51 protein-coding genes (1 of these 51 running past the window's edge) are annotated in these 57,671 nt (G+C 42.9%); 42 read left to right on the top strand and 9 right to left on the bottom strand.

Going from position 1 to position 57,671, the window contains the following annotated elements:
* The first annotated feature begins 297 nt into the window (after positions 1-297).
* From KQI91_RS02845 to KQI91_RS02855, 3 genes are all read left to right on the top strand, one after another.
* On the top strand, positions 298-732 hold the full coding sequence (locus tag KQI91_RS02845) for a cupin domain-containing protein (RefSeq protein WP_216391371.1): 435 nt from the start codon (positions 298-300) through the stop codon (positions 730-732).
* Positions 733-744: 12 nt separating this feature from the next.
* Complete coding sequence (locus tag KQI91_RS02850; RefSeq protein ID WP_216391372.1) at positions 745-1,866, top strand: aldo/keto reductase; 1,122 nt, start codon at positions 745-747, stop codon at positions 1,864-1,866.
* 149 nt (positions 1,867-2,015) lie between these two features.
* Positions 2,016-2,795, top strand: a complete 780-nt coding sequence (locus tag KQI91_RS02855) for a protein-ADP-ribose hydrolase (RefSeq protein ID WP_216391373.1) — start codon at positions 2,016-2,018, stop codon at positions 2,793-2,795.
* Between the two features lie 43 nt (positions 2,796-2,838).
* On the opposite strand, the gene KQI91_RS02860 is transcribed toward KQI91_RS02855, so the two are convergent.
* A complete protein-coding gene (locus KQI91_RS02860; RefSeq protein WP_216391374.1) occupies positions 2,839-3,576 on the bottom strand; it encodes a copper homeostasis protein CutC in 738 nt (245 codons plus the stop codon).
* A gap of 266 nt (positions 3,577-3,842) precedes the next feature.
* On the opposite strand from KQI91_RS02860, the gene KQI91_RS02865 reads away from it, so the two are divergent.
* On the top strand, positions 3,843-4,331 hold the full coding sequence (locus KQI91_RS02865) for an ureidoglycolate lyase (RefSeq protein ID WP_216391375.1): 489 nt from the start codon (positions 3,843-3,845) through the stop codon (positions 4,329-4,331).
* 108 nt (positions 4,332-4,439) lie between these two features.
* On the opposite strand, the gene KQI91_RS02870 is transcribed toward KQI91_RS02865, so the two are convergent.
* Positions 4,440-5,840, bottom strand: coding sequence for a sodium-dependent transporter (locus KQI91_RS02870; RefSeq protein ID WP_216391376.1), 1,401 nt, complete (start codon positions 5,838-5,840; stop codon positions 4,440-4,442).
* A 223-nt stretch (positions 5,841-6,063) separates the two neighbouring features.
* On the opposite strand from KQI91_RS02870, the gene KQI91_RS02875 reads away from it, so the two are divergent.
* Entirely contained in the window at positions 6,064-6,792 is a 729-nt protein-coding gene (locus KQI91_RS02875; protein WP_216391377.1) for a helix-turn-helix domain-containing protein, read from the top strand.
* Here KQI91_RS02875 and KQI91_RS02880 read toward each other — a convergent pair whose 3' ends face one another.
* Together KQI91_RS02880 and KQI91_RS02885 are read right to left on the bottom strand one after the other, a co-directional pair.
* Complete coding sequence (locus KQI91_RS02880) at positions 6,793-7,953, bottom strand: YibE/F family protein (protein WP_216391378.1); 1,161 nt, start codon at positions 7,951-7,953, stop codon at positions 6,793-6,795.
* 15 nt (positions 7,954-7,968) lie between these two features.
* Positions 7,969-9,588: a purple acid phosphatase family protein gene (locus KQI91_RS02885; RefSeq protein WP_216391379.1), complete on the bottom strand. Its 1,620-nt coding sequence runs from the start codon at positions 9,586-9,588 to the stop codon at positions 7,969-7,971.
* Between the two features lie 494 nt (positions 9,589-10,082).
* Here KQI91_RS02885 and KQI91_RS02890 point away from each other — a divergent pair, with 494 nt between their 5' ends.
* The 4 genes from KQI91_RS02890 to KQI91_RS02905 all read left to right on the top strand — a co-directional run bounded on the left by KQI91_RS02890 (position 10,083) and on the right by KQI91_RS02905 (position 12,339).
* Positions 10,083-10,490 (top strand): DUF5300 family protein, encoded by a 408-nt coding sequence (locus tag KQI91_RS02890; RefSeq protein WP_216391380.1) that lies wholly within the window; start codon positions 10,083-10,085, stop codon positions 10,488-10,490.
* Positions 10,491-10,643: 153 nt separating this feature from the next.
* Entirely contained in the window at positions 10,644-11,348 is a 705-nt protein-coding gene (locus KQI91_RS02895) for a YjjG family noncanonical pyrimidine nucleotidase (protein WP_216391381.1), read from the top strand.
* 48 nt (positions 11,349-11,396) lie between these two features.
* The gene (locus KQI91_RS02900; RefSeq protein ID WP_216391382.1) at positions 11,397-11,819 is read left to right on the top strand and encodes an SseB family protein; all 423 of its coding nucleotides are present in this window, start codon (positions 11,397-11,399) and stop codon (positions 11,817-11,819) included.
* A gap of 61 nt (positions 11,820-11,880) precedes the next feature.
* A complete protein-coding gene (locus KQI91_RS02905) occupies positions 11,881-12,339 on the top strand; it encodes a ferritin-like domain-containing protein (protein ID WP_216391383.1) in 459 nt (152 codons plus the stop codon).
* 79 nt (positions 12,340-12,418) lie between these two features.
* Here KQI91_RS02905 and KQI91_RS02910 read toward each other — a convergent pair whose 3' ends face one another.
* Positions 12,419-13,378, bottom strand: coding sequence for an aldo/keto reductase (locus tag KQI91_RS02910; protein ID WP_216391384.1), 960 nt, complete (start codon positions 13,376-13,378; stop codon positions 12,419-12,421).
* A gap of 255 nt (positions 13,379-13,633) precedes the next feature.
* Between KQI91_RS02910 and KQI91_RS02915 the strand changes: the two genes are divergently transcribed.
* From KQI91_RS02915 to KQI91_RS02945, 7 genes are all read left to right on the top strand, one after another.
* On the top strand, positions 13,634-14,497 hold the full coding sequence (locus tag KQI91_RS02915; RefSeq protein ID WP_216391385.1) for a substrate-binding domain-containing protein: 864 nt from the start codon (positions 13,634-13,636) through the stop codon (positions 14,495-14,497).
* Positions 14,498-14,626: 129 nt separating this feature from the next.
* Positions 14,627-15,484 (top strand): phosphate ABC transporter permease subunit PstC, encoded by an 858-nt coding sequence (gene pstC, locus KQI91_RS02920; RefSeq protein WP_072523394.1) that lies wholly within the window; start codon positions 14,627-14,629, stop codon positions 15,482-15,484.
* A 31-nt stretch (positions 15,485-15,515) separates the two neighbouring features.
* Positions 15,516-16,379: a phosphate ABC transporter permease PstA gene (gene pstA / locus KQI91_RS02925; protein WP_216391425.1), complete on the top strand. Its 864-nt coding sequence runs from the start codon at positions 15,516-15,518 to the stop codon at positions 16,377-16,379.
* Positions 16,380-16,385: 6 nt separating this feature from the next.
* Positions 16,386-17,144 (top strand): phosphate ABC transporter ATP-binding protein PstB, encoded by a 759-nt coding sequence (gene pstB, locus KQI91_RS02930; RefSeq protein ID WP_005428502.1) that lies wholly within the window; start codon positions 16,386-16,388, stop codon positions 17,142-17,144.
* A 2-nt stretch (positions 17,145-17,146) separates the two neighbouring features.
* Positions 17,147-17,803: a phosphate signaling complex protein PhoU gene (gene phoU, locus KQI91_RS02935; RefSeq protein WP_216391386.1), complete on the top strand. Its 657-nt coding sequence runs from the start codon at positions 17,147-17,149 to the stop codon at positions 17,801-17,803.
* A 1-nt stretch (position 17,804) separates the two neighbouring features.
* Complete coding sequence (locus KQI91_RS02940; protein ID WP_330654438.1) at positions 17,805-19,475, top strand: sensor histidine kinase; 1,671 nt, start codon at positions 17,805-17,807, stop codon at positions 19,473-19,475.
* Between the two features lie 476 nt (positions 19,476-19,951).
* The gene (locus KQI91_RS02945) at positions 19,952-21,043 is read left to right on the top strand and encodes a PDDEXK nuclease domain-containing protein (protein WP_253288341.1); all 1,092 of its coding nucleotides are present in this window, start codon (positions 19,952-19,954) and stop codon (positions 21,041-21,043) included.
* 44 nt (positions 21,044-21,087) lie between these two features.
* On the opposite strand, the gene KQI91_RS02950 is transcribed toward KQI91_RS02945, so the two are convergent.
* Complete coding sequence (locus tag KQI91_RS02950; protein WP_216391387.1) at positions 21,088-21,276, bottom strand: hypothetical protein; 189 nt, start codon at positions 21,274-21,276, stop codon at positions 21,088-21,090.
* Between the two features lie 169 nt (positions 21,277-21,445).
* The gene (locus KQI91_RS02955; RefSeq protein ID WP_216391388.1) at positions 21,446-22,306 is read right to left on the bottom strand and encodes a class I SAM-dependent methyltransferase; all 861 of its coding nucleotides are present in this window, start codon (positions 22,304-22,306) and stop codon (positions 21,446-21,448) included.
* Positions 22,307-22,650: 344 nt separating this feature from the next.
* Between KQI91_RS02955 and KQI91_RS02960 the strand changes: the two genes are divergently transcribed.
* The 6 genes from KQI91_RS02960 (at position 22,651) to KQI91_RS02985 (ending at position 30,052) form a co-directional block, all read left to right on the top strand.
* Positions 22,651-23,940: a PLP-dependent aminotransferase family protein gene (locus KQI91_RS02960; protein WP_216391389.1), complete on the top strand. Its 1,290-nt coding sequence runs from the start codon at positions 22,651-22,653 to the stop codon at positions 23,938-23,940.
* 72 nt (positions 23,941-24,012) lie between these two features.
* Complete coding sequence (locus KQI91_RS02965) at positions 24,013-25,437, top strand: L,D-transpeptidase family protein (RefSeq protein ID WP_216391390.1); 1,425 nt, start codon at positions 24,013-24,015, stop codon at positions 25,435-25,437.
* Positions 25,438-25,523: 86 nt separating this feature from the next.
* Positions 25,524-26,558: a D-alanine--D-alanine ligase family protein gene (locus KQI91_RS02970; protein ID WP_216391391.1), complete on the top strand. Its 1,035-nt coding sequence runs from the start codon at positions 25,524-25,526 to the stop codon at positions 26,556-26,558.
* A gap of 50 nt (positions 26,559-26,608) precedes the next feature.
* Entirely contained in the window at positions 26,609-27,979 is a 1,371-nt protein-coding gene (locus KQI91_RS02975; RefSeq protein ID WP_216391392.1) for a UDP-N-acetylmuramoyl-tripeptide--D-alanyl-D-alanine ligase, read from the top strand.
* Between the two features lie 210 nt (positions 27,980-28,189).
* Positions 28,190-28,810, top strand: coding sequence for a hypothetical protein (locus KQI91_RS02980; RefSeq protein ID WP_216391393.1), 621 nt, complete (start codon positions 28,190-28,192; stop codon positions 28,808-28,810).
* Between the two features lie 171 nt (positions 28,811-28,981).
* Complete coding sequence (locus KQI91_RS02985) at positions 28,982-30,052, top strand: acyltransferase (RefSeq protein WP_216391394.1); 1,071 nt, start codon at positions 28,982-28,984, stop codon at positions 30,050-30,052.
* Positions 30,053-30,225: 173 nt separating this feature from the next.
* Here KQI91_RS02985 and KQI91_RS02990 read toward each other — a convergent pair whose 3' ends face one another.
* Positions 30,226-30,492 carry a hypothetical protein gene (locus KQI91_RS02990; RefSeq protein WP_216391395.1) on the bottom strand — a complete coding sequence of 89 codons (267 nt, stop codon included), beginning with the start codon at positions 30,490-30,492 and terminating at the stop codon, positions 30,226-30,228.
* A gap of 408 nt (positions 30,493-30,900) precedes the next feature.
* On the opposite strand from KQI91_RS02990, the gene KQI91_RS02995 reads away from it, so the two are divergent.
* The 8 genes from KQI91_RS02995 (at position 30,901) to KQI91_RS03030 (ending at position 42,668) form a co-directional block, all read left to right on the top strand.
* On the top strand, positions 30,901-32,421 hold the full coding sequence (locus KQI91_RS02995) for an ATP-binding protein (RefSeq protein ID WP_216391396.1): 1,521 nt from the start codon (positions 30,901-30,903) through the stop codon (positions 32,419-32,421).
* 104 nt (positions 32,422-32,525) lie between these two features.
* Positions 32,526-34,784, top strand: coding sequence for a hydratase (locus KQI91_RS03000; protein ID WP_216391397.1), 2,259 nt, complete (start codon positions 32,526-32,528; stop codon positions 34,782-34,784).
* Positions 34,785-36,073: 1,289 nt separating this feature from the next.
* Positions 36,074-36,772: an RluA family pseudouridine synthase gene (locus KQI91_RS03005; protein WP_216391398.1), complete on the top strand. Its 699-nt coding sequence runs from the start codon at positions 36,074-36,076 to the stop codon at positions 36,770-36,772.
* Between the two features lie 238 nt (positions 36,773-37,010).
* On the top strand, positions 37,011-38,138 hold the full coding sequence (locus KQI91_RS03010; protein WP_216391399.1) for a substrate-binding domain-containing protein: 1,128 nt from the start codon (positions 37,011-37,013) through the stop codon (positions 38,136-38,138).
* Positions 38,139-38,325: 187 nt separating this feature from the next.
* On the top strand, positions 38,326-39,018 hold the full coding sequence (locus tag KQI91_RS03015) for a hypothetical protein (RefSeq protein ID WP_216391400.1): 693 nt from the start codon (positions 38,326-38,328) through the stop codon (positions 39,016-39,018).
* The gene (locus KQI91_RS03020; protein WP_216391401.1) at positions 39,018-39,653 is read left to right on the top strand and encodes a YesL family protein; all 636 of its coding nucleotides are present in this window, start codon (positions 39,018-39,020) and stop codon (positions 39,651-39,653) included. The genes KQI91_RS03015 and KQI91_RS03020 overlap by 1 nt, the downstream gene beginning before the upstream one ends.
* A 109-nt stretch (positions 39,654-39,762) precedes the next feature.
* Positions 39,763-41,487 (top strand): phospho-sugar mutase, encoded by a 1,725-nt coding sequence (locus KQI91_RS03025; protein WP_216391402.1) that lies wholly within the window; start codon positions 39,763-39,765, stop codon positions 41,485-41,487.
* Positions 41,488-41,627: 140 nt separating this feature from the next.
* A complete protein-coding gene (locus KQI91_RS03030) occupies positions 41,628-42,668 on the top strand; it encodes a LacI family DNA-binding transcriptional regulator (protein WP_216391403.1) in 1,041 nt (346 codons plus the stop codon).
* On the opposite strand, the gene KQI91_RS03035 is transcribed toward KQI91_RS03030, so the two are convergent.
* Positions 42,598-43,572, bottom strand: a complete 975-nt coding sequence (locus KQI91_RS03035; protein WP_216391404.1) for a helix-turn-helix transcriptional regulator — start codon at positions 43,570-43,572, stop codon at positions 42,598-42,600. The genes KQI91_RS03030 and KQI91_RS03035 overlap by 71 nt on opposite strands.
* Before the next feature lie 278 nt (positions 43,573-43,850).
* Between KQI91_RS03035 and KQI91_RS03040 the strand changes: the two genes are divergently transcribed.
* From KQI91_RS03040 to KQI91_RS03095, 12 genes are all read left to right on the top strand, one after another.
* Positions 43,851-45,233: an ABC transporter substrate-binding protein gene (locus KQI91_RS03040; RefSeq protein WP_216391405.1), complete on the top strand. Its 1,383-nt coding sequence runs from the start codon at positions 43,851-43,853 to the stop codon at positions 45,231-45,233.
* Positions 45,234-45,312: 79 nt separating this feature from the next.
* Positions 45,313-46,296: a carbohydrate ABC transporter permease gene (locus tag KQI91_RS03045; RefSeq protein WP_216391406.1), complete on the top strand. Its 984-nt coding sequence runs from the start codon at positions 45,313-45,315 to the stop codon at positions 46,294-46,296.
* Positions 46,297-46,299: 3 nt separating this feature from the next.
* Positions 46,300-47,178 (top strand): carbohydrate ABC transporter permease, encoded by an 879-nt coding sequence (locus KQI91_RS03050; protein WP_216391407.1) that lies wholly within the window; start codon positions 46,300-46,302, stop codon positions 47,176-47,178.
* 22 nt (positions 47,179-47,200) lie between these two features.
* Positions 47,201-48,373 carry an AGE family epimerase/isomerase gene (locus KQI91_RS03055; RefSeq protein ID WP_216391408.1) on the top strand — a complete coding sequence of 391 codons (1,173 nt, stop codon included), beginning with the start codon at positions 47,201-47,203 and terminating at the stop codon, positions 48,371-48,373.
* Positions 48,363-49,541 (top strand): glycoside hydrolase family 130 protein, encoded by a 1,179-nt coding sequence (locus tag KQI91_RS03060; RefSeq protein ID WP_216391409.1) that lies wholly within the window; start codon positions 48,363-48,365, stop codon positions 49,539-49,541. Before KQI91_RS03055 ends, KQI91_RS03060 begins: the two co-directional genes overlap by 11 nt.
* A 49-nt stretch (positions 49,542-49,590) precedes the next feature.
* On the top strand, positions 49,591-50,613 hold the full coding sequence (locus KQI91_RS03065) for a glycoside hydrolase family 130 protein (RefSeq protein WP_216391410.1): 1,023 nt from the start codon (positions 49,591-49,593) through the stop codon (positions 50,611-50,613).
* Between the two features lie 45 nt (positions 50,614-50,658).
* The gene (locus tag KQI91_RS03070) at positions 50,659-51,600 is read left to right on the top strand and encodes a type I phosphomannose isomerase catalytic subunit (RefSeq protein WP_216391411.1); all 942 of its coding nucleotides are present in this window, start codon (positions 50,659-50,661) and stop codon (positions 51,598-51,600) included.
* 86 nt (positions 51,601-51,686) lie between these two features.
* A complete protein-coding gene (locus tag KQI91_RS03075) occupies positions 51,687-52,733 on the top strand; it encodes a GDSL-type esterase/lipase family protein (RefSeq protein ID WP_216391412.1) in 1,047 nt (348 codons plus the stop codon).
* Between the two features lie 31 nt (positions 52,734-52,764).
* Positions 52,765-54,123: a GH1 family beta-glucosidase gene (locus tag KQI91_RS03080; RefSeq protein WP_216391413.1), complete on the top strand. Its 1,359-nt coding sequence runs from the start codon at positions 52,765-52,767 to the stop codon at positions 54,121-54,123.
* A 102-nt stretch (positions 54,124-54,225) separates the two neighbouring features.
* A complete protein-coding gene (locus KQI91_RS03085; protein WP_216391414.1) occupies positions 54,226-55,692 on the top strand; it encodes a sodium-dependent transporter in 1,467 nt (488 codons plus the stop codon).
* 116 nt (positions 55,693-55,808) lie between these two features.
* Positions 55,809-56,996, top strand: coding sequence for a pyridoxal phosphate-dependent aminotransferase (locus tag KQI91_RS03090; RefSeq protein WP_216391415.1), 1,188 nt, complete (start codon positions 55,809-55,811; stop codon positions 56,994-56,996).
* A gap of 252 nt (positions 56,997-57,248) precedes the next feature.
* On the top strand, positions 57,249-57,671 hold the 5' end (the start) of the coding sequence (locus KQI91_RS03095) for an alpha-galactosidase (RefSeq protein WP_216391416.1). 1,764 nt of this gene lie beyond the right edge of the window; 423 of the gene's 2,187 nt are visible here — the first part of the coding sequence; it begins with the start codon at positions 57,249-57,251; its stop codon lies off the right edge, out of view.

Here is a 57,671-nt window from a genome sequence, read left to right on the forward strand (position 1 = left end):
ACCTTTGTTCAAACCATCTTCAATCTTAATTCTCTGAGTAGTAGTTAAATGTTTTTTATCATGTTTCGTTGTAGTCATAAGAAATATCCTCCTTGGTAAAATGGGAGGAATCCACTGCACCTATAGAATACCATGTAAGACTAACGTCAGCTACCCGGAATTAAGTCTTATAATCAGGAAGTTACTTTTACATTTAACGAACAAAACCAAATTTCCTCTTGACCTAAACTCAACTTCAGGTTGTAAACTATACTTAAACTTGAAGATAAAGATTTTAGGTCAGGAGGATTTTTTATTATGAAGATTTCAGACAAAGCAGAATTTGAGAAAGCAAATGTATTTGGAACAGGCGAAGCAAACACCGCTTATGCGCAATATTTTATCGGGGATTCTTTCCTGAATCCACTGACTGAGCCGGGAAAATGTCCGGTATTTCTTGCGAACGTAACTTTTGAACCGGGATGCCGTAACAACTGGCATATCCATCATGCAACCAAGGGTGGCGGACAGCTTCTTGTCTGTACAGCAGGCGAGGGATGGTATCAGGAAGAAGGCAAGGAAGCAGTCAGTCTGACACCGGGAACTGTTATCACGATTCCGGCAGAAGTAAAGCACTGGCACGGCGCAAAAAAAGACAGCTGGTTCTCTCATATTGCAGTAGAAGTTCCGGGAGAAAACTGCAGCAACGAATGGTGCGAGCCAGTCACAGATGAGCAGTATAACGCACTCTAGGAGGAAGCCAGTATGGACGGAGTAAAGAAAAATTTTGGATTTGGGTACATGCGACTTCCAATGATCGGCGAGGATGTTGATATCGAACAGACAAAAAAGATGGTGGATACTTACCTGGAACAGGGGTTTAACTATTTTGACACAGCACACGGATACATTCAGGGAAAGAGTGAAAAAGCGATCAAAACCTGTCTGACTGACCGCTACAGCCGTGACAAATACATCCTTACCAATAAGCTGACAAACTACTTTTTCAAGAAGGAAGAAGACATCAGACCATTGTTTGAGCAGCAGCTGGAAATCTGCGGTGTAGACTATTTTGACTACTATCTGATGCATGCACAGGGTGCAGAAAACTTCAAATATTTCAAACAGTGCAGAGCTTATGAGACCGCCTTTGAACTCAAAAAAGAAGGAAAAGTGAAACACGTTGGAATTTCATTCCATGACAAGGCAGAAGTTCTGGAACAGATCCTGACGGAATACCCACAGGTGGAAGTTGTACAGATTCAGTTTAACTATCTGGATTACGAAGATCCGGCAGTACAGAGCCGCAAATGCTATGAAGTCTGTCGTAAGCACAACAAACCGGTGATCGTTATGGAACCGGTCAAGGGTGGAAGTCTTGTAAACCTTCCGGAAGATGCAAAGAAAGTCCTGGAAGATCTTCACGGCGGCAGTCCGGCAAGTTATGCGATTCGTTTTGCAGCAGGTTTTGACGGAATCGAGATGGTACTTTCCGGCATGAGTACTCTGGAACAGATGCAGGATAACTTAAGTTACATGAAAGATTTTCAACCATTGTCTGATACAGAACTGGATGCTGTACATAAAGTGACTGAGATCATCCGCAGCGCACATCTGATTCCATGTACTGCATGCAGATACTGTGTAGACGGATGTCCGAAAAAAATCTCCATTCCGGATCTTTTTGCCTGCATGAACACCAAGCAGATCTATCATGACTGGAATGCGGATTATTACTACAATGTAGTGCATACCGCAGATGGCAAAGGAAAAGCTTCCGACTGTATCAAGTGCGGAAAATGCGAAAAAGCATGTCCGCAGCACCTTGAGATCCGGAAGCTTCTGGAAGAGGTTGCAGCAGAGTTTGAGAAAAAAGACGAAAAGTAATAACAGAAATAAGGACAAATACAAAAAAAGACAATAAAAAGTAACTAAGTTACAATATTGTGCCTGCTTTACAAATTTCAAATATCCTCTTATGATAAAGACAGAGAAAATTTTTATGGAATCGAGTTTATGGAAAAGAGGGTATGATTATGAACCAGAGTGAGAGAAGAAGATATCTGATACAGGAATTACTGAAAGAACAAAAAGAGTACAGCAATTTTTCAATCCCGGGAGATACACAGGGGCAGAAAGACCTGCTCCGTGGACTTCTGAATGTGCGTGCACCGAAGATGTTAAGCAGGGAATTTCTGAAGATTCAGGATGAATATCTGAAAGCAGAAACAGAGAAAAAAGGCATCACAGAGCTGGACAGTCTGACACCTGTGGAACCTGGAATCTATCTCTGGCAGGGGGACATCACAACCCTTCGCTGTGATGCGATCGTCAATGCGGCAAACAGCGGAATGACAGGATGCTATGCACCGAATCACAAATGTATTGACAACTGTATCCATACATTTGCAGGGGCACAGCTTCGATATGAATGTGCACAGATGATGAAGAAACAGGGTCACGAAGAGCCGACCGGACAGGCGAAGATCACACCGGCATACAATCTCCCAAGCCGTTATGTCCTTCATACAGTCGGTCCGATCATCTACGGAAGAGTAACTCAGAAAGACTGTGAGCTGCTTGCCGGAAGTTATCGTTCCTGTCTGGAACTTGCGGCACAGAATAACCTTGAAAGTGTGGCTTTCTGCTGTATTTCCACCGGGGAATTCCACTTTCCGAAAGAACGTGCGGCACAGATCGCAGTCCAGACGGTACGTGAATTTTTGCAGCAGGAAACCAGCGTAAAGAAAGTGATTTTCAACGTTTTCAAAGACCTTGACCGTGAGATTTATGAACACGCGCTGGCAGAAAAATAAGTATTTGGGAATCTGACAGATTCCGGTAAAATATAATGACTGTCTATTTCCAGAAATCCAGAACAGCTCTTGCCTTCTGGATTTCTTTTGTGTCTGTGCGAAGAATTTCATACTCGGAAAATCCGGGCATTCCCATATTTACCTGTGGATTGCGGTACTGCATCTGACTTTCCAGGACTTTCTTTCCGGACATATGGAATGCAGTCAGACAGGAGTGTTCCAGCATGTAAGAAAGGTTCTGAGAATTTATTCCTGCTCCGGCCATGATATCAACATTTCCGGCGTTTCGTTTCAGATGATTCAGCGTCTGAATAGCATCAGGAGCAGAAGCAACTCCGCCGGAAGTAAGAATGGAAACAATGCCAAGTTTTCGGGCAGTTTCCAGTGCTTCATCCAGATCACGGCACATATCAAAAGCACGATGCAGGTTGCATGGAGTGCTTTTTCCTGCATCTATAATTCGATTTAATACTTCTGTATCAAGCTGTCCATCTGCGGTCAGACATCCGATCACCAGAGCATCAGCATCGGCTGTGGAAAAGGTCGCTGCCTGCCGTAGCAGAATCTCAATTTCTTCTTCACTGTACAGAAAATCCCCGAAGCGTGGACGGAGAAGTACGTGGATTGGGATAGAGGTCTTTTTGCGTATTCTTTCGTATAAAGCAAGTGAGGGCGTGGTCCCGCCCACGATCAGGTCACCGCATAATTCGATACGGTCAGCTCCGCCAAGTTCTGCATTTACAGCGGATTCCACAGAGTCAACACAAACTTCCAGGATCATTTAAAATCTCCTTTGTATGAGTAGAGTATCATTTGTCAGCGATGGAAATGAGATTTCTTTGACTGTGACAAATAGTTATGAATTGATTATAACAATCGGATCGTAATGCCGCAACAGAACTTTTACAGCCTGGATTCAATTGCGATATGTTATAAAAGTCAAATCATTATGGCTGCTTCTGGCTTGAGGACATGCCAGTGCTGTGCTATACTGATTTTATTGAAATTATCAATGGGGTTTTTATCAAAAAGAGGAGGTTTTTTACAATGAGAGAAGTAAAAGCAGTTAAGATCAATGCGGCAGATTTTGCTCCGTATGGAACGTTCTGTAATATGACAGAGCCGGAGGGATATCCATTATCAGGTGAGATCCATAAGTTTTATCCGGATCGTATTTCCGGAACCTGTGTAGGAAGCATGGCGTTTTCTCCGATCGCAGTTCGTAAGGATGACAGGATTGTTAAAATGGCAGAATATCACACAACCACATGGGAGGGAATCGTAGCACTGGATGACGACATGATCATCCATGTAGCGCCGGCATCCGGCGGTACACCAGTTCCGGAACTTGCCAAAGCATTTATTGTACCAAAAGGATGCATGGTCAAGATCAATGCCGCAATCTGGCATCTCTGTCCACTTCCGCTGAATAATGACGAGCTTCATGCGATGATCATTCTTCCGGAATGTACTTACGCAAATGACTGTACCGTCGTTGATTTCGAAGAAAAAGACTGGTTCAAGATCACTGTATAAGCATAAAAAACTCCTCCAGGCAGGTATTTTTCCTAAAGAAATATCCGGCCAGGGGGAGTTTTTCTATTATAAAATAATGAGTTTCAGGGTATTTGAGACCGCTTGATCTCAGAAGATCAGATCAGCAAATCCGGTAGATACCAGGAATAAAACCAGCATAACAATCGGTACAACATAGCGGATCATAAAACGATAAAGTCCGGCACGTTTGAAGTGCTCTCCGTTTCGTTCTACTTCGCCTACGATCCAGTCCGGACCGATCACCCATCCGATCAGAATACTGGTCAGAAGTGAGATAAAAGGCATCAGGAAACTGTTGCTGATATAGTCCATAACATCAAGAAGCTGTCCGACAGAACCATTTGGAAGCTTCAGTTCGAAGTACAGTTTGTTGTATCCGAGACAGATCAGAACAGCCGTGATCAGGGAGTAAATACCGACTGCACCGCACATTTTTTTACGTGGTTTGTGGTAAAGTTCCATGCAGTTTGCGACCAGAGTTTCCATGACAGAAACGCAGGAAGTCAGGGCTGCAAATCCCATCATCAGGAAAAATGCAATTGCCACCGGACGGCCAAAGATTCCCATTGCATCGAATACTTTTGGCAGTGAGATAAAGATAAGGCTTGGTCCGGAAGCCATGCCGTCTGTGCCAAGGAATACAAATACAGCCGGGATGATCATCATTCCAGCAAGAAAAGCAACACCAGTGTCAAAAATCTCAATCTGGTTTGTTGCCTTGTTCAGATTGACTTCATTTTTGACATAAGATCCGTAGGTGATCATGATTCCCATGGAAACACTTAAGGAAAAGAAAAGCTGGCTCATCGCATCCAGAAGGATTTCCAGGAAACGTTTCACAGTCAGTCCACTGAAATCAGGTTTTACATAAAAAGCAAGTCCCTGCAGTCCTGTGCGGACAGTTCCATCTGCATCGGTATGTGTCAGTGTCAGTGAAAAGATTGCAATGATCAGGATCAAAAGAATCAGCCCAGGCATGATGATCTTGGAAAATTGTTCAATTCCCTTTTCTACACCTCGGAAAACGATCCATGCGGTCAGTGCGAGAAATACCAGCATAAATACGATCGGTGCAATGTCCGATGTGATAAAGGATGTAAAATATCCATCCGCAGCGGCATCTGCTCCGTCAGAGATAATATAGGTAACAAAATATTTCGTGATCCATCCGCCGATGACTGAGTAATAGGTCATGATCAGTGTTGGCACAAGAAATGTCAGCTTACCAAGAAATTTCCATTTCGGGTTGAGAGCTTCGAAGGCTCTGAGTGCATTTTTCTTTGTTTTTCGTCCGATCGCCACATCTGTTGTCAGCAGTACGAACCCGAAGGTCAGTACCAGAACCAGGTAGACCAGCAGAAACAGTCCGCCGCCGTCCTTGGCACAGAGATATGGAAATCTCCAGATGTTTCCCACACCAACGGCACTTCCGGCAGCCGCCAGAACGAAGCCGATCGATCCGGAAAAACTACTTCCTTTTTCTTTCATTTTCGATTTTCCCCTCTACATAAAGTCTAATTAAGGGCCAGAAAATATCTGACCCAATGGTTCTATTTTACTGCAAATAAATAGAAGTGCAAATACAGAAAGTTTCTTGTAAAGAAATTTAATTATAAAAAAATTTCCTGTAACTTTACAAAGGTGCCATATGTTCGATATAATCATATAGAAAAGAAAAAAGTGAAGAAAATAGATAGTATGAGGAAACAAAATGAGTGAATTTACCTGTTATGTAGGAGAACAGATACGAAAATACAGAAAAGCCGGGAAGCTGACACTGCAGGATCTTGCAGATGCAATCCACAAGAGTCGTGCCACAGTCTGCAAATACGAAAACGGCGAGATTGCGGTAGATATCGAAACGTTATATGAGATCAGTCAGGTTTTACAGGTATCGATGACACAGCTTACCACATATCTTCCAGAAGAAAAAACAGAAGTATCCGCGATACCGGACAGAAAGCAGAAAAGCCCTTTCTTTCAGGCACGGAGGCTGTATTTCTATTTTTATGATGGACGTTACCGGAGAACAAAAGACGGGATCATCGACATTTACGAAAAGACAGGAGAACCGGGACAGTACGAAGCGACCCTGTCAATCTGTTCTGTTTCAGCGAATGGAAGAAGCAGTGAGATCTTTTATACAGGAAAAGTCCTCTACAGTGATATGCTGATTCGCTTTTCGTTCGTGAACCAGTATAATCCACTGGAAGAGGACCTTCTGTATATTTTTAATCCACTGGATCTGAGAGATTTTACAACCGGGCTTCTCTGTGGGATTTCCAGTGCCGACCTGATGCCCTGTGCCTTCAAATGTGTAATTACATTGAAGCCACAGGAGCTGACCGAAGAATTCCGACACCAGCTGCTTTTCACCAAAAAAGATCTCAAGAGATGGGAGCAGATGAACATGTTGCTGGTCGACAATATGGAAAAATAATCATGCCTGCGAAATGGCTCCACTTTTATGAAACAGAACCGTACAGATCAGAACCGTCAGCGGAACGGAAAGTACGATACCGAAGCTTCCGGCAAGTCCCTGCATGATCGCGATACCAATGTTATTGGAATTGATGATCTGCTGATAGGGAAGATCATAGGCGTAATCCAGAAGAAGTGTACTGACGCTGCTTCCGGCGAATGCGAGGATCAGGGTATTGCTGTCTGTTCCCATCATGTCTCTTCCGACGCGCATACCAGCTTTGAACAGTTCCTTTCGAGAGAGGGAAGTGTTCTGTTTATAAATCTCATCAATGGCACTGCTGATCGACATGGCGACGTCCATAACTGCTCCGAGACACGAGATCAGGAGCCCGGAGAAAAGAAGTCCGCCTACCTGGATGCGGTTGGTGTTCCAGAGAGTCATAAGTGTCTCAATATCAGATACATTGTAACCGGAGATGCCGGATGCTTTGCTGAAGCACCATGCGGAAAGTCCGGCCAGAACAACGCCTGCCAGTGTGCCAAGTGTCGCTGCGCAGGTCTTTTTTGTAGGACCGCCAATGAGGTACATGGTGACCAGAGTAGTAAGAAAACAGATAAACACAGCCGCCCAGAATGGTGAAAAACGCAAATACACAAGCGGAAGATAGACAAAGATCACGCAGAAAAAGGTGAAGACCAGTCCAAGGCATCCTTTGATTCCCTGTTTTCCACCAATAATACACAGGGCAAGAAGATAGAGCAGGGCGAAAATATAAATGACCCATTCACGATCCTGAGAATAAACGCTGGCGATCGTGGTCTCGCCGGCAACACTCTGCATGATAACGACTTTCATTCCTACCGTGCAGGCAGCACCAAAAAGATAACCGGAGCTGCTGGTGACATCAAGTTCCTCACCCTTTCGTGCACCGGTGAGCATTTTTACACGTACTTTCTGTTCACCGATACGTGTTCCATTGGAATTGAGATTATCCTGAAGGATTTCTGTGACTTCTGCTTTTTCAAATGTCTGACCTGTCCGGACGACCAGTTCTGTTTTTTCAACCTGATTAAGCTTGAATACAAAAACAGCGAACACACAGACAAATAGTAAATAAATAAGATACCGGACCACTTTTTTGCTGGAAAGTAGTCCGGTAAAGTTGGTGTGAGTCATAGGATTTCAGAATCCTTAGTTTGCAGAAACATCGGATTCCGTTTCAGCAGCATCTGTGGTGTCGGCAGATGTATCTGTACCGGATTTCTGGATTGTAAAGGTGTCATCAATAGCTTCTGCTTTACCGTCATCAGTGATCTGATAGGTATCAATGGAGAAGGAATCAGCAGTCATTGTGATCACGGAATAACTTGGAAGCCAGTTCTGGCTGCGGGCTGCGACATAATCCTGCTGAGTAGAAAGCAGCTCATAGTATTTGGAACCGGAAGCAGAGTTGGCTGTCATATAGAGGATTCCCTGCGGATCTGTAACGGTGTTTCCTTCTACATCTTCGATGGTATAGCAGTTGTTGTCCTCATGGAAAGAATCCAGAGCGGTCTGTGCGTCGGTATCGCCTTCTTCCGGAGCAAGAGCGATCTGGTCACCGGTATCTACATTTGTAGCGTGATCCCAGTCGTAGTCTGTACCGTCTGCGTTCAGGCTAAACTCATATTTTCCGTGGGTCTGACCATCTCCGTAGAGCATTTTGGAACGGCTGTAAGTATGGTCGTGTCCCTGAAGAACAACATCAATATCGTTTGCATCGAATACAGGAGTAAGCTGAGTACGGAGGATCATACCATCTGTATCGGAATGGTCAAGTCCGGAACCATAAATATCCTGATGGATGGTTACGATACGCCATTTTGCATCCGGGTAAGCTTTTACTGCTTCTTCGATGGTATTCTGATGTTCTGCAACATTGTAGTTGTTGGTGTTCAGAACGATGAAAAGTCCTTCGCCATAGCTGTAGTAGTAGTCGCCGCCAGCTGCTGTTTTGCCGTTTTCGGTATTATTCGGATTATTGAAATGATAGGAATAATCAGGATTCAGGGAATCGTGGTTACCAATCGTTGTTGCTACAGGAAGAGATTTCAGAGCGTCTGCACTCAGATAGGAAGCGTACTCTTCTTCTTTGGCCTCACCTGTTTTGTTTACCTGGTCACCTGCGGAGATAACGAAGTTTACATCCGGATTTTCGGAAAGAGCGGTATTAAGTGTACGGTTCCAGGAAAAACCATCGTTTTCAGCGGCAGTGTTGGCAGCACCGGATTCGTTTGTCAGTTCGGCACCGTTCTGAGTCTGGCCTTTGGAGGCACCGATCTGCGGGTCACCGACATAGAGCATTTTTACGGTATCTGTTTTCTGAGTTTTATATTCGCATACGTCTGTCTGCTGACCATTTTTTTCTACTGTATAATAGTAGGTTGTTTCTGGTTCGAGGCCAGTTACAGTTACGTGGTTATATTCATAGGCTTTGTCACCGGTAAGATCCTGATCTACATCACCGGAAGTACCTTCAAATGTTTCAAGATTATCTTTATCAGTTCCAAAATGCACAACAGGAGTGGCATCGCGGTCACCTTTTTCGCTGTACCATGCAAAGTTGAGCTGTGTATCATCAGCACCTGGAGTAAGAGAAACTTTTGTAAAATCAGCGGCTGTATCTGCCCAGTTTGCATCCCAGTCAGACCATCCGGAATCAGCACCGGTAACGCTGCTGTCTGTGTAATGATCTGTAGAAGCGTAAACAGAAGGACATACAGTTGTAATAGAGCAGAGAGCTAAAAAACCGACGATTAATTTTCTTTTCATAATAATATAAACTCCTTTAAATTAAGAGAAATATGGTAAGCATAACTGGTTACTGTTCACAGGTAGTATCCCGCGAGGCGTTTTGCCATGAATAATGGCAAAATCCCGAGACATACGGGGCAAAATCCCATCACCGTAGGTGATTTGGAATGGATTTTGACCAAGTTGCTGTGAACGGAGTGAACAGTAACTGAAACTGAAAGGATACACAGGCCTGATTGTTCGTCCTCAGTTGACGAGGTGAAGTATAACACTGCAATTTTCAGAAAACAATAGCATTTACTGAGGTTTGATTGACATTTTACGAAATCTTAAAATACTTCATCTTTTACTATTTTTGGTGCGGTTTGGTGTGGGATTTTGTGAATTTCGTGAATAGGAAAACTTTCTGTGAAGTGTTATGATAGTACATGTAATATATATAATGATTTTTTGATTCAATACAGGTATCAATAAACAAGAAATTAATATATAAAAAGGAAAGATGAGAATTCATGAAGAAAAGTTCAAAGATTTTAGTACTGATTTTTGCAGTTGCATTTGTTGCATTTTGTGCAGTGAACATGCAGAATCAGAAAGTTGTTGAGGCGTACAATACCGAAGCATCTTATATCACCATCAAAAACAGCACCGCATTTACACTGGAAAATGTTCACGTAATATACAATGGAGACAAAGATCTTGAAGTCGGAGACATTCGAACAAGCAGTTCAGAAACAGCAGAAATCCTTCCGGATGACAGACGGATCACAGAGGTAAAAGTTACAGGAGAAATCTTTAATGGAAGAAAATTCAGTGGTACGTTCACTGGAATCGTAAACAATGATACCCTTCTCAAGGTAGATATGGACGAAGATTTTTCATTGTTTGTAACATCAAATATTGATGATTTTGATTATTGATTGAGTGAACAGAAGGCACAGAGAATGGAATTTGAGAGTTCCGTTTTCTGTGTTTTTTGTTTATAAAAAAATATTGTGGGAACCAACTTGGAAACACATAAAATATGTGATATTTTATAAAGAAGAAAATCAAAAATAAAAAGGAAAAATCATATGAACAACAAGATAAAAGTCCTCTTCCTGGACATTGATAACACGCTTCTGGACTTTGATGCGGCGGCATCCTGGGCGATGGAGCAGTGCTTCCAGAAAGCAGGACTGGAATATAAACCAGAAATGTTTTCGGTTTTTACAGAAGAAAATAATAAGATTTGGCAGCGCATCGAGCGTAAAGAACTGACAATGGATGACCTTTTTTATGTACGTTGGCAGGCAGTTCTTAGTCATCTTGGGCTGGAGGCAGACGGAGTTGAGATGGAAAAAGAATTCCGTGTACTTCTCAATTTAAGTGCAGTGCCAGTTGAGGGAGCAGAAGAAATTCTTATATATTTGAAAGAGAAAAATTACTGCCTGTGTGCGGCAAGCAACGGACCATACGACCAGCAGATCAGACGATTAAAAAAGGCAGATATGCTGAAATATTTTGCACATTGTTTTGTATCCGAAAAGGTCGGTGCAGACAAGCCGGGGAAAGAGTTTTTTGACGGCTGTATGAAAGAACTTCCGGAAGTACGACCGGAGGAATGTATGATGATCGGGGATTCTCTGACCGCAGATATTACAGGCGGCAGGGCGTATGGAATGTCCACATGCTGGTATGTGCCTTCTGTGGAAAAATACAATGAAGAAAAAGCCAAAAGTGGAAAACCTGCAGATTATATCATTCATGAATTATATGATTTGAAAAATATTCTGTAGAAGTTTAAACAGATGTAGAGAAAATATGATAAAGAGGTACATATAATAATGACAGATCATAAAACAGATGAAGGCCTTCAGGGCAATGAAAAAATCGAAGAGGCAATTTCAGGTCTTCAAAAAGAAGCGTCACAGGAGATGCTGGCACATACACTTACCGTTATCCGCAGACGCATGAAAGAAGACGGGCAGTTTATCATTGCCGTAGAACCACCAAAGGGTGATGGTCAGATTCGCCTGGAAGCAATCAGAACAGAAGATGGAAAGAACTGGTGGGCAGCATTTACCAGCTTTGAAGAAGAACTGAAAGGCGGTGGAAGTGTCAAATCCACTTTTCTGACAGACATTCGTAAATTATTTGAACTGACTCTTCAGACAAAGGAAATTGAGGGTGTGATCCTTAATCCATGGAACCGTACCATTATGCTGGATAAATATCTGATCGAGATTATTTTGGGAAAAACCGCATAAAATTTTCCACATGACAGATACTATCATCGTATTGCAAAATGAAAGAGAGGAAGCAGGTACGATGATATTAAAAGAAAAAGAACGTACAACGATCGAAGACTTACAGACACAGGAAAAAAGCTGTATTGAGAAATACGGAAGATATGCGCAGCAGGCAAAAGATCCTGAATTGAAAGATCTTTTTCAGACATTACAGCAGAAAGAGAGAGAACATTATGATTCCCTCGACCGTGTACTGAGAGGAGAAGTCCCTCAGTGTAACTGCAACGACAGTGACGGACGAGATTATCAGCCAAAAGCAACCTACACGGCAATGAGTTCTCCGGAGGATAAACAGCAGGATGCTTTTCTGGCAACAGATTGTATTGCGACGGAAAAACTGGTATCAGGAGAATACAACTCAGAAGTATTTGCATTTGGTGACAGTGGCGTTCGTAAACTGCTTGCTGATATTCAGGTAGAAGAACAGAATCACGCAGAAATGCTGTACAAGTACAAAATGGTAAACAATATGGCATAAAATCAGAGAGACTATGACTCAGAACAATGAGTCACAGTCTCTTTTTGCATATAGATCCGAGCTGCTAATATAAGAAAAATCAGTCTGCATAATATTCTTTAAGGAAAGGAATGGAGAAGGTTTCCATTGCTTCTTTCAGATCTTCTGCATTTCTCGGTCCATAAAGTGGCAGGCAGGTGAAATCGCGACAGGTCAGATATCCAAGGACTGCCTGAGTGAGAGAAATCTGATATTCTTCCATCAGTCCGTGAAGTCCTTCTGCAATTTTGAGATTTTCAGGAGTGTAGTATTCGGAATTCCTGACAGCATCCGCTCCGCCGACATATAATTTGTGGAAAAATCCGCTGGCTACAGACATATAGGGCATTGCAAGATTCTGCGGATTTTCTATATGATATTGCTGCATCTCCTGATCCATGATCTTCAGTGTATCATCTGCAAGAGGTTTCATGGAAGCAGAACCGATATTAAACAGCGCTTCATTTGCAACAAAACCGCGATATCCTTTGGATGTTGCGTAAGCGTCAGCCTCCTTCATCCGTGCAGTACTCCAGTTGGAGCAGGCATAATAGCGGATCTTACCTTCTTTTCGGAACTTTTCCATGATTTCGATCAGTTCGCTGACTGGAAGTGCTTCATTATCCCTGTGATAAAAATAAATATCAATATAATCCGTGCCAAGAGTACGGAGAGAGAGTTCTAGATCATAACGCATATTTTCTGCGGAAATCCGGGAAGCATGCATGTCCGGAACAGCAGGCGTCATATCCGGGTGTCCGCCTTTGGTAATAAGAATAATATCGTGGCGTTTTCCGCTCTGGTGGAGCCACTGTCCAAGTACACGTTCGCTGCGTCCGATTTCGGATGGGATCCAGTCAGAATAGACACGCGCAGTATCATAAACTGTGCCGCCCATATCCAGAAAAGCATCAAAAATCCGGAGAGCATCTTCTCCATCCCATTTGATACCGGCATTAGCACATCCCATTCCCATTGGAGAAAGTGTAAGATCTGTGTTTGTAATCGTTATTTTTTTCATAATATATCCCTTTCCTGCCATGTAGTAAAAAAGAAATTGTTTTGTTATGGTGTACATAATGATTTAGATATAAGTTTATTATAACTATCTTTGGGATACAGGTCAAAGATTTTTACCAGAACCTTTTTACAAAGATTTTACACGCACATGATTATGCATTTTACTTTTCTTCCATATAATTGCACTTGTCGATGAGAAAGACAGACAAACAAAAATGAAAATTAAATAAAGCAAATAAAGAGGAGATTTATCATTATGAAGAAAAAAGTTTTAGCAATCGTTACAGCAGCACTGATTGGAACAACTGCATTTGCAGCAACTGCAAGCGCAGCAAGCGGAGCTATTGATGTAATTTCCCGTGAAGACGGATCCGGAACAAGAGGAGCATTCATTGAACTGTTCGGAATCGAAGAAAAACAGGGTGACGAAAAAGTAGACATGACAACAGAAGATGCAAGCATCACAAACAGCACATCCGTTATGATGACAACAGTAGCCGGTGATGAGAACGCAATCGGATACATTTCCCTTGGTTCCCTGAACGATACAGTAAAAGCAGTTAAGATTGACGGTGCAGAAGCATCTGCAGAAAACGTAGCAAACGATACATACAAAGTATCCCGTCCATTCAACATCGTAACAACTGACAAACTCAGCGATGCAGCACAGGATTTTGAAAACTATATCATGAGTGCTGACGGACAGCAGATCGTAGAAGACAACGGATACATCAAAGTAGCAGACGATGCAGCAGCATATGAGCAGAGCGATGCAGAAGGTAAAGTTGTTGTAGCTGGTTCTTCTTCTGTAACACCGGTTATGGAAAAACTGAAAGAAGCATATGAAAAAGCAAACGGTGGTAAGATCACTGTAGAAGTACAGCAGAGTGATTCTACAACAGGTATCACATCCGCAGCAGAAGGCATCTGTGATATCGGTATGGCATCCCGTGAACTGAAAGATGAAGAAACAAGCGAAAACCTCACAGCAACTGAAATTGCAAGAGATGGTATCGCAGTAGTCGTAAATACAAACAATGATATTGATGAGCTGACCAGTGATCAGGTAAAAGCAATCTTCACAGGTGAGACAACAGACTGGGAAGACCTGGCTAAATAAGACAGACAGATATAGACAAAACAGCGAGCCCGGGTTAACATACCGGGCTTCGTGTATGTCCGATTGTATTGTGTATTCAGGAGGCGTCAACAGCGCGCCCGTTGATTTATGAGAGAGGAAGAGTCCTGTATGAATAGATTTAAAGAACAGGCCATGAAAATTGTTTTTATGGTAGCTGCCTGTGCTTCAGTCCTGGCAGTATTTCTGATATGTTTGTTCCTGTTTGCGAATGGAATTCCGGCGATTGCCAAGATCGGGCCACTGAAATTCCTGCTGGGAACAGTATGGAAACCGTCCAATGATAAATTTGGAATTTTTCCGATGATCATTGCCAGCATTTATGTAACAGGCGGAGCCATTCTGGTGGGTGTGCCGATCGCTTTACTTACTTCTGTATTTATGGCACGTTACTGTCCGCAGAAAATCTACCGTCCATTAAAATCCGGAATTGAGCTGATGGCAGGTGTTCCTTCTATTGTATACGGTTTTTTTGGTCTGGTATTGATGGTACCTCTGATCAGAAACACTTTTGGCGGAACCGGAACCAGCTGGCTGGCAGCTTCCCTCCTTCTGGGAATCATGATTCTTCCGACGATCATCGGACCTACAGAATCTGCACTTCGCAGTGTACCGGAAAGTTATTATGAAGGTTCCCTTGCACTGGGCGCGACAAAAGAAAGAAGTATCTTTGTAGTTATGCTTCCGGCAGCAAAATCAGGTATTCTGGCAGCCGTTGTTCTTGGAATCGGACGTGCGATCGGAGAGACAATGGCAGTAATTATGGTAGCCGGAAACCAGGCAAGAATGCCAGCCGGACTGCTCAAAGGTCTTCGTACCATGACAGCAAATATCGTAACAGAAATGGGTTATGCGACCGGTCTTCACAGAGAAGCACTGATCGCAACAGGAGTGGTACTTTTTGTATTTATCCTGATCATCAACCTGAGCCTTTCTTTATTAAACAGGAGGTCAGAGAATGCAAACTAACACAGCAGTAGTAGAACCGACGGTGGGAAAAATGGAAAAAAGAAATCAGACAACAGCATCAGAAAGAATTCGTTCTTATCTGCGACATCCGGGATCAGGTGTGCTTGCGCTTCTTACGATCGGAGCAGCGATTGTTACTTTTGCAGTGCTGATCTTCCTGGTAGCATACATTCTTGTAAAAGGTATTCCATACCTGACACCGAGCCTGTTTAGTCTGGAATATACATCCGATAATGTTTCTCTGATGCCATCTCTGATCAATACCTTTATCATGACTGCATTGTCACTGGTGATCGCAGCGCCTCTTGGAATTTTTGCAGCGATCTACCTTGTAGAATATGCAAAAAAAGGGAACAAACTGGTACAGATCATCCGTATTACAGCGGAAACGCTTTCCGGTATTCCTTCTATTGTATATGGTCTGTTTGGTATGCTGTTTTTCGTAACAGCGCTTCATTGGGGAATGTCACTTCTGGCAGGTGCATGTACACTGGTCATCATGGTACTTCCGCTGATCATGAGAACTTCAGAGGAAGCATTAAAAGCTGTTCCGGACTCCTACAGAGAGGCAAGTTTCGGACTTGGAGCCGGTAAGCTTCGTACGATTTTTACGATTGTACTTCCGTCAGCAGTACCGGGAATCCTTGCAGGAATCATTCTTGCGATCGGACGTATCATCGGCGAGACAGCAGCACTTCTGTATACATCAGGAACCGTTGCACAGGTACCAAACCTGATGGGCTCCGGACGTACGCTGGCCCTTCATATGTATGTACTTTCCAGTGAAGGACTTCATATGAATCAGGCATCTGCAACAGCAGTTGTGATACTGTTATTTGTATTAATTATTAACGGTTTGTCCGGTATGGTGGCAAAACGTATCGCGAAAGGATAACAAAACATGAGTGATAATATTAAACTTTCAATCGAAGATATGAATCTTTTTTACGGAAATTTTCATGCACTGCATGACATCAATATGCACATTCCGGAAAAAGAAATTACCGCTTTTATCGGACCAAGTGGATGTGGTAAATCTACACTTCTGAAGTCGCTGAACCGTATGAATGACCTTGTAGAAGGATGCAAAATTACCGGTAAAGTAGAGCTTGATGGCGAAGATATTTATGGAGATATGGATGTAAATGTTCTTCGAAAAAGAGTCGGAATGGTATTCCAGAAGCCGAATCCGTTTCCGATGAGCATCTATGATAATGTTGCTTACGGACCAAGAACACATGGCATCCGTTCCAAAGCCAAACTGGATGAGATCGTAGAAAAATCTCTCCGTGATGCGGCAATCTGGGACGAAGTAAAAGACCGTTTAAAGAAAAGTGCACTTGGAATGTCCGGTGGACAGCAGCAGAGACTCTGTATTGCAAGAGCTCTTGCGGTAGAACCGGAAGTGCTTCTGATGGATGAGCCTACTTCTGCACTTGACCCGATCTCAACCTCTAAGATTGAAGAACTTGCAATGGAATTAAAAGGAAAATATACGATCGTGATCGTTACGCATAACATGCAGCAGGCGACCCGAATTTCTGATAAAACAGCGTTCTTCCTTCTGGGCGAAGTTGTAGAGTTCAGTGACACAGATACTTTGTTTTCCATGCCGAAAGACAAGAGAACAGAGGACTACATTACGGGGAGGTTTGGTTGATCATGGCAACACATTTCGAACGGCAGCTTGAAGAACTTCATGTGCAGATCATTACCATGGGAAGTCTCTGTGAGAAGGCAATTTCTCTTTCTAACAGAGCCATCCGAGGAGAGGATTGCATCAAGGAGATCTTTGATACAGATAAAGAAATTGATACAAAAGAGCGTGAGATCGAGAATCTCTGCATGCGTATCCTGCTTCATCAGCAGCCGGTTGCAAGGGATTTAAGAGAAGTTTCTGCAGCACTTAAGATGATTTCTGATATGGAAAGAATCGGAGATCAGGCATCGGACATTGCAGACCTTTCCAAGTTCATTGAAGAAAATCATGTACAGATTCCGGAACTGATCGGAAAGATGGCAGAAATGACAGTCGGGATGGTCACAGAAAGCGTAGATGCTTTTGTAAAGAGAGATCTGGATCTTTGTCGTAAGGTCATTGATGATGACGATCAGGTAGATAATGCATTTAATCAGATTAAAGAGGAACTGGCAGAACTGATGTATCAGAATCTGGATGCAAAAGCTGGCCTGGATCTTCTGATGACAGCAAAGTATATGGAACGAATCGGAGATCACGCAGTGAACATTGCAGAGTGGGTTGAGTATGCAATCACAGGTGTTCACAGAAACAATGAGCACCAACTTGGAGGTCATTAACGTGACAAAAAAAATTTTTAAATCAAACATACTGGTGGCGGCAGCTGTGCTGATATTTGGGATTGCGTGTGTTATGGCAATCCTTTATCAGCATTTTGGCAGACAGATCAATACAGAGCTGAAAAAAGAAGCGACATATCTGGCATATGGTGTAGAACAGAACGGCGTGGATTATCTGGTCAAGATCAAAGAGAAAGATGACCGTATTACGTATATTGCAGAAGATGGAACGGTACTCTATGATAATCAGGCAGATGCTGATTCTATGGAAAATCACAGCGACCGTGAGGAAATCCAGGAAGCTCTTAAAACAGGCAGTGGATATGCCGAGAGAACCTCAAAGACATTGTCTGAGAAAACACTGTACTATGCATTAAGACTCTCTGATAATACCGTACTCAGGGTATCCAGCACGCAGTTTTCTGTCTGGGTGCTTCTGATGGAACTGGTTCCACCGCTTATTGGAATTGCTGTTGTGATGCTGATTCTGGCAGCAGTTATGTCTGTGCATATGGCAAACAAGATCGTAGAACCGATTAATAATGTGGATCTGGAACATCCGGAGGAAAATCAGATTTATGAGGAAGTCGGACCGCTCTTAAGTAAAATCTATAAACAGAACCGTCAGATCAAGAGCCAGCTGGAAGCGGCAAGACGAAATCAGGAAGAGTTTGGCATTATTACGGAAAATATGCAGGAAGGCCTGGTTGTGATCGACAGTTATACAATGATCCTTTCTGGAAATGCCAGTGCATGGAGAATGTTTCAGCTGAAAGATCCAAAGATTGGAGACAGCGTGTATTCTCTGAACAGAAATGAAGATTTTCGTCTGTTGATCGAACAGGTACTGAAGGGACAGCATGGAAGTGTTCTTCTCCATATGGGAAGTGAAGCCATCCAGATGATTGCAAACCCGGTAAACAGAGAACATCGGGTGGTAGGTGCAGTCATTCTTCTGATGAATGAAACGGAGAAAGTGGAACGCGAGCAGCTTCGCAGAGAATTTTCTGCAAATGTTTCCCATGAATTGAAAACGCCACTGACCTCCATCTCCGGATTTGCAGAAATCATACAGGGCGGGTTTGTCAAAGAAGAGGATGTCAGGAAATTTGCCGGCAGAATCTATAATGAGGCACAGCGCCTGATCACGCTGGTGGAAGATACGATCAGGGTTTCTCAGTTGGATGAGGGCGAAAATCCTTATGAATGGGAGAGACTGGATGCGTATACGATCGTCAAAGATGTCTGTGGACGACTGAAGGAAGTAGCTGAGAAAAAGAACGTACATCTCTATATTGACGGGGACAAGACGATGCTTACGACCGTGCGACCGATCCTCGATGAGGTAATCTACAATCTCTGTGACAATGGAATCAAATACAACAAAGAAGACGGTACAGTAAGTATTCATCTGCGTGATCTGGGTGAAAACGTTGAGATTCGTGTCAAAGACAACGGAATCGGTATCCCCGGCGAAGATCAGAGCCGGGTCTTTGAAAGATTTTACCGCGTAGATAAAAGCCATTCAAAGGCAATCGGCGGAACCGGTCTGGGTCTGTCTATCGTAAAACACGGCGTGACTTTCCTTGGCGGAACTTTGAAAATGGTCAGTGAAGTAGGTAAAGGAACCGAGATTACGATGACGTTTCCGAAAGAGCGGAAGGGAGTTTGAGAAATTTCCTCGTTTAATTCTTAGTGGGCATCGGGTTGAATAATGAATCTGTTTTCCGATGCTGGATATGCCAATCATATTAAGTTGTGAGCATCGACTTATAAGCATGATCTGTTCCCGATGTCGGAGCTATCGATTATCTTGAATTTTTTTCATCGGATTTAGTAGGCAGTATATTTTTTCGATGCCGGCCTCTATTGGAAACTGAAAAACTGATAAAGATATGGAAAAAACATGACGGGAATTCAGTCAGAAGTCTGATCCTAACAAATTTGTCTGCTAAAGCAGGTGAATTTGTTAGGATTTTTTCTTTTTATGTGGCTGTAAAGTTTGCTCTACAGCCTTGAAGAATTTGTTCATTTAAGATACCATGATAACAAGAAAATATTGAAATGCATGGAGGAAGTTCTTGAGCAGGCAGAGAACTTTAAAAAATATGCAAATTAATCTGTTGTAAAATTTAAAGGGGCAATATAATGGAACATAAGTTAGAAAAAAATGGACAAAATAGTTTTATGGATAAGTTTGTTAAAACTGATGATATTTTTAAAGACATGTGTGGAATTATTGAGTCCTCACAGAAAGCTGCGTATCGAGCAGTTAATACAACATTAATACAGAGAAACTGGCTTTTGGGCTATAGAATTGCAAGCGAAGAATTACAAGGTGAAGATAGAGCAAAGTATGGAGCTGAAATTATAAAAAAGCTTGCGAAGGAACTGTCAGCAGAATACGGAAAAGGTTATACGAAATCTAATTTGTATAGTTTTTATTCTTTTTATAAGACCTATCCTGAGATTTTCCACTCAGTGAGTGGAAAATTTGAAACAAATCTTTCTTGGACTCATTATCGAGTCCTTTTACAGGTCAAAGACCCTGTAGCTCGTGCTTGGTATGAAAAAGAAGCAATAGAACAAACCTGGAGTGTTCGCACCTTGCAAAGAAACATTTCTTCTCAGTATTATTACCGTATGCTCAAGACGCAGAAAAGAGAGCTTGTCGAAGATGAGATGAAAGAATCAACAGCATCGTATCAAAATGATAAGTTGGAGTTTATCAAAAATCCGGTAGTTGCAGAGTTCTTAGGATTTTCTCAGAATACAGATTTTACAGAGAGTGATCTTGAGAAAAGCATTCTTTCAAATTTGCAGAGATTTTTGATGGAACTTGGAAAAGGGTATGCTTTTGTTGCAAGACAGCAGCATATTCACACGGAGAAACAGGATTATTATATTGATCTTGTGTTTTATAATTATATCCTGAAATGTTTCGTTCTCATTGATCTCAAAACGGAAAAGATAACACATCAGGATGTAGGGCAGATGGACATGTATATACGTATGTATGACGAACTGAAACGTAATGAGGGGGATAATCCAACAATCGGCATTGTATTGTGCTCAGATACAGATGATGATATCGCACGTTATTCTGTCATGCATGGAAATGAGCAGCTTTTTGCTTCGAAATATAAATTGTACCTGCCAACAGAAGAAGAATTAAAAGCAGAAATTGAGAATCAGAAGGCAATTTTTTATTTACAGCAGCAAAATGATGATGAGAAATAGAACAAAAAAGATGCTGACATACGAACATGCCAGCATCTTTTTTGTTAGTAACAATATGCGCCTTCATATCTGTAGCAGGATTCTTTCTTATGGGAAAGTTCCTGGCAGGAACTGCAACGGTCGCAGAACTCCTGCTGATAACAGGTGGCGCAGACACAATTCCCACAGTGGCTGCGGTCATAGGCCGGAGTACAGGTGTAGGGAAGAGTATCTTTTGATCTTTCTTCCGTCATGATTTTCACCTCTCCTGATGCTGCTGTTTGATTCGGTTACAGTAACTTATTGATACATTTTTCTGATACTGATATTATATATCTGCATGTCAGGAGATTCAAGAAAATAATGATAAAAAATATCAATTTTCAGAATACATTTCGAACAAAATGTATCCTTTACACGGTTCTATTTCGCTTCCCAGCGGCCGGATGCACCACATGGAAGTACAAGTCCGTTGGAAGTTACAGGAAGTCCGATTTCCTGGGAATCTACATGTCCATCAAATTCTTTGAGCTCTGTTGCCAGCATGTAAGTCAGTACAGCCGGAGCCAGTCCTGTTGTATAAGAGTTGATCAGGAAAAACAGCGGATTCGGGCTTAAGAGCTTCGCGCACAGTTTGATGAGCGGATGAATTGCTTCTTCGATCTTCCAGATTTCACCCTTCGGTCCACGTCCATAAGACGGCGGGTCCATGATAATCGCATCATAGTGATTTCCACGGCGGATCTCACGCTCTACAAATTTTACACAGTCATCGACCAGCCAGCGGATCGGTGCTTCGGAGAGACCGGACGCAGCTGCATTTTCCTTCGCCCAGTTGACCATTCCTTTGGATGCGTCAACGTGTGTGACATGTGCACCGGCAGCGGCTGCAGCCAGAGTTGCACCACCAGTGTAGGCAAAAAGATTCAGGACTTTGATCGGACGGCCTGCATTACGGATCTTGTCACCAAACCAGTCCCAGTTGACAGCCTGCTCCGGGAAAAGTCCGGTGTGTTTGAAACTAAATGGTTTCAGATGGAAAGTAAGATCTTTGTAATGGAGATCCCACTGCTGAGGGAGATCAAAGAATTCCCATTCTCCGCCGCCTTTTTTGCTTCTGTGGTAGTGGGCATTCATGTTTTTCCATCCACGACTTACCTTCGGAGTGTCCCAGATAACCTGCGGGTCCGGACGGACCAGAGTGTATTTTCCCCAGCGTTCCAGCTTCTCTCCACAGGAAGTGTCAATTACTTCGTATTCTTTCCAGTCATTTGCAATCCACATATATATGATAACCTTTCTTTTATTACATTTAAATAGAAACAACATTCAGGATATTCCTGCCTATTCAGTATAGGTGAAACAATGAAATTCTGCAAGTAAAACTGTACGGTTTCCTGTATATCCTGCAGGCGGGCAGTCCATTTCGAAAAAATTCGAGTAAATTCTCACTTTATCACTTTGATTTGAGAAACTTTTTTGTAAATAGACAGGTGACGGGGCTTGACAAGCAGTACTTTACCATACTAAAATATACGGGATAATGAGAAATAAAAGAAACACAAGGTTTAAAGATGAATGAATTTTGCCGGGACAGAATTCTGGAAGCGGCACGAGGAGGACGAACTATGCAGAAATACAGTGAGATGAGCAAAGAACAGCTTCAGGCTCTCAAGAAAGAGCTTGATCAGCAGTACGCAGAGATCAAGGCACAGGGACTGGCCCTGGATATGTCGCGTGGTAAGCCGTCTGTTGATCAGCTGAATATTTCCATGGATATGATGGATGTTCTGTCAAGCAGTACAGACCTGAAATGTGAAACAGGCGTTGACTGTCGTAACTACGGTGTTATGGACGGTATTCCGGAAGCCAAACGTCTTCTCGGAGAGATTTCTGAAGTAGATCCGGAACACATCATTATTTACGGAAACTCCAGCCTGAATGTTATGTTTGATACGGTATCACGTTCTATGACTCACGGTGTTATGGGAAATACTCCATGGTGCAAGCTGGATAAAGTAAAATTCCTCTGTCCGGTTCCTGGATATGACCGTCATTTCAAAATTACAGAATTTTTCGGAATCGAAATGATCAATGTTCCGATGTCACCGGAAGGACCGGATATGGATATGGTAGAGAAACTGGTAAGTGAAGATCCGGCAATCAAGGGTATCTGGTGTGTACCGAAATACTCCAACCCGCAGGGATACACATATTCCGAAGAGACTGTAAAACGTTTTGCAAATCTGAAACCGGCAGCACCGGATTTCCGTATTTACTGGGACAATGCTTACAGCGTACACCATCTTTATGATGATGAAAAAGACCAGGATTTTCTTCTTGAGATTCTGGATGAATGTGCCAAAGCCGGAAACCCGGATATGGTTTACAAATTTACATCTACATCCAAGATCAGCTTCCCAGGCTCCGGTATTGCAGCTCTGGCAGCATCTAAGGCAAATCTGGATGACATTCGTAAATACATTACTGTACAGACGATTGGACATGATAAACTGAATCAGCTTCGTCATGTAAAATTCTTTAAAGATCTTGACGGTGTGCATGCACACATGAGCAAACATGCAGCAATCCTGCGTCCGAAGTTTGAGATGGTTGAGGCAACTCTCGAGAAAGAACTTGGCGGACTTGGAATCGGAGAATGGACAACTCCAAAGGGAGGATACTTCATTTCCTTCGAATCCATGGATGGATGTGCGAAAAAAATCGTAGCAATGGCAAAAGAAGCCGGTGTTGTTATGACAGGAGCCGGAGCTACCTATCCATATGGCAAAGATCCGAAAGACAGCAATATCCGTATTGCACCGTCCTTCCCACCGATTGAAGAGCTTGAAAAAGCAGCACAGGTATTTGTCGTATGTGTGAAACTTGCCAGTGTAGAAAAACTTCTGGCAGAATAAAAATTACTGTAAATCATAACAATATGGACAGTAACATGAAAATTTCATAGCCGCGAATATTAAGGAGGCGCCATGGCGGAAAACAACAAGAGTATGGACAAAGGAAGAAAACTACTGATCGGTTTCATTATTGTACTGCTCCTGCTTACCGCAGGTGCCTACTTTTTTGGAGTTTATTATTTTACAGAGCATTTTCTTCCCGGCTCACAGGTAAACGGATTTAACTGTTCTTATATGACAGAGAAAGAAGCAGAAAATCTGCTGGAACAGAAGACCGGTGTGTATGCGCTGGCAGTACAGACCAGAGGAAACGGACAGGAAGGCATCACGGCAGAGGAAATCGACCTGAAATATACTTCCGATGGAAGTGTAAAAAGACTGCTTCATGAGCAGAATCGCTTTATCTGGTTTCTGGCATTCAGCCAGCATCAGACATATGAACTGCCTTCTTCGGTGGCATATGATGCATCGTTGTTTGAGCAGCGAATCGACAGTCTGAAATGTATGCAGGACAACATAGAACCTGTAGATGCTTACATTAAAGAAATTGATGATGGATTTGAAGTAGTGCCGGAGATTGAGGGAACAAAGATAGACAGGGATAAATTGCTGGAGGACATCAGGAATGCTGTCACTACCGGCAGAACAGTAGCAAATCTGGAAGAGGACGGATGTTACATCAATCCGACGGTATATGCGGACGATCTTACAAAAGACTGTCAGCAGATGAATGAACTGACGGATGTTGTGGTCACATATGATTTCGGTGACCGTAAGGAAACTGTGGACAGAGCGGTGATCAAAGAATGGCTGACCAAAGATGAGAACGATGATCTGGTACTTGATAAGGCTGCTGTTGCGAATTATATTACCGGACTTGCGCAGAAATATGATACAGTAGGATCGGAACGTACTTTTTCTACATATGACAATCAGGAAATTACGGTATCCGGAGGAACTTACGGATGGGTGATCGATCAGGAAAAAGAGACAGATGCTCTGTATCAGGATATTCTTGATAAAAAGACGGAAGTGCGTGAACCTGTCTATGAGCAGGAAGCGGCGAGCCGCAAAACAAATGATATCGGATATTCTTATATAGAAATTGACCTGACCCGCCAAAGAATGGTATTATATCAGAATGGGTCCCCGATTGTGGATACAGGATTTGCAGCAAGCAGCAGTACACCGACCGGTGTATATATGATTGGTGAAAAAAAGGATTCCGCAGTACCGGGTGACGGAAATGGTACAGCAGTGAGCGAATGGATGCCATTTACGGACAAACTGGGTATATATGGAGCCCCGGGACTGATTATTTTTGATAATGATGTAACTGGAGAGGCAGATGATTTTGACAGCACGGATGGAATAGAGTTCAGTTCATCAGCAGATAACAGTTGGAGCAGCACGGAGGGATGCGTCGCAGTGCCGGAGGAAGAAGCACGGACGATTTATCAGAATGTGAGTACCGGGCTGCCGGTAGTGATATATTGATATCAGAGCTGAAAGAAAGCATGATGCAAAAATTTGCAGGTATCAGAGATGGTTAATAAATGATTATGGATCGTGAGGATGAGTAAATGAAAATTGTTGTATTAGCAGGTGGAACCAGTACAGAGAGAGAGGTTTCAATCGTATCAGGAACAGGAATCTGCGGAGCACTGAGACAGAAGGGACATCAGGCGATTCTGGTGGATGTGTTCTGTGGACAGGAAGAAGTAAACTGGGAAGATCCGTTCCCGGCAGAATATGATGTGGAAAAAGCAGCCTCTTATATCAAGAGCTTTAATCCACAGATGGCTGAACTGAAAAAAGCAAGAAAAGACTTCTTTGGACCAAATGTCATTGAACTTTGTAAAAGAGCAGATTTTGTTTTCCTGGGACTTCATGGAGCAAATGGAGAAGATGGCAAACTGCAGGCAACGTTTGATCTGATGGGCATTCCATATACAGGAACAGGATATCTGAGCAGTGCTATGGCCATGGATAAAGGTGTGACCAAGGCAATGTTTCAGATGCGGGGTGTTCCGACACCGGCAGGTAAGGCAATGAAGAAAAAGGACCGTTTGGAGACACCACAGGAACTGGGAATGGAGTTTCCGGTTGTTGTTAAAACATGCTGCGGTGGTTCCAGCATCGGTGTTTATATTGTAGATAATCAGGAAGATTACACCAAAGCACTGGATGGTGCATTTACTTATGAAAATGAAGTAGTTGTGGAAGAATTTGTAGAAGGAGTCGAGTATACGGTTGCAGTTGTTGACGGAACGGCTTATCCGGTAGTTCAGATTGTACCGAAAGAAGGCTTCTATGATTATGAGAATAAATACAAACCGGGTGCAGTACAGGAAACCTGCCCGGCTCCGATTTCTGAAGAACTGACGAAACGTCTTCAGGAAGCTGCAGTGGATGGTTATCATGCACTTGAGATGGAAAGCTATGCCCGCCTTGACTTTATTGTGACCAAAGATGAAAAAATCTACTGTCTGGAAGCCAATACCCTTCCGGGAATGACACCGACCAGTCTGATTCCGCAGGAAGTAGCAGTACTGGGAATGGATTATCCGACACTGTGCGAAGAACTGATCAAAGTATCACAGAAGAAATATGATTAATAAACGAATATGCACCTGAGTTGAGGAACATATTAGGAGAGGAAATCAAAATGAAAAATCTTACTTTGCGAAATCTTACAAAAGTATGTAACGGTATCTGGCATGGTGATGATACCTTGCTGGACGGGGAGATTTCTGCAATTACTACGGACAGCCGTAAGATCGAGAAGGGATGTCTGTTTGTACCAATCGTGGGAGAGAGAGTTGATGCACACCGTTTTATTCCGGATGTGATGAGCAAGGGAGCACTTGCAACATTGTCTGAGAGGGAGCTGACGGATGCAGACCATGCATATATTCAGGTAGAATCTTCCCTGCAGGCAGTTAAGGATATTGCAGAATTCTATCTGGAGCAGCTTCAGATTCCTGTTGTAGGAATCACAGGAAGTGTCGGTAAGACCAGCACCAAAGAAGTGATTGCATCTGTTCTGAAAGAAAAATATCGTACACTGAAAACACAGGGAAACTTTAATAATGAACTGGGACTTCCGCTTACCGTATTCAGACTTCGTGATGAAGACCAGATCGCAGTTCTGGAAATGGGAATCAGCGATTTTGGCGAGATGACACGTCTGACAAAGATCGCGAAACCGGATACCTGTGTAATCACCAATATCGGTACCTGTCATCTGGAAAATCTGGGAGACAGAGATGGTGTCCTGAAAGCAAAGACAGAGATCTTCCGGTCTATGAAACCGAACGGACATATTGTTCTGAACGGTGATGATGACAAGCTTATTACAGTCAGTGAGTATAATGGTGTGAAACCGGTGTTCTTCGGACTGGATGATCAGCGTGACGTATATGCAGACCAGATTGAAAGCAAAGGCCTGAAAGGTGTTGCCTGCCGCGTTCATCTTGGAAAGGAATCTTTTGATGTACTTGTCCCGACTCCTGGAATACATATGGTATATAATGCACTGGCTGCAGCTGCTGTAGGACGTATTTACGGACTGACGATCGAAGAAATCAAACGCGGTATCGAAAGTCTTGAGACCATTCGTGGACGTTTCAAAATGATTGAGACAGATAAGTTTCTGGTCGTAGATGACTGCTACAATGCAAATCCGATGTCTATGAAAGCTTCTCTGGATGTACTTCATGATGGTGAGGGACGCAGAGTAGCGATTCTCGGTGATATGGGAGAGCTTGGTGAAGATGAAGCTGCACTTCATGAAGGTGTTGGTGTGCATGCAGCAAGATGTGGTATTGATGCATGTGTATGTGTTGGCAATCTGGCTCTTCATATTGCGGAGGCAGCAAAACGCGAGAATCCGGATTTTACGGTATACTATGAAAAAACGCGAGAATCTCTTCTGGAGCATTTGAATAACTATGTGCAGAAGGGAGATACGATTCTTGTAAAAGCATCTCATTTCATGAAATTTGAAGAAGTAGTAAAGGCACTGGAAGAAATGTAAAAGTGTGATCTTATAGAGAAAAGTTTGGCGCAGGGAGTCGGAAATGGCTGCCTGCGTAATTTTTTGCGAGAATTTGACGAACGATTTTTGTTTCATATAGGCTGGCACAGGTGTAGAATAAGCTTAACGGTAACGCTGTGAGCTCACATTTCACGGTGACTGTGTTTTGTGGGAGTGCAGAAAACATACTGTAAATGCAAGGAGGGGCTTATGCTGGAACGAATCATGGACCTGCAGATCCTGCTCTATCTGATGACTGTTCTTGGAACAGCGGGAGCAATAGGAATGCTGGCGGTACACCTTACTTACAGAAGAACCCTGCGAAAGACAAAAGCGACAACAAACCTGAGAGAAAAATGGCTGAATCTGTGGAAAACGCGAGATAAACTGCTGAACCGGATGAACTTCCTGGTATGGATTCCATCGCTGTTATCTACTGTATGTCTGGGGTTGTCGCTTTTTTTTGTATCCAGAATTCAGAGCAGCCGTGGATTGCCAATGAGTTACCTGTATATCGGTTGTGCAGTTCCCATAATCCTGCTTGTGCTTCGGCAGGCTTTGGATTTCAGTTTTAAAGAAGAACTGGTTATGAATTCGCTTGCCGACTATATCCTGCAGGCAAGGTCACGCAAAGAAAATCCACCGACTGCACGAAAGTATGAACCGACACCTGCTGTGCAGAAAACAGATCCAATACTCAAAGAAGAGATGGTGGAGAGGATAGCCGCGAGCATTCGTCAGACTGCAGCAACCGGAAGCCATTTCAGCAAAATGCTCAGTCCGGAGGAAGAAGAAATCATGAGAGAGATCATCCGGGAATTTATGGAATGACAGGCAGTTGTGGCAGCAGGACAGTCCAGGGAGCATTTCTGACGGGAATATTTCTTGTAGTGACGGGAAGGATTTGATATACTTTCGATAACGGACAGGTCAGAAATGAAAAACAAAGGAGAGAAAGATTTCCGGTAGTGAATATGACTTCACCGGAACTTAAAAAACAATATGAACAAAAAAAGAGTTATATGGATTGAACTGCTCAGAATCATGGCGTGCATCGGAGTGATCGGAATCCATGCAGCATCGCAGCATTTCAGGGATATACCGGTGGAGTCTTCTGTATGGGCAGTTTCCAACTTTTATCATGGAATCAACCGGTTTGCAGTGGGATGCTTTGTTATGATCAGCGGGTGTCTGTATCTTGATAAAAAGCGCACCTGGGATCTGAAGCGTCTGTGGAAAAGAAATATCCTGCCGATTGCTGTGGCATATATATTCTGGCAGATGGTATATTCGGTTTATCGTATTGGCACGAGTGATATAGTGACAAAAGGGACAAGGACAATCGTATGCCGCTTTCTGATCAACGTCAGTAAATCGTATTTTCATTTATGGTATCTTCCGATGCTGATCGGGCTTCTGATCATCACACCATTGCTGTGGGAGATCGTAAACAGTTCGAGAGGCAGCCAGTGGGAAGTATACATGATTCTGCTGTGCCTGGGATTTCAGATATTACCGTATACAGTAGAGTGCTTTTCTTTTCCACAGAAAGAATATGTCATGAATGTGCTGCAGACGGTTCAGCCACAGATTCTGACGGGCTATGTGGGATATTTTATACTTGGTCATTATCTGTCTCATTATGAAATATCAAAAAAACTGGAATATTTTATTTATATCGCGGGAATCGTTCTGATTGGAACTGCGATTCTGCTCTGCCAGGAAGCTTCATTGAAAAGTGGAAAAGAAGTGCAGACATTTTATGAAAATTATACCCTGGCAACTGGTTTCTGGGCAACATCTGTATTTTTGTTTTTCAAAAACCATATCTCAAAGATCAGATGGGGGGAAAAGCAGGAGAAGATCATCTGTTATCTGGGAAACTGTACCTTTGGAGTCTATCTGATTCATGCACTTATCAGGAATATCCTGCACAGAGCCGGAATTGACAGTATGATGATCGGGAATACCGTGCTTGCGATTCCGGTTGTGATCGCACTGATCTTCGTGATTAGTCTTGCAGCTGTGATGCTTATTAAAAAGATTCCGCTGGTTGGTAAATGGATTGTATAAACAGTGGCCATACCTTAGGCGAAAAGAATGCTTTAAACGAAAAATATTACAAACAAAAATCTGCCGGACCAGGAGACACCTGAACTTCGGCAGATTTTTTGTTTGCCAAATTATTGAAATTTCTGTTTCAGAAGCTTGCAGATCTCTTACGGCAAATGAGATAGACAGCGACTTCAATCTTCTTCGATCACCTGGATCTCAAGATAATCAAATTCAATATGCTCAATAAAGCTGTCCTGGCGGAACCGGGTCTTGGAGTGACGTTTGAAATCAGCGATGTTGCTTTCCAGCCAGATCGGATTCTCCAGGTCAAAATCATAGCAGATTTCCTGCAGTGCATGAAAAATTTTGTGTGTTCTTGTATCCTCCGAGTCATCATCAATGACCAGATCTTTTAACATGTGGTTATCCTTCCACATCTTTCCCCATAAACGAAACATATAGTTTTACCTCCCTGTTGAAACTGCCGGAAGTGACAGTAATACTTGATTTCTAAGTGATTCCAAGTATAACGAATTTTAAGGTGAAAGTAAAGAAATAGTATTTGGTTTATCTGCACCGAATTTTGTGAATTGTTTTTGTATTTATGAAGAGTTTTGTTATATTTTTACATAAATATAGTGGAATATTTGAATTCATGATAAAATAGAAAAAAGGTTTTTATCGAAATCAAGAGAGTTAGAAATTGGTTTTATGGTAATGCATGGATATAGTATGTAACAATTGCTAAATCCGGCAGAGATGTTAATATGGAGGATATTATAATGGCAGAAGACCCAGTGCCTTACGGAAAATAATAGGAGTTATTTGGTTTACTGTTGGCAAAACTTAATCATGGAGGTGGTTGCATGACAATAGAAGACATCCTTGCCGGGGAATCTAAGAATGTAGAGTTCAAGGTACAACGTCCGGACAAGAGTACTAAATATATGAAAACGGTCGTTGCCTTTGCTAACGGAAAAGGCGGGCAGATTATATTTGGCATTGACGATAAAACCAGAGAAGTTGTTGGTGTTCCGGAAGATAAAGTTTTTCAGGAAATTGACGCGATTACCAATGCTATTTCTGATAGCTGTGAACCAACGATTATTCCAGATGTTTATCTGCAAAATATAAATGATAAGCCTGTGATTGTTGCGGAAATCAGAGCTGGACGTCAGAAACCATATTATATTAAAGCGGATGGGCTGGAGAATGGTGTATATATTCGGGTTTCTGGAACAACACGCCCTGCTGACCGTGATATGTCGAGAGAACTATATTATGAATGTGATGCTCATTCTTTTGATTCTGTAATCCGTAGAGATATTGAAGTGACCGATGAAGATATTAAGAATCTTTGTGAGCAAATGAAAGAAGTTGCTATTGCCAACAGTAAGTCAAATCTTCAGCGGTCAGCAGTAAAAGACGTAACGAAGAACGTTTTACTCAGCTGGGGGATTTTGAAAACAGATGAAAATGAAAAAATCTATCCAACGAATGCCTATGTTTATTTAACTGGACAAGGCGGACTTCGTTCTATGATACAGTGTGCTGTGTTTAAGGGAATGACTCGTTCTGTATTTCTTGATAGGCGCAATTATGAAGGAACGCTATGGAAACAGGTAGATGAGGCGGTACAGTTTGTCCTTAGAAATATTCGTATGGGATGTCGGCTGGAAGGTGTATATCGTCAAGATATTTATGAATTGCCACCAGATAGTATCCGTGAGCTAATTGTAAATGCGGTTATGAATTGTAGCTATATTCAGGCTTCCAATATCCAAGTAGCGATTTATGATGATCGTTTGGAAATTACGTCACCTGGAGGATTGTTACCAGGAGTAACGATTGACCTGATGAAAGAGGGATTTTCAAAAATCAGAAATCGATCCCTTGCTAATGCGTTTGCCTATATGAACCTTGTGGAAGCCTGGGGAAGTGGTATTCCAAAACTTATGCAGGCTATGCAGGAATATGGACTCCGTGAACCGGAATTTATTGATATGGAGGTGGCTTTTCGCATTAATCTTTATCGAGGACAAGGTGAGGGGATTGGGACAAAATTGAATAATAATGATTTCAATGACCCTAAAAATGGCCCTAATGACCCTAAAAATGGCCCTAATGACCCTAAAAATGGCCCTAATGACCCTAAAAATGGCCCTAATAATTTCGATAAGGATTATGTTGATCTTAAAAATGAACTTGAAACGCGAGTATCGGAATTAATTTGCGGGAATCCAGAACTGACATATAAAGAACTGGGAGAAATACTTAATGTTTCACTAACAACGATTAAACGTACAGTGACGAAAATGAAGCATGAAGGCAGAGTTATCCGGGAAGGTTCCAAGCGAAAAGGAAAATGGAGATTGATAGATAAGTAAAGAAAATTGATTGCAGATTTTAGTGAGATAAAGTATAATAGATATACATTTGGCATAAATCGCAGAGCGATGCATGCATAATCTTTATGAATGGAGGAGTTACAATGAAGCTTTACGACAGTGGTATTTATCTGGTAAACGGTCGTGATATCGTAGAAGAAACAAATATGACACAGCCGGTTTCCAGAGAAGAAGCAGCCAGAAATACAATGGCTTATGGAATCCTGGAAGCACACAATACTTCCGGAAATATGCAGAAACTGCAGATTAAATTTGACAAGCTGACATCCCATGATATTACTTTTGTAGGTATCATTCAGACAGCACGTGCTTCAGGCCTTGAGAAATTCCCGGTTCCGTATGTACTGACCAACTGCCACAACTCTCTTTGTGCAGTAGGTGGAACAATTAACGAAGATGACCATATGTTTGGTCTTACCTGTGCAAAGAAATACGGTGGAGTTTATGTACCTCCTCATCAGGCAGTTATCCATCAGTTTGCACGTGAGATGCTTGCAGGCGGTGGAAAGATGATCCTCGGATCTGACAGTCATACCCGCTATGGCGCACTTGGTACCATGGCAATGGGTGAAGGCGGTGGAGAACTGGTAAAACAGCTTCTTTCCCAGACCTATGATATCAATATGCCAGGAGTTGTTGCAATCTATCTCAAAGGTGAACCGCGTCCGGGCGTAGGTCCGCAGGACGTTGCACTGGCTATTATTGGCAAAGTATTTGCCAACGGCTATGTAAAGAATAAAGTTATGGAATTTGTAGGACCTGGCGTAGCCGGCTTAAGTGCAGATTTCCGTATTGGTGTAGATGTCATGACTACAGAGACTACATGTCTCTCCTCTATCTGGCAGACAGATGAGATCATCGAAGAATTCTATGAGATCCATGGCAGAAAAGAAGACTACAAAGAACTGAAACCGGGCAATATTGCTTATTATGATGGATGCGTGGAAGTAGATTTAAGTGAGATCAAACCAATGATCGCTATGCCGTTCCATCCAAGCAATACATACACCATTGATGAACTGAAGGCAAATCTTTATGATATTCTGGATGATGTTGAGAAGAAAGCTCAGGTCAGCCTGGATGGTAAAGTGCCTTATACACTGAAAGACAAAGTCATTGACGGACAGCTTTATGTAGATCAGGGAATCATCGCCGGATGTGCCGGTGGTGGATTTGAAAATATCTGTGCAGCAGCAGACATCCTTCGTGGTGCAAGCATTGGGGCCGATGCATTTACACTCAGTGTTTATCCGGCAAGTACTCCGATCTATATGGAACTTGCAAGAAACGGTGTCTTGGCTGATCTCCTTGAAACGGGTGCAGTTGTTAAGACCGCATTCTGCGGACCATGCTTTGGCGCCGGAGATACACCTGCAAACAATGCATTCAGTATCCGCCATACCACCAGAAACTTCCCGAATCGTGAAGGTTCCAAAGTCCAGAACGGACAGATTTCTTCTGTTGCACTTATGGATGCAAGATCTATCGCAGCTACAGCAGCAAACAAAGGTTTCCTGACATCAGCAGAAGAATTTACCGGAAACTACAGACATCAGAAGTATTTCTTTGATAAGACAATTTATGAGAACAGGATCTTTGACAGCAAGGGTGTTGCTGATCCAAGCGTAGAGATTCAGTTCGGACCAAACATCAAAGACTGGCCGGAGATGCCTGCACTGGCAGACAATCTGGTTCTCAAAGTTGTATCCGAGATTCATGATCCTGTCACAACAACAGATGAGTTGATTCCGTCAGGAGAAACTTCATCCTTCCGTTCCAATCCGCTTGGACTGGCTGAATTTACGCTTTCACGTAAAGATCCGGCTTATGTCGGACGTGCCAAAGAGATCCAGAAGGCCCAGAAAGCACTTGAAGCAGGCGAATGCCCGGCAGAAGCAGTTCCGGAACTGAAACCTGTTATGGAGGCGATCAAGGCTCAGTTTGCTGATGTCAGCAAAGAAAATGTTGGCATCGGAAGTACGATTTTTGCAGTAAAACCAGGTGATGGTTCTGCACGTGAGCAGGCAGCATCATGTCAGAAGGTTCTTGGTGGATGGGCAAATATTGCCAACGAATATGCAACGAAACGTTATCGTTCCAACCTGATCAACTGGGGTATGCTTCCGTTCCTGATTCCGGCAGGAGATCTTCCGTTTGCAAACGGAGATTATCTCTTCTTCCCGCAGGTTCGTAAGGCTGTTGCAGATAAAGTGGACAGCATTATCGGATATGTGGTAAAAGAGGATGGTCTGAAAGAGTTTAAAGTGACCCTTGGAGAACTGACGGATGATGAACGTGAGATTATTCTGAAGGGTTGTCTGATCAATTACAACAGAAACTGAAATGTTTAAACAGCAACACTGAAACATAGAATTACGGAGATTCCCGGCAATGGACTGGAGCGGCCAGCGAGTTGCCGGGATTTTTATGTGATTTGAAAAATCAGGTAAGTTTGAAATGGACCTGTCGTATTTTTTTATTTTGCATAAATTATCAGAAATTAATATAAAATACATAAAAATAATAGAATTAAAACAGATATAAAATACAATAATAAATTTATTTTAAAAATATTTCAAAAATGTGTTGACAAATCAGAGGCGGAGTGTTATTATAAACCCATCAAAAGAAAACACGAAAACCTAAAAACAACAAACAAAATTAAAAAATCATTCAATTCATAGCATATATAAATGTTACATGAAAAGGATGAAATCAAAGAAAGGACAAGGTGATACCGTTGGGAAAGTAGCCATTTATCTTCAATATGAGAAGTGACAGAAATCAAGTTTCCTGCAAGAAAGACCTGATACATAAATTATCCATTATTTAAAACAGATTATCGGAATACATTCGGAAGAAAATATCAAATATATTACCTGGCGAACAGGACTTTCAGAAAAAGGATAATCTTTATAAACGTATTACAGGTATATAGAATTGATTACTCATATTGAATAACTGTCACAAACCTGATACAAAGACTTTTGAATATGTGTAAAGAAACATTTTCAAATATTGAGATCCATAGGACGTGAGTTATATGAATCAAAGCTTTGCATCAGAAGAATATCTTCTCACAAAAGATATTAGAATAGAAATAATAAAAACCTTATTCCCTAAGAAAACAGTTTGAAATTTAAGAAGTTAAGTTTGGAGCTGCTCTAGTCTGAAGGAAAAGATTTTAAAGATTATTTCAAAATGAAATTGTAATCCGTAAATTATAATTTCGACTCTATGAACTTTCTAAATGAACCGAATGATAAACATCATCTCGTTTGTGAGCAGGAAATTAAAGAAACTGTAACCGAATGAAGACACAATATAAAATAATATTATAAAAACTAAATAAAGAAGATTGAATGAAGTATACTATAAGAGGTATCAGAGGATTTCAATCAGCAAACAAGACGAAAAGTTTTGAAAGAACAAAGAGGTAAATTAAAATTGAATATTGAAGATTGTTAGGACGGTCATCATTTCAGGATTATGAAAAGTAATTGTTAAGAGAAGTGATGACCGTCTTACATTATTGTTTGTACACGGGAAACAGCCGGACTGTTGTATAAAAAAGATTTTTACGTTATACTCTCCATAGAATGCAGAAATTGCATAAAAGGAGAGTTTTTTTATGTGTAATATAGAAGATATGATTTTGTTTGAAGATAAAGAAATTGTGGTGTGCCATAAGATGGCTGGTGTAGCCGTTCAGAATGCAAGGGTTGGAGCTGCAGATATGGAAAGTATGTTAATGAATTATCTGGCGACCAGAAATCCAGGTAAGATTCCATACCTGGGTATCGTACATCGGCTGGATCAGCCGGTGGAGGGTGTCCTTGTTTTTGCGAAGACAAAAAAAGCAGCGGCCGGACTGACGAAACAGATCACATCGGGCAGTGTGATCAAGGAATATCTGGCGGTGACAGACAGAATGCCGGCGAAGCAGAAAGACCGGCTGGAAGAGTTTCTGAAAAAAGACGGCAGAAGCAATACTTCATCTGTGGTAACAGACAAAATACAGGGGGCCAAGAAAGCGGTTCTTGATTATGAAGTACTTGAGGAACTGGAGGATGATCGGACTGGCACAGGCAAAAGAGTTCTTGTAAAAATCCAGTTGGAAACAGGGCGTCATCATCAGATACGTGTACAGATGGCGCATGCAGGAATGGCACTTCTTGGAGATCGAAAATATAATGCTGGAGATAAGTCGGGGCTGCCGTTAGGGCTGTGTTCCTGTCATCTTGTTTTTCGTCATCCGACTAACGGGAAAAAAATGGGATTTCGGGTAACTCCAAAGGGCGAATGTTTTGCAGGTTTCCCAAATCTGTGACTTCAAATCTGGTAAAATTGCCGTATTTTCTTCTAAAAAATGAAAAAACTATGAAATCTATAGACGCAAAAATGAAAATGTGTATAATGTAGAAAGATAACGGAGCAAAGGTAATTAAACTGCGAAGCAGTTATTTGGTTATGAGCAAGTAGCAAAGCGGATTGCGAATATCCGCTTGATCGTACAGTAATGACAAGGCGCATTTGTATAAATCTATAAAAGAAAAGAGGAAAATACGATGAAAAAAGCAGCTGTTGTGGTGCTTTTTCTTGTTGGAGCAGTAGTTGTGACAGGAGAAAACGGTAAAATGGGCGGCTTTGGTAATTTTGTTGCGGATGTGCAGGCAGAGGATGAGCTGCCGGATAATGACGAAGCCCAGGAAGAATTGGTAGCAGCCGGTGAGGAAGAGCCGGAAGCTGACCGAGTATCTCAGATTGATACGACGATCACGATCGGAGCCGGAAGCAGGATTGCGGTTGTGAGTAAAGCTACGTCTGGAGAATATTGGAAACTGGTACGTCAGGGGATGGAAGATGCTGTAAAGGATATCAACACGGCATATAGTTTTTCATCAGATGAAGCAGTTACTATGACTTTTGAGGGGGCATCAGATGAGCAGGATGTAGAAACGCAGGTGAATACTCTGGATGCAGTTATTGCCGAGAATCCAACGGTTCTGTGTATGTCAGCGGGAGATATTGAATCCTGTCAGGCACAGCTGGAGGCAGCAAGTGAGAATGGAATCCCGGTAGTAGTATTTGATTCCAATGTCAATGAAGATGAACTTGTAGCTGCATTTCGTGGAACAGACAATACCTATGTAGGAAAGCTTGCAGCAGAGAAGCTTGCAGCAGCCATTGGCGGTTCAGGTAAGATCGCAATATTTTCTGCACAGGAAAAGACAGAGAGCTCCCAGAAGCGTGTGGAAGGATTTAAAGAAGCACTTGCAGATTATCCGGATATTACAGTTGTGAGTGAGCTTTATACGGATAAAGTTAATGACATGTCTACTGCAATGGCAGATGTATTGAAAAGGTATCCGGATCTGAACGGTGTATTCTGTACAAATGAGAGTGTTTCTGACCAGTATCTTTCTCTCGAAAAGGGAGAAAAATCTCCGATTATGGTTGGAGTGGATGCAACAACTGCGCAGCAGAAAGCAATCGCAGAAGGACAGGAGCTGGGAACTGTCTCCCAGGATCCGTATGATGTAGGATATCAGACTATCATTGCAGCGGCACAGGCGATGTCTACAGACGATGAGCAGGCAGCAGCCGTAGAGAAAAATGTTCTCCTTGAGCCGGAATGGATTGATGCGACAAATATTGATGATCCGTCGAACAGCAACTATCTGTATGGCAAATAAAATTTACAAAAGATATTTTTCAGAAAGAGATGTTAATATTTCACAATATTAATGTCTCTTTTTTGTTGATTAATTTTACTTAAATTAATTGACTTTAACCTAATGAATAATAAAATTAAGCTAACAAGTTGAAAAATAGTAAATCAGAGAATCGACAAAATCAAGAAATAAAAAGAACAGGTAATCTATGAAGAAGTCAGAGAAACAAAAATGGATGGAACTGAATCAAGAACAGCGAAAGCAGTATTTCCTGGATTATTATCTGTTTCCGGTGAGTGTGATCATTATAATTCTGGCGATCGTGTGCTTCCTCGGATGGCATTTCTTCCTGAAGCCGGATGAGGAGAATTTACTTTATGCGGCGGTTGTGGATGATTCACTGGATCAGGAGAAGCAGGAACAGGCGGTTCTGGATATGCAGGATATTCTTGGAGCAGACGGTAAATATAAACAGATACATATTGATGATTCCTTTTATCTGAAGGATGGTGCACTGGACAAGATTCAGGTTTATCTGCACAGTCAGCAGATTGACGTATTGATTCTGGATCAGGATGTTTTTGAGGAATTTGCGGGTTATGGATATTTCCGGAGTCTGGATGAACTGACCGGAGAGGATCTTGCTGAGAAATATGATACAGATTATGTGTATGCTGCGGGCTACAGAGATACGGATGAGATTTCTTTTGAGGACCACGAGACGGGGCAGGGAGCGACGGAAGCATACGGGCTGAGCCTGGAAGGTAAGAATCGTTTTACAGACATGACGGGCGGTTATCTGGAGCATCCGGTCTTTGCGGTAGCGGTGGATGCACCAAATCCGGAGAATGCACTTAAATTTTTGGATTATCTGATGAACGGAGAGGGAGGAGAAGAGTAATGGCGTTTAAGGACACATTTCGTGGAGACAGCACATACAGCCAGATCATGACCAAGGTGTTTGATATTTTCTGGCTCAGTGTGATCAGCATTTTGTGCTGTATTCCGGTGATCACGATCGGGGCATCCTTAAGTTCACTCTATTATGTAATGCTGAAACTGGTGCGGGATGAAGAGACAGCCGTGACCAGGAATTACTTTAAAGCGTTTAAGCAGAATTTTGTGCAGTCTTTGCCGGTGACGTTGTTTCTTCTGGTGATCATTGGGATCCTGACAGCAGATTTTCATATTTTGGGACAGAATGGCAGTCAGAATGCGTCTATTATATATGGATGCTGTGTAGTCATACTTCTGGCAGCGGCGGCAGTTTTTTCCTATGTATTTCCGCTGATGGCACGTTATCAGAATACGCTCCGCAGAACATTTGAGAATGCTGCCCGGCTTGCAGCGAGCCATCTGTGGCAGACAGTAGTCATGGTAGTGGTAAATCTTTTTCCGTTGGGATGGTTCCTGATCTCCGCAGAGACATTTGCGGCTGTTTTCTGGATCTGGGTCTTTGTCGGAATGGGAATACAGGCATTTGTGAATTCTCTTATTATAAGGAAGATATTTGATAAACTTGAAGTTGAAAACTAAGACAGAAACTTAAGATAAATTGCTGAAACCGGGAATTTTGTCAGAAGAAAGGCAAACAGAAATGGGAGAAAACAACGAAAGTTGTTTACATAAAAAGGAGGATATGACAATGGGATATCGCGAAACTTATGAAATGTGGTGTACAGATCCATATTTCGATGAGAAAACAAAAGAAGAATTAAGAAATCTTGCAGGTGACGAGAAGGAGATTGAGGATCGCTTCTATCGTCAGCTTGAGTTTGGAACAGGTGGTCTTCGTGGAATGATCGGTGCAGGAACAAACCGCATGAACATTTATACGGTTCGTCAGGCAACACAGGGACTTGCAAACTATATTCTGGCGCAGAACGGACAGGACAAGGGCGTTGCCATTGCACACGATTCCCGTATCATGTCACCGGAGTTTGCAAGAGAGGCAGCACTCTGCCTGAATGCAAACGGAATCAAAACCTATCTGTTTGAATCCCTGCGTCCGACACCGGAGCTTTCTTTTGCGGTAAGAGAACTTGGCTGTATTTCCGGTATCGTGATCACAGCCAGCCACAATCCGAGAGAGTACAACGGATACAAAGTATACTGGGAGGACGGCGCACAGATCACACCGCCGCATGACAAAAATATCCTTGCGGAAGTTGCCAAAGTGACAGAATTCTCCATGGTAAAGACAATGGAAGAGGATGCTGCGAGAGCAGAAGGACTTTTTAATATCATTGGAACAGATTTTGACGACAAATATATCGCACAGCTCAAGAAACAGAGTATCCATCCGGAGATCATTCCGGAGATGGCGAAAGACATGAAGATCGTCTACACACCACTTCACGGAACAGGTAACATTCCGGTACGCCGTGTTTTGCGCGAACTTGGTTTTACTCAGGTCTATGTAGTAGAAGAGCAGAAGAAACCGGACGGAACTTTCCCGACCGTACCGTATCCGAACCCGGAAGATGAGAACGCATGGACACTTGCGATGAAACTTGCGAAAGAAGTCGACGCAGATATTGTGCTTGCAACGGATCCGGATGCAGACCGTCTCGGCGTGCATGCAAAGGATACAAAGACAGGCGAATACATCAGCTTTACAGGAAATATGTCCGGTATGCTGATCGCAGAATACATCCTGAGAGAACGCACAAAGACAGGAACCATGCCGGAAAATCCTGCTCTTGTTGAAACTATCGTTACCACAGATATGGCAAAAGCAGTGGCAGCAGAATACAATACAGCTCTGATCGAAGTTCTGACAGGATTCAAGTATATCGGTGAGCAGATCCGTCATTTCGATGAGACAGGCGCTCATCACTATGTATTTGGTCTGGAAGAAAGCTACGGCTGTCTTGCAGGAACCTACGCCCGTGACAAGGATGCACCGGTTGCGGTTATGATGCTCTGTGAAGTAGCTGCTTATTACAAGAAACAGGGCAAGACCCTCTGGGATGCAATGCTTGACATGTACGAGAAATACGGCTATTACAAAGAAGGACTTGCAACCGTTACCCTCAAAGGAATTGACGGATCTCAGAAGATTCAGGCGATGATGGATGATTTTCGTCAGAATCCGCCGAAAAAACTCGGAGATTTTGAAGTCCTGGCATACCGCGATTACAAAGAAGATGTACGCAAAGATCTGGCGACAGGCAAGACAGAATCCACCGGACTTCCGACTTCAAACGTTCTCTATTATGAACTCGAAGACAATGCATGGTGTTGTGTAAGACCATCCGGTACGGAACCGAAGATCAAATTTTATTTTGGCGTAAAGGGAGCTTCTCTCGAAGATGCTTCTGAGAAACTTGAAGGTCTCAAGAAAGCCATGACAGAAAAAGAAGCATAAAAGTTGCTGTGAACAAAGGGAACAGTAGCCAGAAATCTGACGCATAAACGGCTTTTGTGGTGAATCACTTGATTTTGCCATATAACTGTGATAATTTTAAGTTATAATATTAAGCGATACTTAAAAAAGAGGTTTAACAGATGGCAAAAACGGTCAGATTAATAGATATAGGAAAAAAATTGAATGTCAGTGCGGTTACGGTCTCCAAGGCACTTTCCGGACAGAAAGGTGTCAGCGAGGAAATGCGAGAGAAGATCGTCCGCCTGGCAGATGAAATGGGATACAAACGGAGTGACAGTCAGATCGAGAGCAGCAAAGAGAAGAGCTTTACGATCGGTGTTATTGTTGCAGACAGATATCTTGGGGAAAATCAGTCCTTTTACTGGAAACTTTATCAGGAGATCTCCAAATGGGCGATCTCCCGGAACTGTTTCCCGATGCTGGAGGTAATCAGCCATGAAGTGGAGAAACGAAGTGAACTCCCGAAGGTCATCCTTGAGAAGAAGGCAGACGGTCTGATCGTGATGGGTGAGTTTAAGCATGGCTATGCGGAATTTCTTGCAGAAAATATTCCGGTACCAACGGTGAATCTGGATACCACGGGACGCGGCAAAGTTACTGACTGTGTGGTTTCCAACAACCTGATGGGCGGATATGAGATGACGAACTATCTGTTTGAGATGGGACACAGTAAGATTGGATTTGTGGGAACGAGACTTTCCACGACCAGTATTGATGACCGTTTCTTCGGATATCTCAAGTCGATGATGGAGCATGGCATGACGGTTCATGAGGACTGGATCCTGGATGACCGTGACAGAGAGACCGGATTTGTGGATGTGCAGAATAAATTTGAACTTCCAAAAGAAATGCCGACAGCTTTTTTCTGCAACTGTGATGGAACAGCCAGCCTGCTGATCCAGAAACTGGCACAGAATGGCTATTCTGTTCCGGAGGATGTTTCCGTGATCGGATTCGATAATTATATTCCGGATCAGTTCGGCGGTGTCGGGCTTACGACCTATGAGATCAACACCAAAGAAATGGCAAAGCGCACCGTTCACATCATTCTTCATAAGCTGAGAAATGACAATTATTCCACCGGTATCTTTATGTTGCCGGGTAAGTTTGTGGAGAGGGACAGCGTGAAACGGATTGCCCCTGCTGTACCGTTTGTCTGAATTTTCCCGGTGTCATAGACTCGTATTTTTTGAACAAATTAATAAAGTGGTTTGTATTTTCATAACCGATCATACTGCTTATTTCATGGATGGAAAAATCTGTGGTAAGCAGTATTTTTTTTGCTTCTTCCAGACGTTTTCGTGTCAGATACTGCAGAGGCGGAAGTCCATAGCAGGCAGAAAATTCACGGCAGAGGCGATAACGGTTGATCTTGAAAGTCTCCTCAAACTGTCTGAGTGAAAAATCTTTCGGGTAATGATTGTCCAGAAAATCTTTCATTTCAATCAGATACCAGGCGGCATTGGAAGGATCCGTAGTGGGTGCAGGATAGCAGGAAGTGCACAGAAGTGCCAGGATTTCTGTCAGATTGCGGTGCATGAACAGAAGATCCGAAATATCCGGCTTCTGGCGGACAGACAGAAGAGAACGCAGATCATGGAGGATCGGTGAGACGGAAGTAATATGAAAACAGTTGCTTTTCTGGTTATGGAGAATGTTTATATACATGGAAAGACTGTTTCCATCGATAAAAAACAATTTGAAATTCCATGGAAGGACAATGCTTTGCAGTGTAAAAGACTGATTGCAATTCAAAAAAAGCAGCTGGTTGTCTGCAACGGAATATTCTGTACCTCCGGCGGTTGTGATCCGTCCAACGCCGCTGTCAGTATATAGAAGGAGTCCACATTCTATAGGGGAAAAATGAAACGCAAATGGGGAGTCAGCGTTCAGATTTCCACCGCCTAACAGATGCAGAAAGTCAGAAACGGAAAGAGCTGGTTCCGGAAGTGGTGAGTACCGGTAAATATTAGGAAGCAGAAATTCAGCAGAATATTCTATGTTTACCATTTTACGATTATGAATAGAAGAAAGAAAGATTTCCTTAAAATTTACTGTATCCATATAAAGTCCTCCCAGCAGATTAATCAATAAATAAGCTAAAATAAACTAAAAATTAATTCAAATCAATTTTAAAAGATTTTCAACAAGAAATCCATAAAAAATATGCACAAAAAACAATTATAAAAATTGGATATAATACATGAAAATGTGAGATTAATCAAGAATATATGATAATTAGCAAAAATAATTAATGCAAAAATTAAGTGGATATATATAATTAAATTAAAGTTAAACGTAAGCAAAACAACTTTAAAGAATTCCAGAAGGAGGACACAAAAATGAAATGGAGTAAAGTAACAGCCGTTAGCCTTGCAGCAGTCATGGCAGCATCTATGGCCACAGTAGGAGGTTCCACAGTCGTATTTGCAGATGGTGATCTGAATTACGCAGACATCAAACTTGGAGAGGATTACACAGACCTCAGCGCGGACCTGAAACTTCTGACAAACAGAACCGATATGCTGGATGCTGATTACACAGGAAAAAACTGGGATGCATACCTCAAAGAGTTCAATGAAATGTACCCGAACATCAATGTAGAGATCGAAGGAATCACCGATTACGCACAGGATTCTCTGCTTCGTCTGCAGGGTGGTGACTGGGGTGACATCATGATGATCCCGGAAGTTGACAAAGCAGATCTTTCTACATATTTCCTTTCTTATGGTGATGTAGATTCTGTAAGCGAGCAGGTAAAATATCCAAACAGATGGCTGTATGACGGACAGGTATACGGAATCCCGGTAACTGTTGTCGGCCGTGGAGTCCTCTACAATAAGAAAGTATTTGCAGATGCAGGAATCACAGAGACACCTAAGACACCAGAGGATTTCATCAAAGATCTTCAGGCGATCAAAGATAACACAGATGCGATCCCGCTTTACACAAACTACGCAGCAGGCTGGACAATGGGTGCATGGGATGACTATATTGGCGTAGCTGCAACAGGCGATGCAAAATACAGAAACCAGGAATTCCCGCATGCAAAAGATCCATTTGCTGACAAGGGCGACGGAACAGGCGCTTACAACGTATACAAGATCCTCTACGATGCAGTTGCAAACGGACTTACAGAAGACGACTACACAACAACAGACTGGGAGAGCAGCAAAGGTATGCTGAACAACGGTCAGATCGGAACAATGGTACTTGGTTCCTGGGCTTACCCGCAGATGCAGGGTGCAGGCGACAACGCTGACGATATCGGATACTTCGCATTCCCGATCACAGTAGACGGAAAACAGTATTCACCGGCAGACGAAGACTACTGCTTCGGTATCAACGCAGAAGATGATGCAGAAAAACAGGAAGCAGCAATGGTATTTGTAAAATGGATGACAGAGAAATCCCAGTACTCCTACAACGAAGGCGGACTCCCGATCGCAGTTGGTGATGAACAGTACCCATCCGTATACGATGAGTTTACAGCAAACAACGTAGAGTTCATTTCCAATGAACCGGCACTGGAAGGTGAAGAAGACCTCCTGAATGAACTGAATGCAGATTCTGAGCTGATGGTTGGCGCAGGCGGAAACGAAAAGATCCAGGGAATCGTAGAGCATGCAGCAAACGGTGATGAAGAATTTGATGACATCATGACAGAGTGGAATGAGGCATGGAGCGATGCTCAGGATACTGATGGAGTAGAAGTAAACGAATAAACAGAACGGAGTAAACCGTAACTTGAATGCTTCAGGCGGGGAAAGATAACCCCCGCCTGAAAATGTAAGGAGGGAAATTATGGGACAGAGTGGATTCACACAGTGGCGAAAAAGCAAAAAAGGACAGCAGACGATCGTTATCCTTGCTTTTATCATTATCCCATTGATATTACTGTTCACCTTTACTTATCTTCCATTTGCAGAAATGGTGAAATTCAGTTTCTACAAGATGAAATATGTAGGAACAAGAAAATTTGTCGGACTTGATAACTACAGAGCAATCTTCAGGCGTGATGATATCCTCGGAGCTCTGAAACTCTGCCTGTATTATATGGCAGGTTCTATCATCCAGCTTGTGATCGCACTTTACCTGGCAACGATCTTAAGCATGAAGGTAAAATGCGGAAATCTTTTTAAGGGCTTCATGTTTTTCCCTTATCTGATCAATGGTATTGCGATCGGATTTATCTTTAAATTCTTTTATACTCGTGGATTCGTATTTGATACTGTTCTTCAGTGGTGCGGATTCCAGCTTGACAATCTGCCATACTGGCTGAAGGATCAGTCTATCAACAACTGGTCACTGGTGGCATCTTCCGTATGGAGATACTTCGGTCAGAATATGGTTTTGTTTATTGGTGCGATCATGTCTGTAGACGGAGCACTTTATGAGGCGGCAGATCTGGATGGAGCAAACAAGTTCCAGCAGTTCAGATACATTATCCTGCCAAGTATCAAGACAATCGTAACTTTGAATATTATCCTGTCTATCACAGGTGCATTAAGTGCATTTGAGGCTCCGTTCGTTATCACCAGCGGTGCAAACGGAACCGGAACATTCTTCGTAGTTATGAACACGATCGCACATACCAACCAGAAAGTTGGTCTTGCATCCGCAATGGCGGTATTCCTGCTCGTGATCATCATCATAGCGAAATTCCTGCAGGATGCATTTTTCAAGTATATCTTCCGAAATGCAAGTGCAGATGATGAAGCATATGATGCGAAGAAGAAAAAGAAAAAAGCAGCAAAACTTGCAGCTTCCGCGAAAGGAGGAAACTAGGATATGGCACAGACAGCAGCAGCTCCTGCAAAAAGAAAAAAACATTACAGTGCAGGCTTTGTGATCTGGACGATCGTGAAATATTTTTCCCTGATTTTCTTTGCATTTGTGGCAGTTCTTCCGATCGTTTCCTGCGTGATCACTGCTTTTAAGACAGATGCAGAATATAAGAGCACAAATGTTATGACTCTGCCACAGAGCTGGCTGAATTTTGATAACTTTGTGAAAGCCTTTACCAAAGCAAACATGCTGACTGCATTCAGAAACTCCCTGATCATTCTGGTAGCAGTCCTTTTAATCTCCATTATCATTGGAACACAGCTTGCATATGTACTGAACCGTTTCAAATTCCGCGGAAATGCCCTGATCCGTAATCTGTTTACTTTTGCGGCTCTGCTTCCGGCAGTTGCCATGCAGGTAGCAGTTTACGAAATTATGGTAAATCTGCATTTTGTAAACACCCTTTATGGTTACATTATCATGATGTGTGGAACAGATGTTATTTCTATTTACATCTTTATCCAGTATTTTGAGAACCTTCCGGTTTCCCTCGACGAATCCGCATATCTGGATGGAGCTTCTTACTTTACCATTTACCGTAAGATCCTTCTTCCGCTTCTGAAACCGGCAATCGTGACATCTATCATTCTGAAAGGTGCCAATACTTACAATGAATATTACTGTGCACAGCTTTATCTGCAGGATAAAACAAAACTCTGTACAGTAGCAACTTCCCTGTATACATTTACGGGTCCTATGGGAAATCAGTACAATCTGATCTGCGCAGGTGTTATCATCTCTCTTCTTCCTGCCCTGATCGTATTCGTTATTTTCCAGAACCAGATCTACAGCGGTGTTGCAGCAGGTGCAGTCAAAGGCTGATGGACAAAGGAGCAGAAGGAATATGATAAACGAAATAAAAGAGCATCTTGTGAACGGAATTATTCCTTTCTGGAAATCTGTTCGCGATGATGAATTTGGCGGATATTACGGATATATGGATTACAACCTTGGACTGGACAAGAAAGCAGTCAAAGGCTGTATCCTGAACAGCCGTATCACATGGTTTTTTTCAAAGGCATACAAGGTTCTCGGTGATGAGAGCCTTCTGAAAGAAGCCATCCACGGCTACGAATTTATGAAAGAGCACTGTGTGGACAAAGAGTACGGCGGTGTTTTCTGGTCTGTAAAATATGACGGAACACCGGAAGACACCACGAAGCACACATACAATCAGGCGTTCAGTATCTATGCATTGTCTGCATATTATGATGCGACAGGTGATGAGGAAAGCATTCAGCTTGCATCAGAGATCTACGACATCATTGAATCAAAATGCACGGATGCAGAAGGATATCTGGAAGCTTTTGACCGGAAATTCCAGCCGGTGGAAAACGACAAACTTTCCGAAAACGGAGTTATCGCGGACAAGACGATGAACACTCTGCTTCATGTATTTGAGGCATATACAGAGTTTTACCGCGTGACAAAAAGAAAAGATGTGAAGGCGCGTCTGGAGTGGATGATGGATATCATCGCAGACAAGATCTACAATCCGGTCCTCAAGAGGCAGGAAGTATTTTTTGACGCACATTACAATTCCCTGATCGATCTTCATTCCTATGGACATGACATTGAGACAGCATGGCTTCTCGATTATGGAACAGAAGTGCTTGGGGAAGAAAGCTATACGAAAAAGATCGGCGAGATCACAAAAGCTCTTACAAAGCAGATCTACGAGACTGCTTTTGACGGACATTCACTCAGTAACGAGTGCGAAAAAGGTGTGGTCGATACGGACCGTGTATGGTGGGTGCAGGCAGAAGGTGTGATCGGTTTTCTGAACGGATATCAGCATGACACTTCAAAGAAAGAATACCTGGAAGCATCAAAGAGCATCTGGGAGTACATCAAAGAATACGTGATCGACAGGCGAAATGGTTCCGAATGGTTCTGGCTTGTGGACAAAGACGGAAAACCTTACGAAGACAGACCGATCATAGAACCATGGAAATGCCCTTACCATAATGGAAGGATGTGCCTGGAAGTAATAAGGAGAAATATAGATGTTGCATAAGAATTATTATATTGAAGCAGAAAAACAGCGAAAGATCATTGAGCGCAAAAATGAAAAGACAGATTTCTACAACGGAATCTATGACAGATATAAATATCCGGTCCTGACAAGAGATTTTATCCCGCTTACCTGGCGTTATGATCTCAATACAGAGACAAACCCGGACTTCATGGAAAGACTTGGCGTGAATGCAGTTATGAACTCCGGTGCGATCAAACTCAACGGAAAATATCTCATCGTTGTTCGTGTAGAGGGAAATGACCGTAAATCTTTCTTTGCAGTGGCAGAGAGTGACAACGGAATCGACAATTTCCATTTCTGGGATTACCCGGTCGTTCTGCCGGATACCTGCCCGGAAGAAACCAATGTTTACGATATGCGTCTGACGCAGCATGAGGACGGCTGGATCTACGGCGTGTTCTGTTCTGAGAGCAAAGACACCACCACAAACGATCTCTCCGCAGCAGTTGCAGAGGCCGGAATCGTAAGAACGAAAGACTTAAAGACCTGGGAGCGTCTGGATAATCTTAAGACTCTTCGCTCCCCACAGCAGAGAAACGTTGTCCTTCATCCGGAATTCGTAGACGGCAAGTATGCATTCTACACACGTCCGATGGATGGCTTCATTGAGACAGGAAGCGGCGGTGGAATCGGATTTGGTCTCTGTGAGGATATCGAACATGCAGTGATCGATGAAGAAAAGATCATCAGCAGAAGAGTATACCACACTCTGACAGAGTCCAAGAACGGTGCCGGAGCAGTTCCGATCCGTGGTAAAAAATGCTGGATCAACATTGCACACGGTGTCCGCAATACAGCAGCAGGACTTCGCTATGTACTCTATGCATTTGCAACAGACCTCAACGATCCGTCAAAAGTGATCGCACAGCCGTCCGGTGTATTCCTTGTACCGTTTGGTGAGGAGCGTGTCGGAGATGTTTCAAACGTTGTATTCACAAATGGTGCGATCGCAGATGAGGATGGAAAGATCTTCATCTACTATGCATCCTGTGACACAAGAATGCATGTTGCAACGACAACGATCAACAAGATGGAAGACTATCTCTTCAACACACCGGAAGATCCGCTTCGCTCCCCGGACTGTGTAAAACAGAGATGCGAGTTGATCGCCAAAAACCTGGAACTTCTTCAGAGAGAGGCAGAATAAAGACAGTTCTGAAGAAGTTAAATCAACCAATAACAGGAGGAAAATCCGAATGAGTAAATATAAAATGATCAGCCCGGCAGTACCAAACATGCCATGGCAGGAAAAACCGGAAAATCTTACAGGAGCACCGCTCTGGCGTTACACAGCAAATCCGGTGATCGACCGTAACCCGGTAGAGGGTGTAGCACGAATCTTCAACAGTGCTGTTATCCCATACGAAGGAAAATTTATCGGCGTATTCCGTGGAGAGCAGACAAATGGTGTTCCGTTTATCTACCTCGGAAGAAGTGAAGATGCACTTCACTGGGAATTCAATAAAGAAAAAATCAATTTTGTCGATGAAAAAGGCGAATCTTTCATGCCGAAATACGCATACGACCCGCGCCTTGTAAAAGTAGAAGATGCATATTATCTGATCTGGTGCCAGGATTTTTACGGCGCATCCATCGGACTTGCAAAGACAACTGATTTCAAGACTTTCACAAGACTTGAAAATCCATTCATCCCATTTAACAGAAATGCAGTTCTCTTTCCAAGAAAGATCAATGGAAATTATGTAATGCTTTCCAGACCGTCTGACAGCGGGCACACACCGTTTGGTGATATTTTCCTGAGCGAAAGCCCGGATATGACTTACTGGGGAAAACACCGTCATGTAATGGGAAAAACACCGGAATGGTGGCAGTCCGTCAAGATCGGCGGCGGTGCAGCTCCGATCGAGACAAGTGAAGGATGGCTTCTTTTCTATCATGGTGTAACCGGAACCTGCAACGGATATGTTTATTCTATCGGCGGTGCGATCCTGGATATCGACGAGCCGTCTAAAGTAAAATACCGCTGTGAAAACTTCCTTCTGACACCGGAGACATGGTATGAAGAACGTGGATTTGTTCCGAACGTATGCTTCCCATGTGCAACCATTCATGACTCTGAGACAGGCAGGATCGCTCTGTATTACGGCGCAGCAGACAGCTATGTTGGTGTCGCATTTACAACCGTTGACGAGATCATCGACTACATCAAAGAGCATAGTCTGGTAAGAGAAGAAGATACAGAACTGGGCATCCGCTAAAAACAGTTCAGATTGATTTGTGTAAGAAAACGAGGATAAATTATTATGGCGATCATTAAACTGAAACCAAGTTTTAAGGATTATCTCTGGGGCGGCACAAAGCTCAAGACAGAGTACGGAAAAGAGTATGATGGAGATATTCTGGCAGAATCATGGGAACTTTCCTGCCACCCGGCAGGTCCGAGCTATGTGGACAGCGGAGAGTACAAAGGAGACACTCTCTCCGAGTATATCCTTATGGAAGGAAAAAAAGTCACCGGAACACATGCCAGAAAATATGATGAATTTCCAATCCTGATTAAATTTATCGATGCGAAGAAAGATCTTTCCATTCAGGTACATCCGGATGATGATTATGCGCTCAAGAATGAAGGGCAGTATGGAAAGACCGAAATGTGGTACATCATGGAATGCGACGAAGGCTCCTTCGTATACTATGGATTTTCCAGAGAAGTCTCCAAAGAAGAATTCCAGGAGCGCATCAAAAACAAAACACTTCCAGAAGTTCTGAACAAAGTTGAAGTTCAGAAAGGAGATGTACTGTTCATCGAACCTGGCACGATCCATGCGATTGGCAAAGGAAATGTGATCGCTGAGATTCAGCAGAACTCCAACGTGACCTACCGCGTTTACGATTACGGACGCAAGGGACCAGACGGAAAGGAACGTGACCTTCATATCGAGAAAGCTCTTCAGGTAACGAAGACCGTTCCAATCCTCCGTAAGAAATCCTTCGAGCCGCATATCGTATCCTGCCCGTATTTCACTGTAGACAAGCTCGTCCTCGACGGACAGCGCGTCAAAAAAGTATTCGGCGAGATCGATAAGACTTCTTTCGTAAGCATTCTCGTCATGGAAGGAGAAGGAACGATCCGCGACAAAGATGACACACTGAGTTTCAAAAAAGGAGACAGTCTCTTTGTCACAGCCAATACCGGCGAGTATGAACTGGAAGGTGCATTTGAAGCACTTGTGACAACTGTATAAAATGATTTTCAATATGTAACAGGGACAGTCCGTTTCGGACTGTCCTTGTTTACAGTAATATAAGAATATGAGGGAGAAATAAAAGCATGCGGATTCAAGCAGATCATAAAAAACTACAGTATTGTGGAAGGATTGATACCACAGATCCAAAGGCACCTGTTTTTGTCTATCCATGTACTTCTGTAGGAATGAAATTTACAGGTAATGTCCTGAAAATTTCAGTGAAAAACAAAAATGCATATTGGGATAATTTTCTGGGATGTATACTTGACGGGGAGCAGACAGCTCTGCTGCTTCCGAAATCCGGGGAAGCTGTGCTGGATATTCCGGTGAAAGAAAATGCAGACAGTGAACATGAGGTGTTTTTTTTCAAAAGACAGGATTCCTGTCATGAACTGACAATACTTGGATTTGAAATAGAAGAAAATGCCAGACTCCTTGATATGCCGGAGAAACCGAAACGAAAGATAGAAGTGTTCGGAGATTCTGTTTCTGCAGGAGAGGTTTCAGAGGCTATGGACTACGTAGGAAAAACAGACCCGGAACATAATGGAGAATATTCCAACAGCTGGTATTCTTATGCATGGATGACAGCAAGAAACCTGAATGCTCAGATTCACGATACCGCGCAGGGGGGAATCGCACTTATGGACAAAACAGGATGGTTCTGCGAGCCGGATGCAGTGGGGATGGAATCGACCTGGGACAAGATCCAGTATCATCCGCTTCTTGGACCGGCAGTCAATTGGGACTTTGACAGATATACTCCACAGGTGGTGATCGTTGCGATAGGTCAGAACGATAGTCATCCCGTTGACTACATGAAAGAAAATTATGATGGAGAGAAATCTGCTACATGGAGAGACCATTATGAAGCGTTTCTCCGGAAACTGAGGAATCAGTATCCGGCTGCGCAGATCATCTGCTGTACCACATTACTGGAACACGACGAAAACTGGGATCGGAGCATCGGGGAAGCAGTACACAGAATAAATGATCCAAAGATCACACAGTACAGATTTAAACGAAATGGAAAAGGCACGCCGGGCCACTTAAGAATTCCTGAAGCACGGGAGATGGCAGATGAATTGACTGCTTACATACAAAAGCTTAAAATAGAAGAATGGGAATAGCATAAATATTCAGACAGGGAGGAAAGGACGAATGGCATTTCGAAAAGACTTTGTATGGGGAGCGGCAACAAGCGCCTATCAGATAGAGGGCGCTGCAAACACTGGAGGAAAGGGACTGCATATCTGGGATGTCTATACTGCACAGCCAGGTCATGTATTTGAACAACATACGGGGAAAACAGCATGTGACCATTATCACAGATACCGTGAAGATGTTCAGATCATGAAAGAAATCGGTCTGAAGGCTTATCGATTTTCCATCGACTGGTCGAGAGTTATGCCTGAAGGCTTTGGGCGTGTAAATGAAGAGGGACTTGCTTTTTATAATGCGTTGATCGATGAACTTCTGGAAAATGGGATTGAACCATATATTACCCTCTATCACTGGGAACTTCCGTATGAGCTTTATAAACGTGGCGGATGGATGAATCCACAGATCGTGGAATGGTTTGGAGAATATGCGAAACTGATTGCAGAACGATTCAGCGACAAAGTGACAAACTATTTCACGCTGAATGAGCCGCAGTGCTTTGTAGGACTGGGATTTCTGACGGGGGCTCACGCACCGGGACTTAAGATGCCGCTCAGGGATACTTTTGAGATGGCACATAATGTCATGAAGGCTCACGGAAGAGCAGTTCAGATGCTTCGTCAGTATGGAAAACAGAAGCTTACGATAGGCTATGCTCCAACCTGTGGTATGTGCTATCCGGAAACAGAAAAACCGGAAGATATTGAAGCTGCAAGGCAGATGATGTTTTCACTGCAGCCGGATGACAGTAACTGGACCTGGAACATACCGTGGTGGTCAGATCCGGTTCTTCTGGGACATTATCCGGAAGAAGGACTTGAACGATATGAAAAATATCTTCCAAAGATTACAGATGAAGACATGAAACTGATCTCGGAGCCAATAGATATCTATGGACAGAATATTTATAATGGAAGATGCATTCGGATGGGTGCAGATGGAAAACCAGAAGAAGTAAAAAGATATGAGGGATTTCCAAAGACAGCAATTGACTGGCCAGTGACACCGGAAGTTCTTTACTGGGGACCGAAGTTCCTGTATGAACGCTATCAGAAACCAATCTATATCACAGAAAACGGAATTTCCTGTCATGATGTTGTCTCACTGGACGGAAAAGTTCATGATCCGAACAGGATTGATTTCCTTGCAAGATATTTACATGAATTAAAACGCGCAGCAGGAGAAATAGATCTGAGGGGATATTTCCAGTGGTCATTGATGGATAACTTTGAATGGGCCAAAGGCTACTCTGAACGTTTTGGACTGGCTTATGTGGATTTCCGGACGCAGGAGAGAATTCTTAAAGCTTCCGCATACTGGTATCGTGATATGATTCGGAACAACGGAGAAAATTTATAAAAACCAGAAGAAGAGTTTCAAACATCCGACAGGGACAGTTCACATTGGACTGTCCTTGTGTTATAATAGACAGGCTGATTAAAACGGAGGAGGAAACTTTTTTTGAAAGAAAGAGAAACATTTGGATCAAGGCTTGGATTCATCCTGGTTTCTGCAGGATGTGCGGTAGGTCTTGGAAATGTATGGAAATTTCCGTACATGACAGGTAAATACGGCGGTGCCGCTTTTATCCTGATCTATCTTGTCTTTCTCGTACTGCTGGGTCTGCCGATCCTTGTAAGTGAATTCGCAGTAGGGCGAAGCAGCAGACTGAGTACGGCAAGAGCATTTCACAAACTGGAGCCGGAGGGTTCTAATTTCCATAAGTACAGCTATATGGGAATGATCGGTAACTATATGCTGATGATGTTTTATACCATGGTTGCCGGCTGGATGATGTACTATTGTTATGTTATGGCAGCCGGAAAACTGAGCGGAGCGACTTCTGAGGAAGTAGGAGGCTTTTTCTCAGATCTGATGACATCTACAGGAACGATGACCGGCTGGATGATCGTAGCTGTTCTGCTGGCATTTGGGGTATGTTCCCTGGGACTTCAGAACGGAATCGAACGTATCACCAAAGTTATGATGATCTGTCTTCTGGCACTGATCGTGGTACTGGCTGTGCATTCTGTAACTCTGGACGGAGCGATGGAAGGCGTGAAATTTTACCTTGTACCAAATCTCGACAATATTCGTGAGGCTGGGCTTGGAAACGTGATCTTTGGGGCGCTGTCACAGGCATTTTTTACTTTAAGTATCGGTATCGGAGCGATGGAGATCTTCGGAAGCTACATGGGCAAAGAGCGTACCCTCGCAGGAGAAAGCATCAATATCCTGATCCTGGATACCTTCGTAGCACTGATGGCAGGACTTATCATCATTCCGGCGTGCTTTGCATTCAACGTAGAGCCGGGAGCAGGTCCGGGACTTGTATTTATCACTCTGCCGAACGTATTCAACCAGATGTCAGGAGGAAGACTCTGGGGAACACTGTTCTTCCTGTTTATGTCTTTTGCGGCACTGTCTACAGTAATTGCAGTATTCGAGAATATTCTGTCTTTTGCAATGGATCTGTGGGGCTGGAAGCGCAACAAGGCTGTTGCATTTAATATCGTCCTGATCATTATCCTTTCCATGCCGGCAATCCTTGGCTTTGGACCATGGTCCGGAATTCAGATCCTTGGTGAAGGAACAACTATCATGGATCTTGAGGACTTTATTATCTCAAACAACATCCTGCCGCTTGGATCTGTAATCTTCGTGATTTTCTGCACATCTAAGAATGGATGGGGATGGAAGAATTTCCTGAAGGAAGCCAATACAGGAAAGGGAATGAAATTTCCGGCGTTTATCAGAAACTATATGTTGTGGGTGATCCCGGTCGTTGTAGCGATCATTTATCTCAAAGGTTACTATGACATGTTCCAGCCGAAGGGAAATGCTTACCTGATCCCATGGATGATCGTTGGCATCGCCATGCTGGTACTTGTGGGCTGGATCTCATTCGGACACAGCAAAAAGAAATAACATACGATACCAGGGTCAAAAGTTCTGAATCCACATGAGCTTGCTCATAAGTGAATGTAAGAACTTGGAACCCGACCCGATATGAGCATAAAAGAAATAAGAGGAGGCACAAAATTATGATAGCAGAAAAAATGAAACCTTTCGTACAGAACAATTCAGCAATCCGTATGATGTTCGAAGAAGGAAACCGTCTCCGGGCAAAGTACGGTGCAGACAAAGTCTATGACTTCAGCCTTGGCAATCCAAGCGTTCCGGCACCGGACTGTGTACGCGAAGCGATCATAGATCTCGTAAATAATGAAGAACCGACTGTTCTTCATGGATATATGAACAACGCCGGCTTCGAAGACGTCAGAGAGACGATCGCACAGTCTCTGAACCGCCGTTTCGGGACCGCTTTTTCTGCACATAATCTGATCATGACTGTTGGAGCTGCCAGCGGTCTGAACGTGATCCTCAAGACGATCCTGAATCCTGGAGAGGAAGTGATCGTTTTTGCACCATATTTTCTGGAATATGGTGCATATGTCCGCAACTATGACGGCAAGCTTGTGGAAATCTCACCGAACACAGAAACTTTTCAGCCGAATCTTAAGGAGCTGGAAGAAAAGATCACAGCCAATACCCGTGCAGTGATCGTAAACACACCGCACAATCCGACGGGTGTCGTTTATTCCGAGGAGACGATCAAAGAACTTGCAGCGATCCTTGAGAAAAAACAGCAGGAGTTTGGGTCTGTAATCTATCTGATCTCTGATGAGCCATACAGAGAGCTGGCTTATGACGGCGTGGAAGTTCCGTATCTGACGAAATACTACAAGAATACGGTCGTAGGATATTCCTACAGCAAATCTCTGTCTCTGCCGGGTGAGCGTATCGGTTATCTGGTCATCCCGGATGAGCTGGAAGACAGTGCAACAGTCATCACAGCAGCAGCAATCGCAAACCGTGTACTCGGAAGCGTCAATGCCCCGTCCCTGATGCAGAAAGTTATCCAGAAATGTGTAGACGCAGAAGTAGATGTGGCTGCTTATGACAGGAACCGTCTGGCACTTTACAATGGACTCAAAGAATGCGGATTTGAATGCATCAAACCGCAGGGAGCTTTTTACCTGTTCGTAAAATCTCCGATCGCAGATGAGAAGCAGTTCTGTGAGGCCGGCAAGAAATACAATATCCTCATGGTTCCGGGAAGCTCCTTTGCCTGCCCGGGATATGTGAGACTGGCATACTGTGTTTCTTATGAGACGATTCAGAATTCCCTTCCGGAATTTAAGAAACTGGCTGCGGAGTATGGATTATAAAATAAATATACGTAAGAGTAGTGTGCGTAAAAGATAGTTATGAAACATATTGTCATGAATACAAATAGACAATCAGGGAAGTCGTGCGATGCGGCTTCCTTTTTTCTGACTTTTCAGAGTTAAGCGGATATTCGAAATCCGCTTTGATACTTGCTTGATTTGAGTAAATTAAGTTGACATTAACTTAAAAAATAATTAAAATAATAATACAAACACAGTAAAATATCAAAAATCATAAAGGAGAACAGGATCATGGCAGTCTCATATGAAAAGCAGAAAAAAATCTTCAAACTGGACACAGAGAAGAGTACTTACCTGATTGGGCTTTCACCGGAAGGATATGTGGGACATATTTATTATGGAGACAGACTGAATCAGAACGTAGACAACTATCTTTTGCGTATGGAGGAACACCCATTTATACCATCTGTTAATAAGAGAGAAAAATCAGCATTTCTTGACTTTTATCCAATAGAATATCCATCTGGCGGCGTAGGCGATTACCGGGAGAGCTGCATCAATATCCGTAACAGCCAGGGCTGTATGGGAAGTGAGTTCTTTTATACTTCACATGAAATTTATAAAGGAAAACATAAACTCGAGGGACTGCCGGCTTCTTTTGGAACAGAAGAGGAAGTAGAGACTCTGGATATCCACTGCCACGATGAGATCCTG

Origin of the sequence: Blautia sp. MSJ-19, from assembly GCF_018918125.1 — a bacterium.
GTDB lineage: Bacteria > Bacillota > Clostridia > Lachnospirales > Lachnospiraceae > Blautia_A.

What these genes read in the sequence shown, in the direction of transcription:
- KQI91_RS02845 (WP_216391371.1), top strand. Translation starts at nt 298, where the DNA reads ATGAAGATTTCAGACAAAGCAGAATTTGAGAAAGCAAATGTATTTGGA.
- KQI91_RS02850 (WP_216391372.1), top strand. Translation starts at nt 745, where the DNA reads ATGGACGGAGTAAAGAAAAATTTTGGATTTGGGTACATGCGACTTCCA.
- KQI91_RS02855 (WP_216391373.1), top strand. Translation starts at nt 2,016, where the DNA reads ATGAACCAGAGTGAGAGAAGAAGATATCTGATACAGGAATTACTGAAA.
- KQI91_RS02860 (WP_216391374.1), bottom strand. Translation starts at nt 3,576, where the DNA reads ATGATCCTGGAAGTTTGTGTTGACTCTGTGGAATCCGCTGTAAATGCA.
- KQI91_RS02865 (WP_216391375.1), top strand. Translation starts at nt 3,843, where the DNA reads ATGAGAGAAGTAAAAGCAGTTAAGATCAATGCGGCAGATTTTGCTCCG.
- KQI91_RS02870 (WP_216391376.1), bottom strand. Translation starts at nt 5,840, where the DNA reads ATGAAAGAAAAAGGAAGTAGTTTTTCCGGATCGATCGGCTTCGTTCTG.
- KQI91_RS02875 (WP_216391377.1), top strand. Translation starts at nt 6,064, where the DNA reads ATGAGTGAATTTACCTGTTATGTAGGAGAACAGATACGAAAATACAGA.
- KQI91_RS02880 (WP_216391378.1), bottom strand. Translation starts at nt 7,953, where the DNA reads ATGACTCACACCAACTTTACCGGACTACTTTCCAGCAAAAAAGTGGTC.
- KQI91_RS02885 (WP_216391379.1), bottom strand. Translation starts at nt 9,588, where the DNA reads ATGAAAAGAAAATTAATCGTCGGTTTTTTAGCTCTCTGCTCTATTACA.
- KQI91_RS02890 (WP_216391380.1), top strand. Translation starts at nt 10,083, where the DNA reads ATGAAGAAAAGTTCAAAGATTTTAGTACTGATTTTTGCAGTTGCATTT.
- KQI91_RS02895 (WP_216391381.1), top strand. Translation starts at nt 10,644, where the DNA reads ATGAACAACAAGATAAAAGTCCTCTTCCTGGACATTGATAACACGCTT.
- KQI91_RS02900 (WP_216391382.1), top strand. Translation starts at nt 11,397, where the DNA reads ATGACAGATCATAAAACAGATGAAGGCCTTCAGGGCAATGAAAAAATC.
- KQI91_RS02905 (WP_216391383.1), top strand. Translation starts at nt 11,881, where the DNA reads ATGATATTAAAAGAAAAAGAACGTACAACGATCGAAGACTTACAGACA.
- KQI91_RS02910 (WP_216391384.1), bottom strand. Translation starts at nt 13,378, where the DNA reads ATGAAAAAAATAACGATTACAAACACAGATCTTACACTTTCTCCAATG.
- KQI91_RS02915 (WP_216391385.1), top strand. Translation starts at nt 13,634, where the DNA reads ATGAAGAAAAAAGTTTTAGCAATCGTTACAGCAGCACTGATTGGAACA.
- pstC (WP_072523394.1), top strand. Translation starts at nt 14,627, where the DNA reads ATGAATAGATTTAAAGAACAGGCCATGAAAATTGTTTTTATGGTAGCT.
- pstA (WP_216391425.1), top strand. Translation starts at nt 15,516, where the DNA reads ATGGAAAAAAGAAATCAGACAACAGCATCAGAAAGAATTCGTTCTTAT.
- pstB (WP_005428502.1), top strand. Translation starts at nt 16,386, where the DNA reads ATGAGTGATAATATTAAACTTTCAATCGAAGATATGAATCTTTTTTAC.
- phoU (WP_216391386.1), top strand. Translation starts at nt 17,147, where the DNA reads ATGGCAACACATTTCGAACGGCAGCTTGAAGAACTTCATGTGCAGATC.
- KQI91_RS02945 (WP_253288341.1), top strand. Translation starts at nt 19,952, where the DNA reads ATGGAACATAAGTTAGAAAAAAATGGACAAAATAGTTTTATGGATAAG.
- KQI91_RS02950 (WP_216391387.1), bottom strand. Translation starts at nt 21,276, where the DNA reads ATGACGGAAGAAAGATCAAAAGATACTCTTCCCTACACCTGTACTCCG.
- KQI91_RS02955 (WP_216391388.1), bottom strand. Translation starts at nt 22,306, where the DNA reads ATGTGGATTGCAAATGACTGGAAAGAATACGAAGTAATTGACACTTCC.
- KQI91_RS02960 (WP_216391389.1), top strand. Translation starts at nt 22,651, where the DNA reads ATGCAGAAATACAGTGAGATGAGCAAAGAACAGCTTCAGGCTCTCAAG.
- KQI91_RS02965 (WP_216391390.1), top strand. Translation starts at nt 24,013, where the DNA reads ATGGCGGAAAACAACAAGAGTATGGACAAAGGAAGAAAACTACTGATC.
- KQI91_RS02970 (WP_216391391.1), top strand. Translation starts at nt 25,524, where the DNA reads ATGAAAATTGTTGTATTAGCAGGTGGAACCAGTACAGAGAGAGAGGTT.
- KQI91_RS02975 (WP_216391392.1), top strand. Translation starts at nt 26,609, where the DNA reads ATGAAAAATCTTACTTTGCGAAATCTTACAAAAGTATGTAACGGTATC.
- KQI91_RS02980 (WP_216391393.1), top strand. Translation starts at nt 28,190, where the DNA reads ATGCTGGAACGAATCATGGACCTGCAGATCCTGCTCTATCTGATGACT.
- KQI91_RS02985 (WP_216391394.1), top strand. Translation starts at nt 28,982, where the DNA reads ATGAACAAAAAAAGAGTTATATGGATTGAACTGCTCAGAATCATGGCG.
- KQI91_RS02990 (WP_216391395.1), bottom strand. Translation starts at nt 30,492, where the DNA reads ATGTTTCGTTTATGGGGAAAGATGTGGAAGGATAACCACATGTTAAAA.
- KQI91_RS02995 (WP_216391396.1), top strand. Translation starts at nt 30,901, where the DNA reads ATGACAATAGAAGACATCCTTGCCGGGGAATCTAAGAATGTAGAGTTC.
- KQI91_RS03000 (WP_216391397.1), top strand. Translation starts at nt 32,526, where the DNA reads ATGAAGCTTTACGACAGTGGTATTTATCTGGTAAACGGTCGTGATATC.
- KQI91_RS03005 (WP_216391398.1), top strand. Translation starts at nt 36,074, where the DNA reads ATGTGTAATATAGAAGATATGATTTTGTTTGAAGATAAAGAAATTGTG.
- KQI91_RS03010 (WP_216391399.1), top strand. Translation starts at nt 37,011, where the DNA reads ATGAAAAAAGCAGCTGTTGTGGTGCTTTTTCTTGTTGGAGCAGTAGTT.
- KQI91_RS03015 (WP_216391400.1), top strand. Translation starts at nt 38,326, where the DNA reads ATGAAGAAGTCAGAGAAACAAAAATGGATGGAACTGAATCAAGAACAG.
- KQI91_RS03020 (WP_216391401.1), top strand. Translation starts at nt 39,018, where the DNA reads ATGGCGTTTAAGGACACATTTCGTGGAGACAGCACATACAGCCAGATC.
- KQI91_RS03025 (WP_216391402.1), top strand. Translation starts at nt 39,763, where the DNA reads ATGGGATATCGCGAAACTTATGAAATGTGGTGTACAGATCCATATTTC.
- KQI91_RS03030 (WP_216391403.1), top strand. Translation starts at nt 41,628, where the DNA reads ATGGCAAAAACGGTCAGATTAATAGATATAGGAAAAAAATTGAATGTC.
- KQI91_RS03035 (WP_216391404.1), bottom strand. Translation starts at nt 43,572, where the DNA reads ATGGATACAGTAAATTTTAAGGAAATCTTTCTTTCTTCTATTCATAAT.
- KQI91_RS03040 (WP_216391405.1), top strand. Translation starts at nt 43,851, where the DNA reads ATGAAATGGAGTAAAGTAACAGCCGTTAGCCTTGCAGCAGTCATGGCA.
- KQI91_RS03045 (WP_216391406.1), top strand. Translation starts at nt 45,313, where the DNA reads ATGGGACAGAGTGGATTCACACAGTGGCGAAAAAGCAAAAAAGGACAG.
- KQI91_RS03050 (WP_216391407.1), top strand. Translation starts at nt 46,300, where the DNA reads ATGGCACAGACAGCAGCAGCTCCTGCAAAAAGAAAAAAACATTACAGT.
- KQI91_RS03055 (WP_216391408.1), top strand. Translation starts at nt 47,201, where the DNA reads ATGATAAACGAAATAAAAGAGCATCTTGTGAACGGAATTATTCCTTTC.
- KQI91_RS03060 (WP_216391409.1), top strand. Translation starts at nt 48,363, where the DNA reads ATGTTGCATAAGAATTATTATATTGAAGCAGAAAAACAGCGAAAGATC.
- KQI91_RS03065 (WP_216391410.1), top strand. Translation starts at nt 49,591, where the DNA reads ATGAGTAAATATAAAATGATCAGCCCGGCAGTACCAAACATGCCATGG.
- KQI91_RS03070 (WP_216391411.1), top strand. Translation starts at nt 50,659, where the DNA reads ATGGCGATCATTAAACTGAAACCAAGTTTTAAGGATTATCTCTGGGGC.
- KQI91_RS03075 (WP_216391412.1), top strand. Translation starts at nt 51,687, where the DNA reads ATGCGGATTCAAGCAGATCATAAAAAACTACAGTATTGTGGAAGGATT.
- KQI91_RS03080 (WP_216391413.1), top strand. Translation starts at nt 52,765, where the DNA reads ATGGCATTTCGAAAAGACTTTGTATGGGGAGCGGCAACAAGCGCCTAT.
- KQI91_RS03090 (WP_216391415.1), top strand. Translation starts at nt 55,809, where the DNA reads ATGATAGCAGAAAAAATGAAACCTTTCGTACAGAACAATTCAGCAATC.